Annotated in this window: 50 protein-coding genes (2 of these 50 cut by a window edge); 24 read left to right on the forward strand and 26 right to left on the reverse strand. The window is 63.9% G+C overall.

From position 1 onward, the window contains the following. The 6 genes from AC3AOF_RS09990 to AC3AOF_RS10015 form a co-directional block, all read left to right on the forward strand. A protein-coding gene (locus AC3AOF_RS09990; RefSeq protein WP_488348391.1) for a TniB family NTP-binding protein crosses the window boundary here: on the forward strand, window positions 1–839 show its 3' portion. Its footprint begins 55 nt before the window's first position; 839 of the gene's 894 nt are visible here — the last part of the coding sequence; its start codon lies beyond the left edge, outside the window; it ends in the stop codon at window positions 837–839. After that, window positions 836–2,680 carry a TniQ family protein gene (locus tag AC3AOF_RS09995; RefSeq protein ID WP_488348392.1) on the forward strand — a complete coding sequence of 615 codons (1,845 nt, stop codon included), beginning with the start codon at window positions 836–838 and terminating at the stop codon, window positions 2,678–2,680. Before AC3AOF_RS09990 ends, AC3AOF_RS09995 begins: the two co-directional genes overlap by 4 nt. A 192-nt stretch (window positions 2,681–2,872) precedes the next feature. Beyond that, the gene (locus AC3AOF_RS10000; protein WP_488348393.1) at window positions 2,873–3,601 is read left to right on the forward strand and encodes an ImmA/IrrE family metallo-endopeptidase; all 729 of its coding nucleotides are present in this window, start codon (window positions 2,873–2,875) and stop codon (window positions 3,599–3,601) included. 619 nt (window positions 3,602–4,220) lie between these two features. Continuing rightward, window positions 4,221–4,928, forward strand: coding sequence for a GntR family transcriptional regulator (locus AC3AOF_RS10005; protein WP_488348394.1), 708 nt, complete (start codon window positions 4,221–4,223; stop codon window positions 4,926–4,928). Further along, window positions 4,925–5,602 (forward strand): hypothetical protein, encoded by a 678-nt coding sequence (locus tag AC3AOF_RS10010; protein ID WP_488348395.1) that lies wholly within the window; start codon window positions 4,925–4,927, stop codon window positions 5,600–5,602. The genes AC3AOF_RS10005 and AC3AOF_RS10010 overlap by 4 nt, the downstream gene beginning before the upstream one ends. 265 nt (window positions 5,603–5,867) lie before the next feature. Continuing rightward, complete coding sequence (locus AC3AOF_RS10015; RefSeq protein ID WP_488348396.1) at window positions 5,868–7,013, forward strand: iron-containing alcohol dehydrogenase; 1,146 nt, start codon at window positions 5,868–5,870, stop codon at window positions 7,011–7,013. Window positions 7,014–7,260: 247 nt separating this feature from the next. On the opposite strand, the gene AC3AOF_RS10020 is transcribed toward AC3AOF_RS10015, so the two are convergent. Then, window positions 7,261–8,169 (reverse strand): LysR family transcriptional regulator, encoded by a 909-nt coding sequence (locus tag AC3AOF_RS10020; RefSeq protein ID WP_236992248.1) that lies wholly within the window; start codon window positions 8,167–8,169, stop codon window positions 7,261–7,263. Window positions 8,170–8,285: 116 nt separating this feature from the next. On the opposite strand from AC3AOF_RS10020, the gene AC3AOF_RS10025 reads away from it, so the two are divergent. From AC3AOF_RS10025 to AC3AOF_RS10055, 7 genes are all read left to right on the forward strand, one after another. Next, on the forward strand, window positions 8,286–9,596 hold the full coding sequence (locus tag AC3AOF_RS10025; protein ID WP_488348397.1) for a CitMHS family transporter: 1,311 nt from the start codon (window positions 8,286–8,288) through the stop codon (window positions 9,594–9,596). 224 nt (window positions 9,597–9,820) lie between these two features. Next, window positions 9,821–11,158, forward strand: coding sequence for an acyclic terpene utilization AtuA family protein (locus AC3AOF_RS10030; RefSeq protein ID WP_488348398.1), 1,338 nt, complete (start codon window positions 9,821–9,823; stop codon window positions 11,156–11,158). An 11-nt stretch (window positions 11,159–11,169) separates the two neighbouring features. Next, window positions 11,170–11,511, forward strand: a complete 342-nt coding sequence (locus AC3AOF_RS10035) for an AtuA-related protein (RefSeq protein WP_488348399.1) — start codon at window positions 11,170–11,172, stop codon at window positions 11,509–11,511. A 182-nt stretch (window positions 11,512–11,693) separates the two neighbouring features. Then, window positions 11,694–12,521, forward strand: coding sequence for an SGNH/GDSL hydrolase family protein (locus AC3AOF_RS10040; RefSeq protein ID WP_488348400.1), 828 nt, complete (start codon window positions 11,694–11,696; stop codon window positions 12,519–12,521). Between the two features lie 313 nt (window positions 12,522–12,834). After that, the gene (locus tag AC3AOF_RS10045; protein WP_236990882.1) at window positions 12,835–13,407 is read left to right on the forward strand and encodes a helix-turn-helix domain-containing protein; all 573 of its coding nucleotides are present in this window, start codon (window positions 12,835–12,837) and stop codon (window positions 13,405–13,407) included. Next, window positions 13,320–13,910, forward strand: coding sequence for an IS630 family transposase (locus AC3AOF_RS10050; RefSeq protein ID WP_236993125.1), 591 nt, complete (start codon window positions 13,320–13,322; stop codon window positions 13,908–13,910). Before AC3AOF_RS10045 ends, AC3AOF_RS10050 begins: the two co-directional genes overlap by 88 nt. A 362-nt stretch (window positions 13,911–14,272) precedes the next feature. Next, the gene (locus tag AC3AOF_RS10055) at window positions 14,273–15,514 is read left to right on the forward strand and encodes an IS110 family RNA-guided transposase (protein ID WP_488348401.1); all 1,242 of its coding nucleotides are present in this window, start codon (window positions 14,273–14,275) and stop codon (window positions 15,512–15,514) included. Window positions 15,515–15,680: 166 nt separating this feature from the next. On the opposite strand, the gene AC3AOF_RS10060 is transcribed toward AC3AOF_RS10055, so the two are convergent. The 5 genes from AC3AOF_RS10060 to AC3AOF_RS10080 all read right to left on the reverse strand — a co-directional run bounded on the left by AC3AOF_RS10060 (window position 15,681) and on the right by AC3AOF_RS10080 (window position 21,213). After that, the gene (locus tag AC3AOF_RS10060; protein WP_488348402.1) at window positions 15,681–17,066 is read right to left on the reverse strand and encodes an amidase; all 1,386 of its coding nucleotides are present in this window, start codon (window positions 17,064–17,066) and stop codon (window positions 15,681–15,683) included. A 12-nt stretch (window positions 17,067–17,078) separates the two neighbouring features. Beyond that, a complete protein-coding gene (locus AC3AOF_RS10065; protein WP_488348403.1) occupies window positions 17,079–18,695 on the reverse strand; it encodes an ABC transporter substrate-binding protein in 1,617 nt (538 codons plus the stop codon). Between the two features lie 73 nt (window positions 18,696–18,768). After that, window positions 18,769–19,530 carry an ABC transporter permease gene (locus AC3AOF_RS10070; RefSeq protein ID WP_488348404.1) on the reverse strand — a complete coding sequence of 254 codons (762 nt, stop codon included), beginning with the start codon at window positions 19,528–19,530 and terminating at the stop codon, window positions 18,769–18,771. Further along, on the reverse strand, window positions 19,527–20,453 hold the full coding sequence (locus tag AC3AOF_RS10075; RefSeq protein WP_488348405.1) for an ABC transporter ATP-binding protein: 927 nt from the start codon (window positions 20,451–20,453) through the stop codon (window positions 19,527–19,529). Before AC3AOF_RS10075 ends, AC3AOF_RS10070 begins: the two co-directional genes overlap by 4 nt. 190 nt (window positions 20,454–20,643) lie before the next feature. Then, window positions 20,644–21,213 (reverse strand): hypothetical protein, encoded by a 570-nt coding sequence (locus AC3AOF_RS10080; RefSeq protein ID WP_488348406.1) that lies wholly within the window; start codon window positions 21,211–21,213, stop codon window positions 20,644–20,646. Window positions 21,214–24,283: 3,070 nt separating this feature from the next. Between AC3AOF_RS10080 and AC3AOF_RS10085 the strand changes: the two genes are divergently transcribed. The 4 genes from AC3AOF_RS10085 (at window position 24,284) to AC3AOF_RS10100 (ending at window position 26,970) form a co-directional block, all read left to right on the forward strand. After that, complete coding sequence (locus tag AC3AOF_RS10085) at window positions 24,284–24,640, forward strand: hypothetical protein (RefSeq protein WP_488348407.1); 357 nt, start codon at window positions 24,284–24,286, stop codon at window positions 24,638–24,640. Window positions 24,641–24,735: 95 nt separating this feature from the next. Continuing rightward, window positions 24,736–24,867, forward strand: a complete 132-nt coding sequence (locus tag AC3AOF_RS10090) for a hypothetical protein (protein WP_488348408.1) — start codon at window positions 24,736–24,738, stop codon at window positions 24,865–24,867. A gap of 160 nt (window positions 24,868–25,027) precedes the next feature. After that, on the forward strand, window positions 25,028–25,840 hold the full coding sequence (locus tag AC3AOF_RS10095; protein ID WP_488348409.1) for a S1 family peptidase: 813 nt from the start codon (window positions 25,028–25,030) through the stop codon (window positions 25,838–25,840). A 623-nt stretch (window positions 25,841–26,463) separates the two neighbouring features. Continuing rightward, the gene (locus tag AC3AOF_RS10100) at window positions 26,464–26,970 is read left to right on the forward strand and encodes a hypothetical protein (protein WP_488348410.1); all 507 of its coding nucleotides are present in this window, start codon (window positions 26,464–26,466) and stop codon (window positions 26,968–26,970) included. 376 nt (window positions 26,971–27,346) lie between these two features. Here AC3AOF_RS10100 and pdxR read toward each other — a convergent pair whose 3' ends face one another. Continuing rightward, window positions 27,347–28,723, reverse strand: a complete 1,377-nt coding sequence (gene pdxR / locus AC3AOF_RS10105) for a MocR-like pyridoxine biosynthesis transcription factor PdxR (protein ID WP_488348411.1) — start codon at window positions 28,721–28,723, stop codon at window positions 27,347–27,349. A gap of 276 nt (window positions 28,724–28,999) precedes the next feature. On the opposite strand from pdxR, the gene AC3AOF_RS10110 reads away from it, so the two are divergent. The 3 genes from AC3AOF_RS10110 to AC3AOF_RS10120 are packed head-to-tail and all read left to right on the forward strand — an operon-like array spanning window position 29,000 to window position 31,846. After that, window positions 29,000–30,562, forward strand: a complete 1,563-nt coding sequence (locus tag AC3AOF_RS10110) for an FAD/NAD(P)-binding protein (protein WP_488348412.1) — start codon at window positions 29,000–29,002, stop codon at window positions 30,560–30,562. Between the two features lie 10 nt (window positions 30,563–30,572). Then, window positions 30,573–31,514 (forward strand): AEC family transporter, encoded by a 942-nt coding sequence (locus AC3AOF_RS10115; RefSeq protein ID WP_488348413.1) that lies wholly within the window; start codon window positions 30,573–30,575, stop codon window positions 31,512–31,514. Window positions 31,515–31,573: 59 nt separating this feature from the next. Beyond that, complete coding sequence (locus AC3AOF_RS10120) at window positions 31,574–31,846, forward strand: hypothetical protein (RefSeq protein ID WP_488348414.1); 273 nt, start codon at window positions 31,574–31,576, stop codon at window positions 31,844–31,846. A gap of 354 nt (window positions 31,847–32,200) precedes the next feature. Here AC3AOF_RS10120 and tnpC read toward each other — a convergent pair whose 3' ends face one another. Next, entirely contained in the window at window positions 32,201–33,484 is a 1,284-nt protein-coding gene (gene tnpC / locus AC3AOF_RS10125; protein WP_236993540.1) for an IS66 family transposase, read from the reverse strand. A 336-nt stretch (window positions 33,485–33,820) separates the two neighbouring features. On the opposite strand from tnpC, the gene AC3AOF_RS10130 reads away from it, so the two are divergent. Next, window positions 33,821–34,237 (forward strand): helix-turn-helix domain-containing protein, encoded by a 417-nt coding sequence (locus AC3AOF_RS10130; RefSeq protein WP_488348415.1) that lies wholly within the window; start codon window positions 33,821–33,823, stop codon window positions 34,235–34,237. Window positions 34,238–34,363: 126 nt separating this feature from the next. On the opposite strand, the gene AC3AOF_RS10135 is transcribed toward AC3AOF_RS10130, so the two are convergent. Next, complete coding sequence (locus AC3AOF_RS10135; protein WP_488348416.1) at window positions 34,364–35,662, reverse strand: Y-family DNA polymerase; 1,299 nt, start codon at window positions 35,660–35,662, stop codon at window positions 34,364–34,366. After that, window positions 35,659–36,123 (reverse strand): LexA family protein, encoded by a 465-nt coding sequence (locus AC3AOF_RS10140; RefSeq protein WP_488348417.1) that lies wholly within the window; start codon window positions 36,121–36,123, stop codon window positions 35,659–35,661. The genes AC3AOF_RS10135 and AC3AOF_RS10140 overlap by 4 nt, the downstream gene beginning before the upstream one ends. A gap of 477 nt (window positions 36,124–36,600) precedes the next feature. On the opposite strand from AC3AOF_RS10140, the gene AC3AOF_RS10145 reads away from it, so the two are divergent. Then, the gene (locus AC3AOF_RS10145) at window positions 36,601–37,797 is read left to right on the forward strand and encodes a hypothetical protein (protein WP_488348418.1); all 1,197 of its coding nucleotides are present in this window, start codon (window positions 36,601–36,603) and stop codon (window positions 37,795–37,797) included. 223 nt (window positions 37,798–38,020) lie between these two features. On the opposite strand, the gene AC3AOF_RS10150 is transcribed toward AC3AOF_RS10145, so the two are convergent. Further along, window positions 38,021–38,608, reverse strand: a complete 588-nt coding sequence (locus AC3AOF_RS10150; RefSeq protein ID WP_488348419.1) for a hypothetical protein — start codon at window positions 38,606–38,608, stop codon at window positions 38,021–38,023. Window positions 38,609–38,743: 135 nt separating this feature from the next. Here AC3AOF_RS10150 and AC3AOF_RS10155 point away from each other — a divergent pair, with 135 nt between their 5' ends. Next, window positions 38,744–39,736: a hypothetical protein gene (locus AC3AOF_RS10155; RefSeq protein ID WP_488348420.1), complete on the forward strand. Its 993-nt coding sequence runs from the start codon at window positions 38,744–38,746 to the stop codon at window positions 39,734–39,736. Between the two features lie 947 nt (window positions 39,737–40,683). Then, complete coding sequence (locus tag AC3AOF_RS10160) at window positions 40,684–42,201, forward strand: FRG domain-containing protein (RefSeq protein ID WP_488348421.1); 1,518 nt, start codon at window positions 40,684–40,686, stop codon at window positions 42,199–42,201. A 495-nt stretch (window positions 42,202–42,696) separates the two neighbouring features. Here the strand turns inward: AC3AOF_RS10160 and AC3AOF_RS10165 are convergent, their stop codons facing one another. The 15 genes from AC3AOF_RS10165 to AC3AOF_RS10235 form a co-directional block, all read right to left on the reverse strand. After that, window positions 42,697–43,056, reverse strand: coding sequence for a hypothetical protein (locus AC3AOF_RS10165; RefSeq protein ID WP_488348422.1), 360 nt, complete (start codon window positions 43,054–43,056; stop codon window positions 42,697–42,699). Between the two features lie 87 nt (window positions 43,057–43,143). Continuing rightward, a complete protein-coding gene (locus tag AC3AOF_RS10170; RefSeq protein ID WP_488348423.1) occupies window positions 43,144–43,353 on the reverse strand; it encodes a Pam3-gp28 family putative phage holin in 210 nt (69 codons plus the stop codon). Between the two features lie 87 nt (window positions 43,354–43,440). Beyond that, entirely contained in the window at window positions 43,441–44,019 is a 579-nt protein-coding gene (locus tag AC3AOF_RS10175) for a glycoside hydrolase family 108 protein (protein ID WP_488348424.1), read from the reverse strand. 109 nt (window positions 44,020–44,128) lie between these two features. Next, window positions 44,129–45,154, reverse strand: coding sequence for a phage late control D family protein (locus AC3AOF_RS10180; RefSeq protein WP_488348425.1), 1,026 nt, complete (start codon window positions 45,152–45,154; stop codon window positions 44,129–44,131). 17 nt (window positions 45,155–45,171) lie between these two features. Next, a complete protein-coding gene (locus tag AC3AOF_RS10185) occupies window positions 45,172–45,396 on the reverse strand; it encodes a tail protein X (protein WP_488348426.1) in 225 nt (74 codons plus the stop codon). Window positions 45,397–45,401: 5 nt separating this feature from the next. After that, window positions 45,402–45,836: a phage tail protein gene (locus AC3AOF_RS10190; protein WP_488348427.1), complete on the reverse strand. Its 435-nt coding sequence runs from the start codon at window positions 45,834–45,836 to the stop codon at window positions 45,402–45,404. Window positions 45,837–45,855: 19 nt separating this feature from the next. Further along, window positions 45,856–52,059 (reverse strand): phage tail tape measure protein, encoded by a 6,204-nt coding sequence (locus tag AC3AOF_RS10195; protein WP_488348428.1) that lies wholly within the window; start codon window positions 52,057–52,059, stop codon window positions 45,856–45,858. Window positions 52,060–52,177: 118 nt separating this feature from the next. After that, the gene (locus tag AC3AOF_RS10200) at window positions 52,178–52,774 is read right to left on the reverse strand and encodes a phage tail assembly protein (protein ID WP_488348429.1); all 597 of its coding nucleotides are present in this window, start codon (window positions 52,772–52,774) and stop codon (window positions 52,178–52,180) included. Window positions 52,775–52,835: 61 nt separating this feature from the next. Continuing rightward, window positions 52,836–53,363 (reverse strand): phage major tail tube protein, encoded by a 528-nt coding sequence (locus AC3AOF_RS10205; RefSeq protein ID WP_488348430.1) that lies wholly within the window; start codon window positions 53,361–53,363, stop codon window positions 52,836–52,838. A 64-nt stretch (window positions 53,364–53,427) separates the two neighbouring features. Then, window positions 53,428–54,714 carry a phage tail sheath protein gene (locus tag AC3AOF_RS10210; protein WP_488348431.1) on the reverse strand — a complete coding sequence of 429 codons (1,287 nt, stop codon included), beginning with the start codon at window positions 54,712–54,714 and terminating at the stop codon, window positions 53,428–53,430. A 92-nt stretch (window positions 54,715–54,806) separates the two neighbouring features. Beyond that, window positions 54,807–55,316, reverse strand: coding sequence for a hypothetical protein (locus AC3AOF_RS10215; RefSeq protein ID WP_488348432.1), 510 nt, complete (start codon window positions 55,314–55,316; stop codon window positions 54,807–54,809). A gap of 54 nt (window positions 55,317–55,370) precedes the next feature. Then, window positions 55,371–56,138, reverse strand: a complete 768-nt coding sequence (locus AC3AOF_RS10220; RefSeq protein ID WP_488348433.1) for a hypothetical protein — start codon at window positions 56,136–56,138, stop codon at window positions 55,371–55,373. Window positions 56,139–56,156: 18 nt separating this feature from the next. Further along, window positions 56,157–56,726, reverse strand: a complete 570-nt coding sequence (locus tag AC3AOF_RS10225; RefSeq protein ID WP_488348434.1) for a phage tail-collar fiber domain-containing protein — start codon at window positions 56,724–56,726, stop codon at window positions 56,157–56,159. After that, window positions 56,727–57,638: a phage tail protein I gene (locus AC3AOF_RS10230; RefSeq protein ID WP_488348435.1), complete on the reverse strand. Its 912-nt coding sequence runs from the start codon at window positions 57,636–57,638 to the stop codon at window positions 56,727–56,729. Beyond that, window positions 57,631–57,671: the 3' end of a baseplate assembly protein gene (locus tag AC3AOF_RS10235; protein WP_488348436.1), read on the reverse strand. The gene runs 964 nt beyond the window's last position; only the last 41 of its 1,005 coding nucleotides appear in the window; its start codon lies beyond the right edge, outside the window — the gene reads right to left on this strand; it ends in the stop codon at window positions 57,631–57,633. Before AC3AOF_RS10235 ends, AC3AOF_RS10230 begins: the two co-directional genes overlap by 8 nt.

Here is a 57,671-nt window from a genome sequence, read left to right on the forward strand (position 1 = left end):
ACCGTCATCCTTTGCTGCGTGGGTTCGACCTTGATGGCCCTGATGGGCCGCTGGTTTCGGTGACCGTCACGTCGCCATGCACGCTCAAACAACTTGGCCGCGATACCTTACGGACGGTCGGATATCCTCTGGAAAGAGATATTAAAGAACACCTCGTCTGGGAGCGTGTACGACACCGACTCATGGAGCGAAAAAAAGCACTGCTTATTTTCGATGAGATGCAGCACATCACCCAGACCGCAAATGTCTTCGAGCAGGAAAAGGTCGCAAATACCATCAAGGACCTGATGATCAACCGCGAATGGCGCTCGTCAATCATCGTCTGTGGCCTGCCCGCCGTAGCCGACTTCATTCGCTCTGACGAGCAGCTTCGGCGGCGAGCCACATTCCTGCAAATGAAGCATCTGCGCATGCCTGACGACAACCTGGGCATCGCCGATATAGTCAGCGGTTTGGCAAAAGTCGCCGGGCTGACCTCGCAGGGCGACAGCGAGATCGCGCCGCGTCTCATCCACGCCGCCGGCGGTCGCCTCGGCGTTGCCGTCGAAATTACCCAAAACGCCATTGAGATGGCGCTCGCACTGTCTGATTTCGAGACCGGTGAGGCCGACGGCGAACTCGCGCTCCTGAGCACGCTTGGTGCATCCACCCCCGGCATCCTCACGATCCAACATTTCGCCGACGCTTTCAGAAGGCGGTCCGGCTACGCCAGCGACGAGAACCCGTTCATCAGCCGCGACTGGACAAGCACGATGGCTCCAGGACCTGCGCCAACGGACGATTCGCAGCGCCCCCGCCGGCGGCGCTCGCGCAAGGTCTCGGGAGGGAACGTTCGATGACCAGCCTGCTCGCGCTTAGCTGCCGTCTCGCCCCTGGCGAGTCGGTGCCGAGCTTCACGGCGCGGCTGGCCCAGCGCAACGGCGTTGGATCCGCACGCGAGTTCTGCCTCGATATGGGCATGACCTTCCAGGCCTGCATCGACGGTGAACCTGTAGCGCTCGCAAAGCTCGCGCGCCTTACGGCCCTTCCGCTTGAGGTTCTCGAGCAAGCCTCACTACGGAGAGAGGGTATAGGCTTCCGCCTGCGTGGCGAGAGCCTGACCAGATTTTCGGTCCGGCGCGCTCGGATCCACGCTTGCCCCGCGTGCCTTCGCGCCGACCTCGAAGTGGGCGTAGGTGGCAACGAGCCTGCGCCGTATGGCCGCACGGAATGGTTGCTGCGTGTCTTCAGGGCATGCCCTGTGCACGCATGCGCGCTCACCGACGTCGGCAACAAAGAAATCGACGGGCCTCACGCGCTGCACGACTTTGCCCTCCACATGCGCGGACGCGAGACCGAGATCGCACGTCTCGCCGATGAGGCCGCTCCAAGGACGCCGTCCGCCCTCGAAGGCTATGTTCGCGACCGTCTTGAAGCCATCGCGCGAGGAGGTACGTTACTCGACGGGTTGGAGCTTCACGCCGCGATCACGACCTGTGAAATGTTGGGCGTGCTCGCGACACGGGGACCTGCGACGAAGCTTAGGTCGCTGACGGAAGAGGAGTGGCACGACGCTGGTGACGCTGGCTACTGCCTCGCACGCGGAGGGGAGCGGGGCATCCGTGCTCTCCTTGATGAGATATGGCGAGCGCATCCCTTCGGTCGACGTGGGGCCGCGGGGCCTCATGCCGTCTTCGGATTCTTGTACGAGTGGCTGGCCCACGACCAAGACGGGGCAGCCTTCGATGCCGTCCGCGATATCTTTCGCCAGTTTATCGTCCAGACTATACCTGTCGGACTTGGTGACGATGTCCTCGGGCAATTTGTCAAGAAGCGGGAGCTCCACTCGATCTACACCACATCGCGCGAATACGGCCATCATCCTAAGCGTCTTCGAAAGGTTCTCGCGGCGGCTGCCCTGATCGGAGAAGATCACCAATTTTTTTCCGATCACCTCGTAACCTTCGATGCAGAGCGGGCACGCAGCGTTCTGGTGGATGAACAAACCTGCATGCCGCTCAAGGACGTTGCGGTATACCTCAACGCCGGCCGTGTTCCGGCACGCATCTTGGCTGCTGAAGGCTTCATTACCCCGCGCACTGGCCGTGCAGGCGAACGCGGTACGCTTAGGGCAAGCTACGCCACCGCCGATCTGGACACCTTTCTTGCGCACCTCTTCGACGGAGCCGAATCGGTCACGGGCACACGCGACCAGGCCTACCCCATCCCAGCCGCAGCGAAACGCGCTTGCTGCACCATCGCCGAAGTCACACGATTGATCTTTGATCGGAGACTCGCTTGGGTCGGCCGGCAGGCGGGTGTCGAGGGGTATCTCTCGGTCCTCGTCGATCTGCCGGAGGTCAAACGACATGTACACGGTCCCGCGTACGAGGGTATGACCGCACACGCTGTTGAGAAAATCTTGCGGACGAGTACGAGGGTCGTGACCGGCCTGATTCGCGAGGGGTTTCTGCCTCGGAAGACAGTTATTAATCCGATCAATCGCTGTCCCGTCGACCTCGTCAGCGTCGCCGATCTAGATGCTTTTTGTGCGAAATATGTCTCATTTTCCGAGTTGGCGAAATCTAGAAGAGTGAGTCCGTTAACTTTGAAATACATTCTCGCAAGCGTCCCACCCGCTATCGAGAGAGATCGCGTAGGAGCGGCGTTCTATCTGCGCGAAATTGTCGAGAAAATTTGATATATATATTCTATTGAAAGTTTCTATACCCCGGCATAGTCCGGGGTTTTTTATTTCGCGCATTTGCTGATATTTAATCATGGAGAATATATTTTGCTTCGGATCAGACAATACAATGGTTCGGAGATGCCGTACATATCGTTCGTTTTTCGGATACAACCTGAATAAATACAGTTACTTACATCCGCCGTCGTGAAAAACTATGCGTCGCTTGACAGCGGCTTTCTTTTGAAGGCCGCGCCCTTCGCGATTCTGGTGCTGGAGACTGGAATGTTTCGCGATAGCAAAGCAACATTTCGCAGTCGCGAAACGGTTGCGGGGATAGCGGCAGCAGCCCGACAATCCGCAGGCCTTTCATCCGAAATAAATATAAATCTTGTGGATTATATATATGGATTTCTCCGTCTTAGATTAAAAAATCCATTGGATATTGTTATCAATGAAACCTTAGAACACAATGCAGACGCCTTTGTAAGATTTATAAAAGACGAAAAAATACAATTGAACGTGAAGGCATCAATCTGGCAGCAAGCGAAGCAAAACTTCTCCAGTGCCCGCTTCATTATGGCCCATGAGGTGGGCCATATTATAATGCACAAGAATGATGCGCTTGCCTACTCTAACGCACCATACTCCGTTGTTCGGGCACTAGCCGAAGAAGATCGAGCCGAACCGCAAGCAAATTGGTTTGCTGATGAATTCTTGGCTCCCTTAGACATGATTGATGGCTTAAACAGCGTCTATGATGTAGCAGAATTTCTCAATGTTCCAGAAAAGTGCGCCCGCCGTCAGCTGGAGCTATGCTTAGACAATCAAAGGCGGCGGGGTATAGCTAGCCCTTACAGCGATATGTGCCCAAACTGCGGATCATTGACACTAGGGTCCGATGGCAAATGCTCCAATGGGCGCGGCTGTATATGAATTTGTATTTACATGCCCATCGGAAGTTTATTACTAAAATCAATTTCTATAATGGATATTTATAATTTTTTATAATTATTTGCTTGATGCAAAAGATATTTATATAGTAATAATTTTTATATTACTGATTTATAAATATTATTCCGTTATTACCATCCCGGCGTCGCGCGGTGAAGCCCTGGATCACGAGGAGGGTCGTGATCATCGCTCTGAAGGCTCTGGAAAGCATCAGCCCGATCAGCGATGATCCTCACATCGGCTGGCCCGCCGCGTCCGGGGACATCAGTCCCGCGGGTGGCATGGCTGCGCGGGTAAAGAAGGGGCGCAGGATTTCTCCTCTCCCCGCGGGCGGGGAGAGGGCCGTGTCGCCGTTCAGGGGACGCGGCAAGCGGAGGCGAAAGCCGGAGCGAGGGTGAGGGGGTATCTCCGGAGGAGACTCATCCGGAGATACCCCCTCACCCTCGCCCTTCGGGCTACCTTCGCTCCCAACAAGGGGGGCGAAGGCCTCTCCCCGCCCGCGGGGAGAGGGGGTTCCTGCGCCCCGTCTCGTTCCGGACAGCTCCTGCCCAAGGGAGACGATGCAAGAGCCTGCGATGTGGTGGCGTTCCAGAGCGTATCGATGATCGAAGCCCCCGTCGAAGCCTCCTCGGCAGGCTCCCTCCCGGCCTGCCCCGATGCCCCGTCCCGCCTCTCCCTCACCGAGCAGGCCGCCGCCGCCCTGCGCCGGCTGATCCTCCTCAACCTGCTGCCCCCCGGCGAGGTCCTGAACGAGCCCGACCTGGTGGCCCGGCTCGGCGTCTCGCGGACGCCGGTGCGCGAGGCCCTGAAGCTGCTCGCCGGCGAGGGCCTGGTCACGCTCCGGCGCAACCGGGCGGCCCTGGTGGCGCGGCTCGATCCCGCCGACCTCGTGCCGCTGTTCGAGCTGGAAATGGCGCTGGAGAGCTTTTGCGCCGGACTTGCGGCCGATCGGATGACCACCGCCGAGATCGACCGGCTCGACCGGCTCCAGGCCGCCCTGGAGGCGGCGCGGGACGACCGCGACGCCTATACCCGTCTCAACCGCCAGGCCCACCGGCTGATCGTGACCGCCGCCCGCAGCCCGGCCATCGCCGAGGCCCATGGCCGGGCCTTCGCCCGGCTGGAGCGGGCGCGTAACTTCGCCCTCGCGGCCGACGGACGGGTGGCGGAATCTTTGGCCGAGCACCGGGCGATCCTGGAGGCCTTGCGGGCCCGGGAGCCGGAGCGCGCCCGCACCCTGATGCAGGCCCATGTCGCCCGTACCCAATCCCTGCTGGTGGTGCGCCTGACCGAGGGACCGCGCCGATGACCGATACGACGGACGCTGCCCCCCTGGCCCTCGGGGTGATCCTGCCCTCGTCGAACCGGGTGGTGGAGCGGGCGACGGAAGCGCGGCTCGCCGGCCGGCCCGCCGCCGCCTGCTACGCCCGGGTGCCCTACGGGGCGATGCTCAGGGGTGAGGCCTACGACGAATCGGTCTTCCTCACCGCCGCCGATCTCCTGGCGGATGCCGGCGTGGCGGCCCTGTGCTGGAACGCCACCCGCGGCGCCGCCCTGGGCTTCACGCCCGACGAGCGCCTGTGCGCGACCGTGACCCGCCGCACCGGCCTGCCGATGGTGACGACGGCGCTCGCGGCCCGCGATCGGATCCGCGACGGCGGCTATCGCCGCCTCGGCCTCGTGGTGCAGGGCGGGACGGAGGAGGCCGAATTGGTCGGCGCCCGCTTCGCGCAAGCCGGCATCGCGATCGGCGCCGCCCGCACCCTCGGCATCACCGAGAACCGCCTGGCTGCCGCGGTGAGCCCGTCGCGCCTCGAAGCGGCGGCGCGGGAAGCGGCCCAAGGGTCCGACGTGGTGCTGATCTGGAGCACCAACCTCCCCGGCTGGCGCCTGCCGGCCGTGCTCGACGGCGTCCCGCTCCTCGATGCGACGAGCCTCGGCACCGAGGCGCTGCTGAGGGCCGCCGGGCTACCGGTCACCTGACGCAAATCCGTCATGGCATCCCTGCGGTGCGCACCGCGGATCGCCCGTTCTGAGCAGGTTTCGCATAAGTGGCTGTCGGCTTTGCGATAGAAACCTGCGACGAAACAGGAATCTCAGCGGGCGAAGCGTTGGCGTACCAACGCAAGTCCGCTTAGGGTCGACCTACGCCCGGCAAGAGGCGCGCGGGAGGAGACGGGACGGGCGCCGCGGCACCGGCCCGCATCCGCGCGCCGCCTCTCGGGCTCCGGTCACAGCAGGCAGCCCCATGAGCCTCATCACCTATCTCACCCGGATCCAGTTCGAGCGCGGCGCCGTCCGGCTGATCGGCGAGGAGCTGGCGCTTCTCGGCGCACGCCGGCCGCTCGTCGTCACCGATCGGGGCGTCGTGGCGGCCGGCCTGATCGCCCGCGTCCTCGACGCCGCCGGCCTGCCCGCCACCACCCCGGTCTTCGACGGCACGCCCGAGAACCCGACCGAAGAGGCGACGCTGGAGGCCCGCGACCGCTTCCGGGCGGAGGGGTGCGATTCGGTGATCGCGGTCGGCGGCGGCTCGCCCCTCGACCTCGCCAAGGGCGTGGCGCTGCTGGCCACCCACGACGAGCCGCTGGCCACCTACGCCGCCATCCTCGGCGGCATCCCGCGCATCCGGGCCGACCAGCCTCCGGTGATCGCCGTGCCGACCACCGCCGGCACCGGGAGCGAGGTCGGCCGGGCGGCGCTGATCACGCTGGCCGACGGGCGCAAGCTCGGCTTCATCTCGCCCCACCTGATCCCGAACGTGGCGATCTGCGACCCCGAGCTGACGCTGGGCCTGCCCCCCGGCCTCACCGCCGCCACCGGCATGGACGCGCTGACCCACTGCATCGAGACTTACTTGAGCCCCCGCCACAACCCGCCGGCCGAGGCGATCGCCCTCGACGGGCTCGCCCGCGCCACCCGCTCGCTCCTCCGTGCGGTCCGCAACGGCGCCGACATCGAGGCGCGCGAGGACATGATGATGGCCGCGCTCGAAGGCGGCATGACCTTCCAGAAGGGTTTGGGCGCCGTCCACTCGATGTCGCACGCGCTCGGCGGCCTCAAGGCCAAGCGCCTGCATCACGGCACCCTCAACGCCGTGATCCTGCCCCACCTGCTGCGCTTCAACGCGCCGGCCTGCGAGGCGAAGTATGGTGCCCTGCGCCGGGCCATGGGTCTGCCCGAGGGCGCCGACCTTGCCGCCGCGATCGAGTCCCTGAACCGCGACCTCGGCCTGCCGACGGATCTTGCCGCCATGGGCGTGACGGAGGCCGATTGCGAGGCGCTGATCACGCGTGCGGTCGAGGACCACTCGACGGCGACCAACGGCCGGCCGGTCGGGGCGGAGGAGTTTCGGGCGTTGTTCCGGGCGTCGCTGCACGGGCGGGGGGTGTGAGCGGCCTGCTTCGATAGAAGTCCGATCTTGAGAACGGCATCCTGACACACGTGTCGCGGAAAATTTTTCAACCCCACCCGCGACCTCATGCTGAGGTGCGGGCGATCGAAGATCGCTGAGCCTCGAAGGAGGGCTCCAGGGATCGCAGAGATTTCTGGAGCCCTCCTTCGAGGTCAGTCGATCTTCGATCGACTAACGCCTCAGGATGAGGTGGAGGATGGGATCGACAGGTGAGCCGCCCCATTTCTTACGCCGTCATCGAAAACTCCGCCGCCAGCGCCGGCACCAGCTCGCCCAAAAAATCCTCGGCCGCCGCCGGCAGCGTGCGGCCCGCCTTGGCGATGAGGCAGACGGGCCGGGAAAAGCTCGCCTCGGCGATCGGGCGCGAGCGCAAGGCGGGCTCGGCCCGGATCTCGCGGACAGAGCCCGGCAGGATGGTGAGGCCGAGCCCGGCCCGCACCATGCCCAAAGCCGTCATCATGTAGGTGGCCTCGCAGGCCGTCACCGGCAGGCGGCCGGCGGCCACGAAGGCGGCGTCGACCACCGCGCGCACGCTGGTCTCGGCATCCATCAGCACCAGCGGGTACTCGGCCAGGGCTTCCAGCGTCACGATCTCGATGTCGCCGATCGGGTGGCCCTCGGGATGGACCACGTGCAGGGCATCCGCCGCGCGGGCCAGCACCGTCACGTCGGGATCGCGCACCTCGCCGCCGGTCACCCCGAGATCGACCTCCTCGCGCCGCACCAGAGCCAGCACCCGCTCGGCGATGGCGTCCTTGACGACGAAGCCCATCCTCGGGTGCGCCGCCCGGAAGGCCGCGATCGCGTCCGGCAGCAGGCCCGCCGCCACCGAGGGCAGGGCCGCGATCCGCACCGTGCCGTGGCGGCGCGCGGCGAGGTCGCGGGTGTCGACGACGACGCTGTCGAGTTCGCGCAGCACCCGCTGGAATACCGGCAGCAACTCGCGCCCGACCCGGGTCGGCGCGACGCTGCGGCTGTTGCGGTCGAGGAGCCGCACCGCCAGCGCCTCTTCCAGCCGGCGGATCTGCACGGTGAGAGCCGGCTGCGACAGGTTCAGGAGGGCGGCGGCCCGGGTGAAGCTGCGCAGGTGGGCCACCGACACGAAGGCGCGGACCTGGCGAAGGTTGAGATCCATAATGGATCGTTATCCGGGCGATCCGATCTTTTCAATTGCCGGATCGCCGGCCTCTTGGTGTGATTTGGCGACACTGAACGGCGCCACATCCGAGCGCCGCAATCTGGGAGGAAGCGATGCTGGCCCTGCTCGGCCTGTGCACCATCGCGCTGCTGCTCGCCTGTATTCTGACGAAGCGCCTGTCGCCCCTGGTCGCGCTGATCGTGATCCCGGTCACCGCCGCGCTCGTCGGCGGATTCGGGCTCGAGACCGGCAAGTTCGTGCTCGCCGGCCTCCAGAGCCTGGCGCCGGTCGTCGGCATGTTCGTGTTCGCGATCCTGTTCTTCGGCATCGTCAGCGATGCCGGGCTGCTCGACCCGATCATCGACCGGATCCTCGCCACCGTCGGCACAAGGCCGAGCCGGATCGTGCCCGGCACGACCTTGCTCGCGCTCCTGATCCATCTCGATGGCTCGGGCGCGGTGACCTTCCTCATCACCATTCCGGCCATGCTGCCGCTCTACGACAGGGTCGGGATCGACCGGCGCATCCTCGCCTGCGCGGCCTCGCTGGCGGCGGGCGTGAACTTCCTGCCCTGGACCGGGCCGATGATCCGGGCCTCCGCCGCGCTTAAGCTGCCGATCCCCGAGATCTTCTCGCCGCTGGTGCCGGTGCAGGCGGTCGGCCTCGTCTTCATCTTTGCCGTCTCGTACGGGCTCGGCCTGCGCGAGGAGCGCCGCCTGAAGCGGGCCGGGGCCGGCGCCGGGGAGGCCATCACGGCAGGCGGACGGACCTTGAGCGACGCGGAGCGCTCCTTGCGCCGGCCGGACCGGTTCTGGCTGAACCTCGTCCTCACCGTCGCGGTGCTCGGCACCATGGTGCTGATGGCGGAGAAGATCCCGCCGGCGCTGATGTTCATGCTCGGCACGGCGCTCGCGCTCGTCATCAACTACCCGAGCGTCGACGCGCAGCGCCAGCGCATCGATGCCCATGCCAAGGCGGCGGTGCTGATGGCGTCGATCCTGCTGGCGGCGGGCGTGTTCACCGGCATCATGCAGGGCACCGGCATGCTGAAGGCGATGGCGCAAGGCGCGGTGGCCTTCGTGCCGCCCGGCCTCGCCCCGCACATCCCCTTCGCGCTCGGCCTCGTCTCGATGCCGCTGAGCATGCTGTTCGACCCCGACTCGTTCTATTTCGGCGTGCTGCCGGTGGTGGCCGAGGTCGCCCACCAGCTCGGCGTGCCGCCGTTGCAGGTGGCGCAAGGAGCCCTGCTCGGGCAGATGACCACCGGCTTCCCGGTGAGCCCGCTGACGCCGGCGACCTTCCTGGTCTGCGGCCTCACCGGCATCGACCTCGCCGACCACCAGAAATTCACCTTCCCGTTCCTGCTCGCGGCCTCCGTGGTGATGACGTTTGCCGCTGTCGCCTTCGGGGTGTTCCCACTGTGATACCAACGGCCCAAGATGCTGACGCATCGGGCCGTTGAGCCATCTCGAATTTTCGACACCAAGCCAAAGGCTTGGCGAAAATTCGAGAACGGAACCAAAGGTCGTTTTCAACGACCGTTGGTCTGAGTCCGCAGCACCCGCAGGGTGCTGTGCAAGCCCGAACGGGCGTCGGCGCCCATGCGCCGGACGCCTTCGCCGGAGGCGAAGGCACAAGGAGGAGAATGATGAAGTCCGTCCGCCTGGGCGCCGGGGCCGGCTATGCCGGCGACCGGATCGAGCCCGCCATCGAGCTCGCCGAGCACGGCGCCCTCGATTACCTCGTCTTCGAGTGCCTGGCCGAGCGCACCATCGCGCTCGCCCAGCAGGCCCGCCTGCGCGATCCCGCCGCCGGCTACGATCCGCTGCTGGAGGCCCGGATGCGGGCGGTGCTCGCGCCGTGCCGGAAGAACGGCACCCGCATCGTCACCAACATGGGCGCCGCCAACCCGCTGGCCGCGGCGGAGAAGACCCGGGCCATCGCCCGCGACCTCGGGCTCACCGGCCTCAAGGTGGCGGCGGTGATCGGCGACGACGTGCTTGAGGCGGTCGGCGCCGACGATTACGAGGTTCTGGAGACCGGCGGCCGGGTGCGCGACCTCGGGAACCGGGTGATCTCGGCCAATGCCTATCTCGGCGCCGGGCCGATCGCCGCGGCTCTGGACCAGGGCGCCGATGTCGTCGTCACCGGCAGGGTCGGCGATCCGGCGCTCTTCCTCGCGCCGCTCATCCACGCCTTCGGCTGGGCCATGGACGATTGGGACCGGCTCGGGCGCGGCACGCTCGCCGGCCACCTCCTCGAATGCGCCGGGCAGATCACCGGCGGCTACTTCGCCGATCCGGGGGTGAAGGACGTGGCGGGCCTCGCCCGCCTCGGCTTTCCCATCGGCGTCGTGACCGAGGACGGCGACATCGAGATCACCAAGGTGCCGGGGTCGGGCGGCCAGGTGACGCTCGCCACCTGCAAGGAGCAATTGCTCTACGAGGTGCACGACCCCGCCCGTTACCTCCAGCCCGACGTGGTGGCGGACTTCTCCGAGGTCGCCATGGAGGCGGTCGGCCCCGACCGGGTGCGGGTGACCGGCGGACGCGGCACGCCGGCGACCGGGCTGCTCAAGGTCTCGGTCGGGCTGATCGATTCGTATATCGGCGAGGGCCAGATCTCCTATGCGGGCCCCGGGGCCGTCGGGCGCGGGCGCCTCGCCCTCGACATCGTGCGCGAGCGCTTGAGGATCACCGGGGTCCGGGCCAGCGAGCTGCGCTTCGACCTGATCGGCGTCGATTCCCTGCACGGCTCGCATCTCGCCGGAGACACCGAGCCCTATGAGGTCCGCATCCGCGTCGCCGGACGCTGCGACAGCCTCGAGGAGGCGGCGCGGATCGGCAACGAGGTCGAAACGCTCTACACCAACGGCCCGGCCGGCGGCGGCGGCGCCTGGAAATCGGCCCGCGAGGTGGTCGGCGTGCTCTCGGTGCTGGTGCCGGCAAGTCTCGCCCGGCCGAGCGTGCGGATGTTCGAGGCGTGAAGGAGACGACGATGAAGCTGCGCGCGCTCGCCCATTCCCGCACCGGCGACAAGGGCAACACCGCCAACATCTCGCTGATCGCCCACGATCCGGCGGATTATCCGCGCCTGGAGCGCGTTGTCACGGCCGAGCGGGTGCGGGCCCATTTCGCCGGCCTCGTCCGAGGCGAGGTGACGCGCTACGCCCTGCCCCGCCTCGGTGCCCTCAACTTCGTGATGACGGAGGCCTTGGGCGGCGGCGTCACCCGCTCGCTGGCGCTCGACGCCCACGGCAAGGGGTTGAGTGCGGCGTTGCTCGACATGGAGGTTCCCGACGAGGCGGAGCCCTCCCCGGCAACCGGTTCTCAAGCTTAAGCTCGGGTGAGTCGAACCGGCGCAGTTTTCGGAGAACCCCTTCGCCTTCGCTGACCAGCCGAGCAGAGCCCTGGGGCTGGACTTGGCTCAGCTTCGTTTTCGGCTGGATCGGCGCTCACGCGCATGTTACCCGACAGATACGGAACCGATCTGGTTCGTCTCCCTCCTTGTCCGGAACTGCCATGCTTCGCCGGTCTCACCTGGGCCGGATGGCCTGCCTCTCGGCGGCCATCCTCGCCGGTCACCTCGTTGCGGTCCTCCCCGCCGCGGCGTGCCCGGCCTCGCTGCCGCCGGCGGCGGAGCGGATGAGCCTCGACGTGACCGAGGCCCATGTGGCGCGGCGCGAGGCGGTGCGGGTGCTCGCCATCGGCTCGTCCTCCACGGAGGGCATCGGCGCTTCCGCGCCGGACCGGACCTATCCCCATCTGCTGGAGCAGTCCCTGCGGACCGCCTGGCGCGGCACCCCGGTCGCGGTCACCAATGCGGGCATCGGCGGCGAGACCGCGGACCAGACGCTGGCGCGCCTCTCCGAGGCTCTCAAGCAGCCGGTCAAGCCCGACCTGGTGATCTGGCAGGTCGGCACCAACGACGCGATCACCGGCGGCAGCGAGGCGGCGTTCCGCGGCCGGCTGGAACAGGGCATCGCCCTCGTCCGCGCCGCCGGCAGCGACCTGATCATCCTCGACCAGCAATATTACCCGGCCATCCCCGACCACGCCCGCTACGAGCGCTTCGTCGGCCTGGTGGCCTCGGTGGCGACGGGGGCCGAGGTGCCGGTCTTCTCGCGCTACGCCCTGATGAAGGATTGGAACCGCCAGGATCCGGGCCTGCTCGACGGCATGCTGTCCTCCGACAAGTTCCACATGGGCGACCAGGGCTATGCCTGCCTCGCCCAGGCGCTCGGCCGCGACATCCTGAACGCCGTGACCCCGCGGCCCGACCCGTTCCAGGCGGTCGCCCGCGCCAAGCGCGAGAAGCTGCCGGACCAGGTGACCCTGAAGCGGGGTTGACCGGAATAGAGCGTCAGGTTCGCACCCTCGAACGGAGATCGTTCGGGGGCGCATGACTTCTCGACGTCCCGAATACTAGAGTATTTTCCGACGAAGTGGACGCCGGTTCGTCGCAGAAAATGCGGCAAAATCAAAGATCTAGAGAGCTTCGCGATTGCAATGCGATCGTGAAGTGCTCTAGGAGCAGCCCATCCCACCCACAGCCTCATCCTGAGGTGTCATACGATTTCCGTATGATTCGATCAGCTTAGCTGTGAACTGACGGGTGTGCTGGCGCATTTGTTGGGCATGCTGTTTGTCGAAGGAGGCGGCGATGGCTGGCCCGGTGGCCCACCTGAGCGTGTCGGAGTTGGCGGAGCGCTTCACGGCCTGCCGTGACGCGCGCACCGCCCGCCAGACCCAGGCGATCTGGCTTCTGGCCAAGGGCCACAGTTTCGCAGAAGCCGCCGCGGCGACCGCCTTCAGCGAACGCTGGGTGCGCCGTTTGTGCGAGCGCTACAACGCTGAGGGGGTCGAGGCGCTGGGTGATCGGCGCCGCCACAACGGGGCCGCGGCCAGCCTCCTGACGCCAGATGTCCTCGAGCGATTGCGTCAGCGCCTGGCCGAGCCGCCGCCGGACGGGGGCGTGTGGACGAGCCGCACGGTGGCGGACGTCCTGGCCCAGGACCTGGGGCGCGAGCAGGTGGCGGTGCAGCGCGGCTGGGAGGCGCTCAAGGCGCTGGGCTGGTCGCTGCAACGGCCGCGCCCGCGCAACCCGCGCGCGGCCACGCCCGAGGCTGCGCAGGCTTTTAAAAAAAGTTGGCGCAGGCCGTCGACGAGGAGGAGGCCCGTGAGCCGCGCCTGCCGGTCGTCGTCTACGCGATGGACGAGCACCGCCTCGGCCTGAAGCCGGTCACGCGACGGGTCTGGGCGCCGGCGGGAGAGCGGCCGGTGGCGCTGGGCCAGCATCGCTTCAAGTGGCTGCACGTCACCGCCTTCGTGGCGCCGGCCATGGGCGAGACGGTGTGGTACCTCTCCAACGGCCTGTCCAAGCCGTTCTTCGAGCGACTCTTGGCCGACTTCGCGCGCGAGGTCGGAGCCGGCACGCGCTGCCGGGCGGTGGTGATGCTCGACAATGCCGGCTGGCACACGCAGCCCAATCTAAGCGTGCCCGAGGGTGTGCGGCTCGTCTACCTGCCGCCCTATACGCCCGAACTGCAGCCGGCCGAGACGTTGTGGCCGCTGGTCGATGAGCCGGTGGTCAATCGGTACATCGCCAACCTGGATGAGTTGGAACGCGTGGTCGAGCAGCGGTGCGCGACCTTAAGCGAGCAGCCCGGCCTCATCAGCTCACGCACAAGCTTCCACTGGCTGCCCAAAACCGCAAAGCCAAAGCCCAAGCTGGCCTAATCAACCGGAAAGCGTATCATACGCTTTCCGATTGATCGCTTCGCGATGCGGAAAGCGGCTTCGCTCAGGCGCCGCGCGGGCTGATGATACGAAATCCGGAAGTCATCTTCCGGATTTCGTATCAGTTCGTCACCGGCTTCGCGGTCCCTTGCGGATGAAACATATGGCAGAGTGGACTTGCCGTCGGCGGAGAGATCGGTTCGTCTTTGGTGTGCCAGACCCCGCGTATCAGTTGGATCCGGGCTCCTCTTCAGTCCCCTCGCTTGCGTCACGGGCCGGTCCTCGGGCCAGCCCCGGAGCGCGTCATTTAGATTTGATCTCACGGGAGCCTGCGCCGGCGGCCTGACGGCAAGGAGATCGTGATGAAGGTCCTCTACCCCCGCTGCGCCGCCCTCGATGTTCACAAGGACACCGTCGTCGCAGCCATCCGTCTGGCCGAGAGCAGCGAGGTTCAGCGTGAGGTGCGTACGTTTGCCACCACCACGCCCGCTCTGCTCGACCTCTCCGCCTGGCTCGACGAGCACGCCTGCACCCATGTCGCCATGGAGGCGACCGGCATCTACTGGCGCCCGGTCTGGCAGGTCCTCGACGCCGACAGCCGCACCCTGATCCTGGCCAATGCCGCCCATGTCAAGAACGTGCCCGGCCGCAAGACCGACGTCGCCGACGCGGTCTGGCTCTCCGACCTGCTCGCCCACGGCCTGATCCGCGCCAGCTTCGTGCCCGAGGCTCAGACCCAGGCGATGCGCGACCTGCTGCGCACCCGCAAGCAACTGGTCCGCGAGCAGGCCAGCCACGTCCAGCGCATCCAGAAGACCCTCGAGGAGGCCAACCTCAAGCTCGCCTCGGTGCTCACCGACATCATGGGCCAGTCCGGTCGCGCCGTGCTCGACGCGCTGGTCAAGGGCGAGCGCGATCCGGCTGGGCTGCAGGCGCTGGTCAGCCCGCGGGTGAAGGCGGCGCCCGAGGCGATCCGGGCCGCGCTCACGGGCCGGATCGGGGATCACCACCGTTTCCTGCTCGGTGTGCATCTACGCCAGTACGACGGGTTGGGGCGAGCGATCGCGGAGATCGACGCGCAGGTGGAGCGCGACCTCGGCCCTTTCCGGGAAGCGGTGAAGCTGCTGGTGACGATCCCGGGCATCAGTGACCTCACCGCGCAGGTGATCCTCTCCGAGATCGGCCCCGACATGAGCCGCTTCCCGACCGCCGGCCATCTGATCTCCTGGGCCGGGCTGTGCCCGAGGAACGACGAGAGCGCGGGCAAGCGGCGCTCGACGCGGCTGCGCAAGGGCGCGCCCTGGCTCAAGACGGCCTTGGTGCAGGCCGCCTGGGCCGGAGTGCGCAAGAAGGCGAGCTACATCAGGGCGCAGTTCCAGCGCTTGCGCGGCCGGCGCGGCCCCAAGAAGGCGATCTGCGCGGTCGCCGCTTCGATGTTGACCGCGATCTATCACATGCTCAAGGCCGGCACGGCTTACGTCGATCCCGGGCCTGATCACGGCCGCAAGGCGGCCCCGACCATCCGCGCCAAGGCGCTCGTGCGGCAGATCGGGCGCCTTGGATTTGCGTGCGAAATCAAACCCGTAGAGCCAGTTTCTATTTAGTCCATCGGAGATGGACTGACCTCGAAGGAGGCCTCCAGGGATCGCAGCGACATCTGGAGCCCCCCTTCGAGGTCAGCCGATCTCGGATCGGCTAACACCTCAGGATGAGGTCGTGGGAGGGATCGAAGCGGCATTTACGACGCTATACTCTTCGCTCCGCAAACACTCATAATGTCGGCGCCCGCAGGTGCCACTCCGTCGCCCCCTGATATGCCTGCCCGATGCGCAAAGCCGTCGCCTCGTCGTAGCCGCGGCAGACGATCTGGAGCGAGAGCGGCAGGCCTTCCGGCGTGAATCCGTTCGGCAGCGCCAGGGCGCAGAGCTCCAGCAGGTTGCCGAAGCGGGTGAAGCGCGAGGGCAGCGCCGCCTGGTCGACGGCGTCGAGGGGAATCGCGGCGGTCTCGGTGGTCGGCGTCAGGAGCGCGTCGATCCCCTCCATCGCCCGGGCGAAGGCGGCCTTCATCTCCTGCTGCATCCGGCGCGTGCGCAGGTAGTCCTGCGCGCTCACCCCGGCCCCGGCAAGGATGCGCAGGCGGACATCCTCGTCGAGGAGCGAGGCCCGGTCCTCGGACAGCGCCCCATTGAAGAAATAGCACTCGGCCATCACGATCGCCGAGGTCGTCAGCAGGTCGGCGAAGCGGAACGGCAGGTCGATCTCGACGATCTCGGCACCGAGTCTCGCCAGCACCTCCAGAGAGGCGTCGTAGGCATCGAGCATCTCGGGCGAGACGCCCGCCCGCTCGATGGCGGGCATCCGGGCGAGCCGCATTCCCCGGACCCCGCGATGCAGCACCGGCATCGGGTCCTCAGGCTGGATGCCCCGCGTGTTCGGGTCGCGGGGATCGGGGCCCGACAGCAACGTGTAGAGGAGCGCCACGTCCTCGACGCTGCGGGCCATGGGCCCCGGCGTGTCGAGGGTGGTGCTCAGGGGCACGATGCCGGCGGTGCTGACCCGGCCGACCGTGACCTTGAGACCGGTCAGCCCGCAGAACGAGGCCGGCAGCCGCACCGAGCCGCCGGTATCGGTGCCGATCGCCCAGGGCGCCATCCGGGCCGCCACCGCGACGCCCGAGCCGCTCGACGAGCCGCCGGGCGTGCGCGGCGTCTCCCGGTCCCAGGGGTTCCAGGGCGTGCCCATGCGCTGGTTGGTGCCCCAGCCGCCATAGGCGAACTCGACCGTGTGGGTCTTGCCGAGCACGATCATGCCCTGCGCCAGCAGGCGCCGGGCGATGGTGGCGGTCTCGCTCGCGCGGCGCTCGCGGAAATGCGCCGAGCCGCCGGTGGTGATCCGGCCTTCGAGATCGATCAGGTCCTTGAGCGCCACCGGCACGCCGTGCAGCGGCCCGACGGCGTGGCCGGCGCGGATCATCCGGTCGGCGCCCTCGGCGGCGAGCCGCGCATCGTCGCCGTAGACGTCGACGAAGGCCCGGAGCTTCGGCTCGAGCCGGGCGATGCGGTCGAGATGCGCCTCCACGACCTCGACCGGCGAGATCTCGCGCGCCGCGATGGCGCGGGCGAGGAGGTGGGCGGGACGCTCGGTCGGGTCGGTCACGATGGCTGTCCTCTACTGTACGCTGATCCGGGTCATGTCGACGAACCACGACTGGGGCGAGACGAAGCCCTTCACCCGCGGCGACATCGCCCTGGGGTTGAGATCATGCACGATGTACAGCCAGGGCGGATCATCGACCAGGCGCTCATGCGCGGCCCGCGTCGCCCGGGCGGCGGAATCGGGGTCGGTCGCGGCAGCAAGCTCACCCATCGCCGCATCGAACCGGGCATCCTGCCATTGCGGGAAGTTGAAGCCCTTCGGCGAGACGTTGGCCGAGGAGAAGTAGCGCGCCATCACGGCGACGTCCGAGGAGGGCGAGGAGACGTTGAGCGCGTTCGCCCCTTGCAGGGCCGGCGCATCCGGCGCCGCCCGCCCGGCATTGAGCAGCACCTGCCACTCGACGACATTGAACGTGACGTCGACGTTGCAGGTCTGCTTCAGGTTCTCCTGCAGGAACTCGTTCATCGGCAGCGGCTGCATCTGGCCCGAGCCGGAGGTCGAGATCATCACCTTGAGCGACAGCGGAGCCTTGTCGGTGAAGCCGGCTTCCGCGAGCAGCGCCCTGCCCTTCTGGGGATCGAGGCGGTAGCGGTTCTGCGGCGCGCCGAAATTCGGATCGGACACTTTCAGCCAGCCGACGGCCGGCTCGGCGGTGCCGTTCAGGAAGGTCACCAGCCCGTCCCGGTCGATGCAGTAGTTGAGCGCCTGGCGCACCCGCACGTCCCTCACGGGGCTGTTCGCGGCGCCGATATTGTAGAACCACGGCCAGACATGCGGGTAGGAACCGGTGGTGATGGTGAACCCCGCCTGCCGCAGGGAGGCGAGACCGTCGGGTGCCGGCGCCTCGATCCAGTCGACCTGGCCCGCGCGGAGCGCCGCGAGGCGGGCATTGGCCTCCGGGATCGGCATCAGCCGTACCTTGTCGACCTGGGCGAGGTGATCGCGGTCCCAGTAATCCGGGCTGCGGGCGAGTTCGACCGCCTCGCGCGGCCGCACCTGCGTGATGCGGAACGGTCCCGTCCCGGCGGCCGGCAGCATCGCGACCTTGGCCCAGTCCCGTCCCGCCCGCTCGAACGAGGCCGGCGAGGTGAACAGCAGGTAGACCACCATGTAGGGGAAGTACGAGGCCGGAGCCGCGCTGGTGATGGCGACCGTCCGGTCGTCGATCTTGCGGTAGCGCGCCATGAGCGGCGCCCGCGCCCGGGTGATGCCGGCGGCCGGAAGCTCGTAATGCGGGCTGTCCGGCTTGAAGTAGCGGTCGAGATTCCAGATCACCGCATCGGCATCGAAGGCGGTACCGTCATGGAAGCGCACGCCCTGGCGCAGGTGGAAAATCCAGGTCTTGGCGTCGTCCGGCGCCTGCTCCCAGCGTTCGGCGAGTCCCGGCCGCAACCCCGCCAGCCGGTCGGTGCGCGAGAGATCCCACAGCACCAACCCCTCGAAGACCGGGTAGCCGAGGAAGCGCATCCCCTCGAAGCCGTTATTCGGCATGCCGGTGGTGGTCGGCACGTCGGCGGCGGTCATGCCGATGCGCAGGATCGAGTCGGCCGAGACCGGTTGGGCGAAGACCGGCGCGAGCCCGAGGAGGAGAACAGAGAGGGCGACGGAGGAACAGAGCGGGCGGGACATGACGGCGGGCTCCGTGAAAGCCCCTCCGCCGCCGCAAGAGCCGGGCCAATCCGGCTCTTGCGACATCGAATTGTCAGCTCTTGAGCCGGTACCCCGTGCGGAAGATCCACGCCACCGCCGCCAGGCAGGCGACCAGGAACACCAGGGCCATGCCGAGGCTCACCGCCGGGTTGACGTCGGAATGGCCGTAGAAGCTCCAGCGGAAGCCGCTGATCAGGTAGACCACCGGGTTGATCAGGCTCACATTCCGCCACAGCGGCGGCAGTATGTCGATCGAGTAGAAGCTGCCGCCGAGGAAGGTCAGCGGCGTGACGATGAGAAGCGGCACCAGCTGCAGCTTCTCGAACCCGTCCGCCCACAGGCCGATCACGAAGCCGAATAGGCTGAAGGTGACGGCGGTGAGAACCAGGAACAGCACCATCACGAAGGGATGCTCGATGCGCAAGGGCACGAACAGCGCCGAGGTCGCCAGGATGATCAGCCCGAGCATGATCGACTTGGTCGCCGCCGCCCCGACATAGCCGGCGACGATCTCGACCGCCGAGATCGGCGCCGACAGGATCTCGTAGATCGTGCCGGAGAAGCGCGGGAAGTAGATGCCGAACGACGCGTTGGCGATGCTTTGCGTCAACAGCGTCAGCATGATCAGCCCCGGCACGATGAAGGCGCCGTAGGGCACGCCGTCGACCGAGGTGATCCGCCCGCCGATCGCGGCGCCGAACACCACGAAGTAGAGCGAGGTCGAGATCACCGGGGCGACGATGCTCTGGAGCAGCGTGCGGAAGGCGCGGTGCATCTCGAAGCCGTAGATGGCGCGGATGGCGGGCCAGTTCATGCGCGGTCCCTCACGAGATCGACAAAGATGTCCTCGAGCGAGCTCTGCCGGGTCTGGAGATCGCGGAAGCGGATGCCGGCGGCGGCGAGGTCGGTGAGGAGCGTGGTGATGCCGGTGCGCTCCGCCTTGGCGTCGTAGGTGTAGGTCAGCGCGGTCCCGTCCTCCGACAGGCTCAGCGGATGGTCGGCGAGCGCCGGCGGCAGGCCCTCCAAGGGGTCGTGAAGCTGGAGCGTCAGTTCCTTGCGGCCGAGCTTGCGCATCAGCTCGGCCTTCTCCTCGACCAGCACGATCTCGCCCTTGGCGATCACGCCCACCCGGTCGGCCATCTCCTCGGCCTCCTCGATGTAGTGGGTGGTGAGGATGACGGTGACGCCCTGGTCGCGCAGGCGGCGCACCAGGCGCCACATGTCCTGGCGGAGCGCCACGTCGACCCCGGCGGTGGGCTCGTCGAGGAAGAGGATGCGCGGCTCGTGCGCCAGCGCCTTGGCGATCAGCACCCGCCGCTTCATGCCCCCCGACAGGGTCATGATCTTGGCGTCGCGCTTCTCCCACAGGGAGAGGTCGCGTAAGGTCCGCTCGATATGGGCGGAATCGGGTTTCAGCCCGAACAGGCCGCGGCTGAAGCTCACCGTCGCCCACACGGTCTCGAAGGCGTCCGCCGTGAGCTCCTGCGGCACCAGGCCGATGAGGCGCCGGGCGGAGCGGGGCTCGGCCAGGATGTCGTGGCCGCCGACCGTCACCGTGCCGGTGCTCGGCGTGACGATGCCGCAGACGATGCTGATGAGGGTCGTCTTGCCGGCGCCGTTCGGTCCGAGCAGGGCGAAGATCTCGCCCTGGCGGACCGTCAGGTCGACGCGCTTGAGCGCGGCGTGACCCGAGGCGTAGGTCTTCGACAGGTTGTCGATCGCGATGATGGGCGTCATCCGGTCCCGGGGCGTGTCAGGGCTGGCGGGGTGGCCGATCACCTAGGCCGCGGGAGGCCGGGCCGCCACCATCCCGCGCCGGCAAGTCGTCGCGCCAGGCAGCGCGCGACGAGAAACCGGCCGGGTGTGGCCCGGATGTGCGCTCCTTCCCGCGTCCGGCCGGTGCGGCAGCGCACATGGCCTCGCGCGTTCAGGCGATCTTCTGGGAGCCGCTGCGGTCCCGGTCGTCCTCATCGGCGACATCGTCGCCGTCATAGACGTCGTCCTCGGCGTCGCCCTGATCGTCCTCGTCTTCCTCCGCCCGCTCTACCTCGTCGTCCCGGGTGCGGACCTTGGTGTAGAAGTTGCCGACGAGCAGCGCCTCGCCGGCCGTCACCATGGAGCTGAGATAGGCGTTGATGGTCGTCGGGGCGGCATCGGGCAGCGCGCGCAGGATCTGCGGCTGCGACAGGCCCTGCGGCCCGGCGCCGTCGATCAGGGCCTTGAGGCGGCCCTTGGTCGAGTTCGCCCGCGGGCCGCGCGGGCCGCGCCGGCCGCTCGCGCGGGGCTCGCCCCTTTCCGGACCGGCCACCGCCCCCCCGGAGGGCCGCGACAGGCCGAGATCCTCGATCGGCGTATCCTCGATGATGGCGCGCAACGCGTTCTCGGCCAGCCGGAGCTTGGCCAGCTCCGCCCCGATCCGCTCGTACTCCGCCTCCAGCGCCGCTCGGCGTTCGCTCACATCAGCCAAGGCCTTCATGAGCGCATCATTCCCCGACATCGCCCCTCCGGTGAAACTGGGCACCGGGTCCTTGCATAGGTGAGGTGCAGCGTCAACGAGGAAGCGCACAGGACCAGTGCCATCACCAATGGATATCATCACGCAGCGGATATCGGCGCCACAGTCTTGAATTCCCGTTCGCGCCCCTCCTTATGCCCGCACCATATCGAGGAGATTCTACGATATGCACATCGGATAGCGAGACATGAAGACCGTTCTCAAATAGATTCTCGGCATGAAAATGGGCAAGTTGGCGATCCCCATCGTCACAGGCAGCATTACCAAACCGGTGCGCCGATCGCGACATTGGATCTGCCATTCAGCAGACCGGCCGCGAAGGCAGAACTCCGGCGCGGCCTCGTAGAAAATCAGCCTGACTTGATGGCCAGAGCGCCGCTTCCCCGGCACTCCGCCGGACGAACGCTTCCATCAAGCCTGCTTCTTGGTGATCGCTCGCCTGAGGCGAGGAGACGGTATGCGGGGTCCGGTCCGGCGGCCGGCGCGTCCGACCATTCGGCCCTTGCCCGGGCATGCCGGACCGCCGCGGCTCATCACACGGGGGATTGACGACCATCGATCCGGTCCCGGCCGTGTCACCAGCCCGCGCGGCGCCTGAGCGAAGCCGGTTTCCGCATCGCGAAGCGATCAATCGGAACCCGTATCACAGTCTTCATGCCGAAAAACAGTCAGACCTAGAGCATTTTCCGACGAAGTGGATGCCGGTTCGTTGCAGAAAATGCGGCAAAATCAAAAACCTAGAGAGCTTCGCGATTGCAACGAGATCGTGAAGTGCTCTAGCCCGATGGATAACGACGAGAAGGCTGTCATCCGCCTTGCCTGCCCGGCCTCCATCCTCAACCGAAACGAGTAGAGACAATTCTTCATTGGCCGTGCGCCCGCCCCACCGCCATCGAATCGTGTTGGCGGCATTCCGCAGCGTCCTTACCGCTGCGAGACGCGGTGATGTAATGCAAAATTTCACTGCCGCAGCGATTGAAGCTGGGTCGGTCGCCCCGTCGATTTCGACGCTTTTTTGTTCTCATGAACAGAGAGCACGCCATGAAAGAGGCAACAGCTGCGGAAGCCAAGCTCGCGGCAACGGATTTGATAAGTGAGCTAGAAAAAAGCGCAGACGGGGGCGTCGTCTTCGCCCTAACTCCAGAAAATTCGCGCAAACTGTCGGTAATAATAAAATTTATATTTCAGATTTCTGAAGATAACTATCTTGTATTTCAATAATATAATTTGCAAAAATATCCCAATGATGCCGCGGTTCCCGTCCGATTCCACCACTGAACGGACTTTTTTATTTCGATTTATAGATCTCCGAACCGCACATGAGAGCGATGCGAGCGATCCGCATCACGAAAAAATGACGGACATCCTTGCCCTTGCGCCATCAGGGCAAAAAGCTCGACTGCCGGCACGAACCGCGACGTCGCTCGCTCATCATGAGCAAATCCCATTTTTCCGCGACTGTCGTTCGGCCGCTGCCATCATACACGGACCCATCCACCATGAGCGATGACAGAAAACAGCGGCTGGTCGGATTATGGTGTAAATTTCGTCAACATCAGCATAGTCTGCCGCCGGAGGCCCGTATCAAGCGGCATAAGGAATTATTTGCGGAAATCTAAAAATCGTCTCAATCATCGATTGACGCTTTCGCCTATAGTTGTTCGCACATCGACACCGCGATCAAGCGGATCGGCCGCCATTGTTCCATCGCACACAGCGCCTCTCTCGGCGAGTTCGAACATCTAGCGGACCGCTTCATGACGTCCGCAATCACATTCGGCTACGGAATGTTCGGAGAGGCCGCCATCGGCACGGACTATCAAACACAAGACTTCTCCAAAGACAGCCGGTTCTTTAAAAGAAATCGAGATCGAACATGATGTCTGGACCAGATCGGGACCTTATGTACGAGCGGGGGTCAAGCTCGGGTCTGGCTGTATCATCGGCGGGCGAAGCTTCGTCACGAACGACATTTCACCTTATGCCGTCGTTGTCGGCAATCCCGGGCGCATAGTCCGCTATAGGTTCGACGACGAGACCATCGAACGACTTCTGGGGACCGAATGATGACGCTACAAATTTACGGAATTTGCGGGGATCGATTTCAGAAACATCAATCAGATCATCGATCTCGTGGAGTCGGGCAAGCTTGCCCCCTTCGATGAAGTATTTTTTTGAGCACCACGCTTTGAACCCCCCTGCACTGAGACCGGTCCAACGTCGACGCGACCGATGACGTCACCCGGGCAATGTCTTGCCGCCCTTCCTGTAACCGACTCGCACCTCCGGGACGGGTCGACGGCCTGACGCGTCAGCGTCCCAGGCCGTCGGCACGAGGCTGGTGCGTCATCGACGCCCACTCCATCCGATCGACCAAGCCGCGGCCATTCAGGCTCCCGAGGCACAGGCGAGGAGGACGGTGATCGGCCCCATGCCAGGGATCGCGCGCCTGAGCGGGCAAAGTCGGGAATGATGCCTGTGGTCTCTCTCGGGCAGACCGATCAAGATTTAATGCAGGACGCCAAGTCGATCGCCCCGACATCAGCGCGCAGCTGGATCGGCATCGGCGGTTCTCATGATATGTGGTGAGCGCGCTGGGACTCGAACCCAGGACCTACAGATTAAAAGAATTTTAACCCCGGCAAATTCCGCATAAAGTTCAAGCCACGCGGTTGCCAGGCCGCGTGCCGCGACTGGGCCAAATCGCTATCCCCAACGGAAGGGTTTGGCAACCGTCGGACTCACCCGCGCCGCCGCGATCGCAGGCATTTTTCCACAGCCGGTTCGTGGTGCAGGAAATGCCTCTGATGGCGACCCCGCCGGTCCTGCGGGCCGTGCTTCCGGACCGATCCCTGGACCCGAGCGAGATTGTCCATCTCGCACGCAACGTGAGGCTCGAAGACTTGGACGAGGCGCCCACGCCCGACCCAGCCCACCTTCAACCAGCACCGGCCCAACGCCCGAAGGCTCGTCATGTGGATGGAGTGAGCCTGAACTCACGGTCCATATCCAACGCGTCGCCCACGCCCGCGAGACGGGCCATCCGGACGACATGCCGCCGATCGAGGACGAAGATGGTTCGCTGCGGCGTGAGACCGCCCACGAGATCGGGGCGGTCAGATCGCGACGCGCCGGAAGCGGACCACGGGTTGAGCAGAAGACGATGGAGGCCCTCCGCCCATTCACAATTACCCTGCCCGGATTTCCGATCGCCCCACTGCCCGACCTCGCGACCGCGTCCCTCGCCGAGCTACGCGAGGCGGAATTATCGGACCGGGAGCTACTCGGCTTCACGGACGGCGCGTGGCAGATCTGCCAGTGCTGCGGCGCGTTCAAGATCGACGGCAAAGGCCACAAGCCGGGGTGTGCCATGGCAGTGGTCCTCGCTGCGCGCGAGGGCGACGGCTGAACTCACATTACATATGCGATCTTATGCGCCAGTCCCGCGCCCGCAAGGCGACCTGCGCCATCCTTGAGGTGTAGAGGCAGTGGGACCCTGCCAGCATGAAGATTTTGTCCACGGGCGTGGTCACGGTCGAGAAAGACCCGACCAAGACCGGGCGGGGAGAGCGCGACCAATACATCATCGATTGCGCTGCGAAGGCGCTGCGCGAGACCGGCCAAATCGTTCGGTAAAAAGAAAATTTGACCTCTCTTCGATTTCACATAGCCCGCATCACGCGCATTGAAACGCGATTGCGAATATCTATTTGTATGCCGGCAAACGCAGGAGGCCGCATTGCGAGAACTTTTCGTATCTGAGCAACTCATACATTCCACCGTTCGCATCGAGTGCTTGAACTCAGACAATTCAACATCTTCCGGTACAGGATTTTTCTTCAGATTTGATATAAGAGGAGATTATAATATTCCTACTATAATAACAAATAAGCATGTATTCGAGCGTGCGTCTCAAATATCTATTCATTTCAGTTTATCCGATGATAGCGGCAGACCTTTGTATGGCAGGCACCAACGTGTTACAGTTGCGAATTTTTCTAATATATGGATGCCCCATCCTGATCCCGCGGTTGATTTAGCGATCTTGCCGATCGCTTTCATATTGAACAATCTTCAAAGTAATGGTCTTCGGCCATTTTATATCCCCTTTGATCCGTCACTGATTGCAAGTAAGACTATTATAGATTCTTTATATGCAATTGAAGATATTACAATGGTAGGATACCCGAATGGGATATGGGATGCAACCAACAATATACCAATTGTACGTAGAGGAATCACAGCGACACCTTTATTTCTTGACTACATGGGAAAGACTGAATTTGTAATCGATGCAGCGTGCTTCCCCGGATCAAGCGGATCGCCCGTCGTGTTGCTAAATGAAGGTTCATACCCAACAGGAGGCGGCATGGCTGTCGGCACAAGATTTCACTTTCTTGGTGTGCTTTATGGCGGCCCGCAGCATACGGCAGCAGGAGAAATTGTTGTTCAAAATATACCGACCGACACGCGTCCGGTTCCGATATCGCGAATTCCTAATAATTTGGGCTTCTGCATCAAAGGTGCCCGCATTCTAGAATTTGAGCCAGTGCTTCGTGCCCGGGGCGGGCCGCCACCCTCCGCGGAAATCAACAGTAGCCCCGCGTAGTCCAGACGACATCATCGCGCGCCTAATTGGGCGCGCGACAGGATCACCGCGCGCGTCCCCGCCGCGCTGCCGGGCGCTGCCCTGCCACTGATAGATCGCGGCGGAGCGAGCCTCGAACCATCGCGCCAAATCGTCCGGTAAAAAGGAAATTCACCCCTCCCGGGCGCGATATGGAACCTCCGCCGCGATCGACCGCGCGCCATGTCGCAGGGCCAAGGCCCTCGTGCGGCGCGTGTTTTCGTTCTGGCGTCGCAGGCTGTGGGTAAGTTCCATAAAACATTACGCGCCGCCGCTGTGGCTTGACTTTTGCCAGGGTCGGCGCCGGGCAATTCCATGCGCGCAAACCCCTCCCCTGCCGGCGGCGGTTACCGGCCCGTCTCGCGACATCCAGACCTGCGCCCGCCATTGTCTCGCGGCGCGGCTCCGCACCTGGTGAGACGGAGAGCACGTATTCCGGCGCCGGCGCCTCGCAGGGCGTACCGTATCTCGTCCTAAGAGCGAACGAGGGGGTAGAGGTTGCAACATGGCCGGAATCTTAGCCGATCGAGACCGCCTCGTTCCTTGATGCCGCGCGAGCGGCCTGTGACAACAGCGAAGGTGAACGAACAACGTAGGCGGCTGACATGAGCGAGAGAGACGAAGCCGAAGAGCGTTTTCACGCCTGGGCCGCCCAGCAGCCCACCGACACGCAGCCGCGGAAGTACAACCAGACGCGCCGATGGGAGGATCGGATCCTCGCGGTCGCAGCGATCGTGTTCTCGGCCCTTTTCTGGGGCGCCGTACTGTTCGGCATGGTCCGTTGCGTCGGACAGGCGGTGGCGCAGCCGGCCGCTCAACCGTCGGTCCAGAATCCGTTCGATCGCAGCGCACCGCCGCCTCGGCGCCGGGAGACGCCAGAGCGGCCGCGGGCGGCACCGACCGGCCCCTCCGACGCCGAGATTGCCAAGCGCCTCATCGCTGAATCGATCGCCCGCTATCGCGGCTCCTGCGCCTGTCCCTACCAGAGCGACCGGGGCGGTCGCTCCTGCGGCCGGCGCAGCGCCTACAGCCGACCTCGCGGGGCCGCACCGATCTGCTTCGAAGCGGATGTGACGCCCGAGATGCTGGCGCGCGCCCGACGGCTGCATTGACCGTCGGCACCCCGCGCATCTTCGTTGTGGCGAGGAGAGCGAGGGACTCCAAGACTCCGTTGCGCTCGATGATCTGCGATCTCATCACTGCCGGCACCATCGCGTAGCGCCGGACATGACACCCGCGCTGCTGCCGGGTCCACACTGTCGCTACGATCATGGCGATATGACCAGACGAGCCCGAGCGGACACGCAGCATCACGTCTTGAAGCGTTGTTGTTAAGGTTCCCAAGGACTCCGGTGGCTGCTCTAGGCGGTCATGTCATCCATCGGCCCGCGTCAGGCGGTCAGCGCGCTGTGATGGCGCACACGTTCAGGCGGGCTTCCTGACAGCGACCTGCAAAGAGAGCAACGAGGTACGGACCTAAAGCCGGATTCAGCACTCGCGCAAATATGTCCCCAGCATTCTACTGGTGCGCCTTATTGTATCAAGCGTGAGGGATGAATAACCCACGACAATCCCGGTCGCAAAGCCTTGAGGAGTGTACTTCGCAGCCGTTTGCAATACGAATCCGCTGGTTCGACAACGATCATGAAATTTCTCGAAATCGATGCCGTCAGGGAGGCCGAGAAAGAAGTGAAAGCCACCATGATCCCCAGAAACGTCCAGATCACCCCCGAAGGCTTCCTGTATCGATGTCAGAGAAGTCCGGCATTTTTCATGATAAGACCGCCCCATGCGGCGTATATGATGAGCGAAGTGGCCTTCCGAAATAAAATACGCCAAAATCCGCTGATCGAGCGCGCTGTTGTTTCGCCCTGTTTCGCCTCTGAACCGCAGGAGTTTTGTTCGCAACGCTCTCGGAACGACGAGATACCCGATCCGCAAGGTCGGAAAGAGGATTTTGTTAAAACACCCGGCGTGGATCACGCGGTCATCAACATCCATCGCCTTAAAGGCAGGAAACCGTAAAGAGTCAAAACAATATTCTCCATCGTAGTCGTCCTCGATGACGTAGGCATCCTCTCGCGCCGCCCAAGCGAGAAGCTTCTGTCTGCGTCCGAAGGATAACCGCACTCCCAGCGGTGATTGATGTGATGGCGTAACGACGCAAAGCTTCGCGTTCGGAGCCAACTCTTCAGCAACATCGACCCGCAGGCCCTGGTCATCAACGGATACCGGCACTGGGGTAAGATCATGGGCGCGAATGAGAACCTCCGCCCCGACATAGCCCGGCGCCTCCGTCCAGACCAAATCACCCGGTCGCGCAAGGCTACGGAGGCACAGATCCAAACTATGGCGCGTTCCCGTTGTAATTATAATGTCGTCTGCCTCACAGCTGATTCCCCTGGAAAAACCAAGATACCTAGATATCTGCTTTCTCAACTCCAAGCACCCGGCAGGATCCGGATCATGGAAAAAACTATTATCAGTCTCTGATAGTGCGCGATTCGCAAGTTTTTTCCAGATGTTGATAGGAAATAATGACACATCCGTCTCCCGAGCGATGAAGGGCCGCTCCGGGTTCAGGCGGAAAAGAGATGGGTGTTCGTCAATCGCGAAGTTCGGATCGGCATCACCCGATAGGGTGCCTGATGATGATGAACTTGCCGGCTTCTTCGCCCCACCGGCGACGAAGGTGCCCGACCCGGCCGTGCTCTCCAGCAGACCTTCCGTTTGCAACTCCTCGTAAGCTGCACTGACGAGGCCTCGGCTTACCCCCCACTGCTCCGCAAGGTCACGACTGCTCGGCACTTGAGCCCCGAGCGGCAGTCGCCCCTCGCGGATCGCGATCCGGAGCGCTTCAACCACCCACCGACCCCTGAAACGGGATGGGGGGCTCGACTGAACGCCCAGGGGTAACGCCTTGACCCTGCGAGACATCGACACCTCAAACGGCCGGCCAGAGTGGTCCAGTGATAAAGCACCATTCTGGCACTTCATCCAACCCAGCGCTTTATCTATGTGGATTTTCAAGCATATTCGGCATCATCCCTAGGACAGGATCGCGCCGGATAGATTGTAAGCGGCACGGCTAAGATACATTGGGCCAATGCAAATCAAACTCTCAAAATAAAGGAAATATACATGAAGCGAATTGCAATCATAGGCATGGGCGGCACAGGGACAGCAGCGTTCGCTAATTTGATACGGCGTTTGGTTTCTGCTAATGTTCAGAATGCCTACGTCCTTCTGATTGATCGTGCCTCGACCGCTGGTGCAGATGCTTTCTCTGGCGGGACCGCCTTCGGAACACCTGCCTGTGTTCATCGCCTCAACACTGCAGTTGTGGATATGGGAATTTTTTCTGATCGCCGCGATGACTTCCGTTCGTGGCTGGAGCAAAATCGCGACAAATGGAACGAACGTCATTCATCGATAGATATCAATCCTGATGATTTTCTGCCGAGGCCGTTCTTCGCAGAATATCTGCGGGATATGCTCGCCAATTATGAAGAAATAGCCAAGTCATCCGGGATAAATGTTTCGCGATTTGCGTCTGGAGCCGTCGATATCAACAAGATCAACGACAGGTTCTGGATCGAACTGGCAAACGGCACGTTCGTGGTGGCTGATGCTGCCATAATGTGCTTGGGACAGCCGGACGGAACCCGCTTTCGCAGCCTGCGACCTCAAGCGAAGTTCGTAGAATCGCCTTGGCCGGTGCAGCGCCTCGTCTCTTCCGTGCCCCGGGACCGACAGGTCACGATCCTCGGAACCGGTTTGACGGCCGTCGATACAGTGCTGACCCTCGTTGCCTACGGTCACCGGGGGCCGATCCGGATCATCTCGCGCAACGGCCTGTTACCGGAGGCCAGCAACGTCTCCTCGGCCCGCAGGCCCAATACGATCCTCACGAAGGATCACATTCAGCCGCGGCTGCGAGGGTCCGACCATCTTCGCCTTTCCAAGCTGTTCAGGCTTTTCAAACTCGAATTACGCTCACGCGGCGGACGTATTCCGTCGGATGCCAGCCCCCTTTCACGTTTTCGTGCATCCATCTTCACTGCGGCTCAGAGCGCCAACATTCTTCAGGATGTCCTGGCCAACACGCGCTTCATCGGACCCTGGCTCTGGAATCTCCTCTCGACGACTGACAAGGTGAGGTTTCAGCGCCGCTTCGGCTCGCAGTGGGCCGCCCATCGCTACGCCATGCCGATCCAGACCGCTCGCAGCATCCTGAAGCTGATGGAGTCCGGGCGGCTGGAGATTGTCGGTGGCCTCTCCGGCATCGAAGCCGGTCCGGACGGCTTTGCCCTGACCACGCGGGAAGGCAGGATGCTGCAAGCTGACTGGCTGGTCGACGCCACAGGTCCGTCGAGTGACGCCCGCCTCTCGGATCTTCCTCTCGTCCAGAGCCTGCTACGTACCGGATTCGGTCAATCGCACGCCGCTGGCGGCCTGCAGGCCGATCCGGAGACGTTCGAGCTCGTGGGGCGCCAGGGACGGACTGACGGCCTCTACGCCGTCGGTCAGATTCTCTCTGGCGAGCTGTTCGCCACGAACGCCTTCTGGTTCAACGTCGACTGCCTCGCCGTCATCACTGACCGAATTGTGCGGCATCGTCATGATCAATATTTACCGCAGGTCCGGCAAGAACACCGCGTCCGGGACGGCGCAGTGATTTCCGAGTTCCGCCATATCGCCTGAGGATTGGATCATGTATGCTGTCACAGGTCTGGCGAGCGAACTCGCCTTGAGGATGCTGCCCGCCTACGCCGCCATCGCCGTCGGGTTCTGCGTTGGACGCTTGTCCGGGGAAGACTGGCTGAAGCGGGTATCGAACCTGCTGATATACGCCCTCATTCCACTCGTCGTGTTCAAGAACGCATCGACGCTCAGCGTCGATGTGGCGGTGGGCGGGCTCGGAATCTCAATCGCCTTCAGCATCACGATGGTCGCCTTCGCGATGCTCGTTGTGCCGTACATTCAGACCGACGTACCCCGCCGGTTGGCCTACTGCTCGTTCGGGTACACCAATATCGGCTGGTTCGGCGTTCCGACGGGGCTTGCCCTCTTCGGCCCGGACAGCCTGCCGATCCTGGTCATGGCCTATGTCGGCGGGCTTTTGTTCGGCAATACCGTCGGCTTCTATCTCGTGGCACGTGACCGTTTCTCCGCGAAGGCCAGCTTGATGAAGGTGGCGACCCTGCCGGCGATCCATGCCTTCGCGGCCGGGCTCTTGTTCCAATACCTGCCTATCCGCCCCGACCTGGCCGTCTCGGTAGAGGCTCCGTTCCGCGCCACGACGCTCCTGATGTCGGCCTGCGGCATGATGGTGGTGGGCCTCGGGGCGAGCCGCGTTGCCTTCTCCTGGCCGGCGATCCGGGGCGTGCTCACGCTCGTGGTTTGCAGGCACATCCTCGCGGTTCTCGCAATCGGTATCGTGATCGGCCTGTGCGCCGCGATCGGGTGTCCAGTGAGGCCGGACAGCCTGAAGGTCGTGCTCCTGATCGGGCTGCTCCCCGTCGCCGGCAACCTCGTCGTGTTCGCCTCCCAGTTGGGAACCGGGGTTGCGGGATCCTCCCTGATCATAGCGATCTCGACGACGATCTCGACCTTGGCTGTATTCGGATGGGGTGTGTTCTTGAAATTCGCATGACGAGTGCCAGCAGATTCCGCCACGACAACAACGAGCGCACTGATCACCGAGGATCTTCCATGAGCGACGATGCCAATGAAACGCCCCTTAGCATTGATGATATGTCAGATATTTTGCTTCCGGTCACCAAGGCGATCGCGACCCTCGTCGAGCAATTGGAGTCTTTGGTGACTGCAAATTGTCGTTCGAGCAACATATCCGAGGAGTCTGCCGAGTTACTGGCCGAAGTTGGGAATACGGCCCTGCGCCACTCTCGGACGTTGGTGCGTGAGGTGAACAAACGACGTAGCGAGGGCAAGGGGTCGCGCCTCCTTGCGTCGCATCGAAACTAGCTCATCCGTTACGCTTGAACGGCACCGACATCGCCCTGTTCCCCGCCGGCCCTCACGAGCAGATGTCGAGGCAGGAGGCGTCCGGGGTGGGCGCCTTCACGGGACGCGGCAGCGAGTCTGGCGGAGGAATCCAGATTAAGCAGACTTGCGTGGCGCTGGCTGAACTCGGCGCTTTACGCAAGTCTGTTGCCATTCTGACCGCGTAATTTTAAGAAAGAATCTTATAATTTGCTAACGCCGTCATAATTCTAATCTTTTGCTCAGATTATTCATCAAATCGTAATTACCCAGGGGGTATTTTTCGGCACGCGCGTTTTCCGCCCCCCCCCCTCTTTCACTTGGAGGGGGGGTTGCTCAGGCGGTGATGGTCGCGAGCAGGGTGGTGAAGGGCGTGGCCTTGGTCCGGAGGGCGGCGGTGGCGACGACGGTGCGCACGTCTGCCTCGCCTTTGGCCGCCCACATCGCCCGATAGCCGTTTGTCACCTTGCGCTGGACCACGGCCGGCCGGAGGTCGCGCTCGCAGGCGTTGTTGGTCACGTCGACCTTCCCCGGGAAGGCCACGAAGGTCAGGAGCTGGTCGCGCGCCCGCTGCATCCGGGTCTGGAGCGCTCGGGTGAGGTCGCAGGTGGCGGGCACCTTCAGGAGGGCGTCGAGATCCCCCTCCAACTCGCGCCGTTTGCGCGCCAGGGTCGAGGCGGCCAACGCGGTCAGCCGGCGGGCGAGCCCGAAGGCGTTGTCGAGCCACCACTTGAACCGCAGGGCGAGCAGGTCGTCGCTGGCTTCGGCTGCATAGGCCACGTCGCGGGCGAGGTGCGCCAGGCAGGTCTGCTGGCGCTCGCCGTGTCCCTGCTGGGCCGAGTACCGGTCCGAGAGCCACACCAAAGGCCGGTGCCCGGCCATCACCTCGCCGACGACAGCAGCAGACCGGCTCGGGGCGGCGTGATGCACCACCGCCTCCTCGCAGCGGAACACCCAGTGCCAGCTGTTGGTGCCCTCGATCCGCACCCCGGTCTCGTCCGAGGCCACCACCGGCGCCTGCCGCAGACGCGCCAGCGCCGCGTCCCGGCCCCCGGCAAAGCAGCCTTGGGCGCGCCGCAGCACGTTCATCAGCCCGCCCTGGCTGAGCTTCAGCCCGAACAGGTCCGACAACGCCGCCTGCAACCGTTCGTAGGACAGCGCCTGGAAGGTCTTCAGGTAGGTCGCCACCGCGTGCAGCCGCGACCCGAAGGGTGTCGCGTCGGCTCCCGCCGGGCGTCGGGCGGCGACCCGGGTCCGGCAGGCCGGGCAGGTCACGCACAGGCGCCGGTGCTGCTCCACCACCGGGCGAACCAGCGGCAGGTCGATCCGCTCGTGCACGCTGACGACCTCGGCCGGAAGGTCGGCCGGCAGTGGTTCGCCGCACGACGAGCAGGCGCAGGGCCGATGCTCCACCACCTGATCCGGATCCGGGGTCAGCGCCCGCTTGTGGCCCTCATGCCCGGGCTTGGCCCCGCCGGGACGGGACTTCTCCCGCCTCTCCTTGCGATCCGTGGCCGGCGGCTTGGACGAGGTGCGCGAGGTCTTCTCCGGCCGGTGCAGCTTCAGCACCAGCTCGATCAGTTCCTCCTTGCTCAGGCGCTCCAAATCGCTGCGGCTCATCCCGACAGGGAATCAGCCAAACCATCAGACGGCAAGGGGGGGCGACATGACACCTAAGCCGCGACCGAGCCGCCCGTCACGGCACCCCCCTGGGTAATTACATCAAATCTATAACGATTGATATATCTATAATCAAAATCCGATATTTCTATTACAAATTTAAAAATCTCGCGCAAACGTGTCATTGTGCTGTGGACCTCTAGGTCAAACGCAACTATAATTGAAAATTGTTTCCCAAATTGGCCCCTGAGAAACAATCTTGATAGCAACCGCGCCAACCCCAATTCAAATCATCCTTGTTATCCGTCAGAGAAATAAGTCGCCGGGTGAGAGAAAATGGCTGGTAAATCTGCAACCGAATTTGATAAACAGCTCGGAGAGCGCATTGAAAAATTTCGCTTGGAAGCAAACGTGAGTCGGAGACTGGTAGCCAGCGCGCTGGACGTTAGCCAATCCCAATTTCAGAAATATGTATCAGGTGCCAACTGTCTCAAGGCTAGCTCGATTCCAATACTGGCTTCCATTTTCAACCGAAAAATCCATGAATTCTTCGGCCCTGACCCTAGCAAGAACACTTCCGCTTCTATGGAAGATCATGAATCGTCGAAGATGACCAATATTGCCGTCGTCCTCCAAGAGGCAGTCGACAGCATGGAGCGCGCGGCCATTGATATGAAGATCGCCCTCGCAGAGATCACGGAGCAGGCGAGGCCGAGCACGGACATTGACGTTTCTGGACCAGTTGCTGAATGATGACGAGGCCCCTATTACCTGGCACGCTGCTGAGCGCGAATGTGGCCCCTCACTTCCCGGCGGGCGGCCGATTAGCGCTTCCCACCCATAGCAGCATTTGAGCCGCCCCAGGGGATATCAGCCGTCTCATTGGACAGTTGCACTGACTGTCGGCACTTCGCTCAACCGCGTCGTGAACCGCGGCGAGCGCATCTCGAACTTCGTCGACCAAGTGCGCTTCTCGACCAGCCCCGCCCGCGCCGGCACCACGGCGCCGCGCCCGAACCGGCTGTTGCAGGCATCCATCGCCGCCATCAGCGCGCCGGACTTCTCCCGGTCAAGGGCGCCGAAAAGCGGCCGCGGCGCCCCGTCGAGCGGCACAAGATCCTTCGTGACCAGCCCGGCCTTGCTGTAGCGCCAGGGCGTCGGCCCCTGCTCCTTCCAGGTCTTCGCCACACCGTGGAGTGCCGCCTGGATCAGGTGCCGGCTATCGTTCGTCGCCTCCGGCAGGTGAACCACCGTCGAGACGGAGCGCATCGGGTCGCCGCGGTCGTGCTCACTGGTGTGGTAGAAGACCGTGACGGCCGAGACCGCGAGCCCGTCGCGCCGCAGCTTCTCGCCGAGCCGTGTCGCGTGCGCCGCTACCGCCTGCTCGAGGACCGTCCGCTCGGTGATCCGGGACGAGAACGAGCGGGTCACCGCGCAGCCCTTGCGCCGGGCCGGCACGATCTCGAGGGGCAGGCAGGCCCGCCCGCGCAACTCGTGAATGATGCGCTCGCCCACCACCGTCAGCGAGGCCCGCGCCGGCCGGGGATCGAGGTCGCGTAAGTCCGCCACCGTGTCGACGCCCATGGCGGTGAGCCGCGCCGGCGAGGCGCGTCCGATGCCCCAAACCTCGCCCACCGAGATCCCGACCATCCAGGCGGCGCGCTCGGCCTCATCGGACAGGTCGCACACGCCCCCGAGCTCGGGCACGGTCTTGGCGATGTGGTTGGCGAGCTTGGCGAGCGTCTTCGTCGGCCCGATTCCAACGCAGGTCGGCAGGCCGGTCCACTGGCGCACCGTGGAGCGCAGATCCCGGGCCAGCGCCACCCGGTCGCGCTCGCGAACGTCGGACAGGTCTAGGAACGATTCGTCGATGGAGTAGATCTCCACGTCCGGTGCGAACTGGCGGTAGACGGTGTTGGCCCGGGCCGACATGTCGCCGTAGAGGGCGTAGTTCGAGGAGAACACCCGCACCTTCTGGCGCCGGCACAGGTCGCGGATCTTGAAGTAGGGCTCGCCCATCTTGATCCCGAGGGCCTTGGCCTCGGCGGTGCGGGCGATGGCGCAGCCGTCGTTGTTCGAGAGCACGATCACCGGCACGCCGGTGAGCTTCGGGTCGAACACGCGCTCGCAGGAGCAATAGAAGGAATTGCCGTCGATCAGCGCGATCGCCCGGCTCATCGCACGAGGCTCGCGCGGGCCTTCACGTGGTGCCAGCGCACCGAGAACAGCAGCACGCCCCAGAGCAGCCCCTCCTCCAGGTCTTCCAGGGCGAACTCCTCCTGCATCTCCGGATTGTCGAAGGTGAGACTCAGCCGGTTGCCGATCATCACCAGGCGCTTGAGGCTCATCTCGCCGTTGACCACGGCCACCACGACGGCGCCGGAGGTGGGCGAGAGCGAGCGGTCGACCACGGCCAGGTCCTCGTCGTGGATGCCGGCGCCCTTCATGCACCAGCCGCGGACGCGCCAGATGAAGGTGGCCGGCGGGTTGGGGACGAGCCAACGCGGCAGCTCCAGCGCGCCCTCGATGAAGTCTTCGGCCGGGCTCGGGAACCCGGCGCAGAGGGTCGGGAGCATGAACGGGATCCTCACGAGCCCGCCTGCGTCTGCCGCTTCCGCACCGACCCGATAGAGACCCACGCCCGCCCTCCATTTTAGAACAGAAAGAGAACAAACAGGCTGGAGGTTCCTGGTCAAGGCCGAGTTTCGGACCCGTGTGGAGGTGGGGGCAACGGGATCACGAGATCGTGCTTTAACATCCGCCGCCCTCTCGTTCCCGCCAACCGCGGGCGCATCTGGCAAGTAGTCCTTCCATCTCCAGCGACACGGGATGAGACATAACGCTTTATTGATAGGTGATTATATTGGCTGTCCTTGAAATAAATCTGCAATATTAATGTAAGATATACTCATTAATGAATAATATATTTTTGCGATAAACAGTCAACATTATATTATCGGCCATTATTTTGGCAGCTTGACATGCGACCTTTTCGTGATCTATTACCAATCACATCGTATCAGAGTGTAGGAGCACGAAAAATTATGATTTCAAATATTAATTAAAACTTATATGATATCTTGAATCTATAAATGTCTGATTGAGAGAAAAACAACATGGCGAATCCCGAAATAAATAATGAACAAGAGAGTCCTGCAGTTGATCGTCAAAAACCTAGCAGATCAACAAAGATCCTGCTTCGACTAAAAAAAATAGGTAGTACTGATTTTGCAAATCGTCCACCGATAATCAAGTTTAGTATTGCGGTAGCAGCACTGATAACTTTATTTGATATAGTAAGAGCTATTTATGTAAATGGCGCATTCTATATAAATGATAGGGTGATACTTAATTTTGTTCTCAATGCGTTTTTTCAGTGGTTGATTTTTTATTTCATAATAACAAACGATGCGGTCAAGAGTTTTTTGAGGGGAATACTAAGAAAAAATATCGAAATATCGGAATTTGCCAATATAGGCCCTGCAATCTCGAAATTATCTGACGCTGACAAGCTAGCTCACTACAACAGGCTAGCAATTCTTGTCGATTTGCGCAACCGAATAAAAATGCTAAGAGGACGAAGCACCGTCATATTAATAACTATCGGCGCAGCATTGGTATCAGCAGCACTAATAGTTATATTTGCAGGGCAGTTGACAAGTCTAGATGCAAAGGCTGTCGGATCGACAGATCGACTTAGGTCAGAAATAAACGCCATCGATTCTCAAATTGCAACGCTATCTGAAGCTAGATCTATCCTGAAGCGCGCTACTTTACCGAAAGATGGAAAAGAGTCCGCTAATAGCAGAGATATCGATGATGCATGGAACAGATTCACAAGGGGGAATGTTTTGAATTATATCCCCCCCAAGGATCTCGAAGCGCTCGAAGATGCTTATAAATCTGCATTGACAAACAAATCTCATTTGGATGATTTAATGCAGAAAGCCTGGGCAAAAGAAATAAATTCTGAACGCGGATATAGTGATGTAAAATATCTTATCGCAACAGCAATAACACGAATCGGCGTGGTCGTCATTATTGTATTTTTGGTGCAGATATTGTTAGATCTATACCGATACAATACAAGATTATTAAGCTATTACAATTCATATGCTGATGTCGTTACTTTATGGGATGGATCAGATCAGAAGCTTGAACTGATGATTAAATCGTTCCCGCCACCGAAGGTGGATTTCGGAAAAGAGCCTAAACATCCATTGCAAGATATCATACGAGCTGTTGAAACGCACATGAAATCATCAGGCGCACAAAATGCAAGTAACGCAAAATCTCATGAGAAATCGTCTTAATTTTACCAATCATTATTTATATAATAATCCTAAATATCATCACAATAAGTACAAAGTTGAAAGATCTGTATGAATTATTTTTTTATTGCTACCAATTGTACCCGCGTTTTTGGAATCTAGCTAGGCGGGATCTCGCGATCAAAATATTTTACTATCTTTCAAGCTAAAATCTAATTGGAGCAAGAGCTAGTCATTTACTGGTAACCGCATGGGCGTTCCACCCTCACCCCAGCTGAATCTGCAATTTTGGGATCAGGACCGCCCGCTGCCGACCCGGTGCCGTCGCCTCGTCGCCGGTTCCGAACTCCATCGCTCGCCGGCTCGCCTTGGCACCTTCGACGCCCAGAAGCGGTAGGAACCAGTCATCCGCCCAGGCGGTCGCCGCGAACACCTGCTGGAGGAAGGGATGGCGCTCGGCGATCGCGATGTGGTGCCCGCGTGTGTCTCGAGTATCGAGCACCACCTTGATGCCGCGGGCGGACAGCCAGGAGCGCTTGGGCACGTCACTCCAGGCCGCCTCGACGACCGTGCGCAGGGACTGGCCGTTGCCGGCGGCAAAGCACATCAGGTGGGCGAGGCAGCCGAGGCTGTCGTTCTCCCTCCCCTCGTAAAGGACGCGCGCTGCGGGGGATGGGACCTGGGGCAGCGGCAGGCGCTCCCACAAGGCGCGGGCCGCCTCCCGGCCGTAGACGTGGCGGGCCTCGCTGACGAGGCGGGCGAGCGCGCCGATGCGCTCATGGTCGAGGGTCGAGGCGGGTTCATCGTTGGAGCGCATGCTGTAGCGGCCGGTCTTGCGCAGCGAGGGGAGCACCTCGGCGGTGACCCACTTGCGGAAGCGGTGCGGGAGAGGCCTTGGCCGCAGGCCTCTCCGTTAAGCGCTATAATCTGATTGACTTAGACTGATATTTTCGCAAGATATAAAATCTGGATTACTGGAAATTCGCCTATGAACTGGAGCCCATTCAAAATTTTAACAAATATCAGCCGCGGTTTGGCAAAAAACAAATTATTGCAACAATTATTTGCAGTCAAGCCTACTGCAGAATTAAAAGAAATCCATGATAAAATATCAGAATTGATTATTTGGATCGTTGTTGCCCTCTTGCCAATATTTTATATTGTGTTATTAAATATTCGATATCGCTCGTCTCCCGCAGAAATATACGAAAATTATCCAGGTTTGTTTGTATACGTCTTTGTAATTGCCATTATACCTGTATTATTTCGGCTTATATTCGGCGACTTACCCATTGCGACGATGCGAAAATCTATTGCGCGGAAGCGCGAGCTGTTGGAGATATCGCATAAGTACGCTGATCCAAATTTTGCTTCGGATGTTGTTACAAGGAAATCGATTCTAATATCGAAAAATCCTCGCATGTATGAAGCTATAGAGGCATCTGAGTTATTTAGCCCACGAGAACAACTTGCCTGGTTCGCCTACAGATCTGCAGAAACCGCCTCAGATGTATATCGAAGGGCAGGCATTTACATCCTAACTGGTGTAGTTATATCTTTTTCAGGTCTGATTTTTTTCTATTTTCGATCGATCGATGTGCCAAAAGATGTCAGTTTCTATGATCATATTTTATATTTATTTCCGTCGTTTGGAGTTTTATTTTTCATCGAGCTTGTCGCCTTCTTCTTTTTGCGTCAATATAGACTTGCGATGGATGAATTTAGATATTTTGAATATATCAAGAGGCTTCGAGAGGAAAACTTGATCATATTAAAAATGTTTTCTGAAAATCCAACTATCACATCGACAAAAGACGTGCTTTCTGTCATGAACATATACTCTCAGCCGGCGAAATTTAGCAAGGAAGAAAGTTCAGATATTCTCGAGTCAAGGAAGTTAACCAAAGACGAGCTCGGAATTTTCGAGAAAATAATTGAACTTGCGTCGCGAACGAAAGATAATAAAGATCAGAATAAATAATTATTTTTGAAAATATTAAGTCATATATGCCTTGAGATGACGAAAGTACTGTCCATATGGATCGTCATGAGCAAATTTAAATTGCGCTATCAATCGCTTTGTATTAGATATTAAACACATATGACTAGATTATCAAATTAAGTATCAAATTATATCATAATATTTTCGTTTTTGTAGAAAATGTATTTTTATTTGCAGCTGTATTTATGTCATAACAATCGCCGGATCAAAGATGCTATTTCAGAACCTGCAACAATATTTTTCCAAGTGATTTCAATTGCAGGAGCGAAGGTGTTTTAGGTAGGTCTCGTATTTGTCTCTTATGGCAAGGAGCCCGTCGCCGGCCACAGTCCAGACCGCCTTCTTCAGGTTCGAGATACCTTGCGCCAAAAGGCCCTTGAGCGCCCGACGTGTTCAAGAGTCGCGCGCCGGGCCTTCACCAAAGCTGAATTTGGAGCTTCGGGATCAAAACCGCCCGCTGCCGACCCAGTGCCGTCGCCTCGTCGCCGAACCCGAACTCCATCACCCGCCGGCTCGCCTTAGCCCCCTTAACGCCGAGCAGTGGCAGGAACCCGTCGTCCGCTCAGATGGTCGCAGCGAACACCTTTTGGAGGAAGGGCTGACGCTCAGCGACGTCAGTTCGTCGAAAGAGGCCCTACCCGTAACCGCTTATGCTAGTTGCGTAAGGCACGCTTTTGGGCGCAGGATTGGTGCGGGTGGCGACCGTCAACATCAGGGTTCTCGGGTGAGCGTCAGACACTTTCTCAACTCTCGCGACGTCTGCCGCGTACATAACCGTCAAGCTGACGGAGGAATTACAGAACAGGGCTTTGACTGGCATCTCTTTTGTAATTCAAAGGCAATTTTTTCAAAGTGCCTTGGGTACAAATGTGCAGTGCTTCATGTCAAGTCACGAAACAGATAAATAGCGCAATAGGAATTTAAGTATGCCTAAGATTTTTTATGCCTCAGACGTCCAAAATGCGGTCGAAATGGCCCAACTGTTTAAAACAGAAGGTCGCTATAACTGGTTTAGAGGCCAGTCAAGAGAATGGCCCCCGCACTCATCCCTATATAGAATATTAAAAGGTGGCGATCATCGTGCTGTTGATCATGTCAAAAAACAATATGATTTATTTGCACAATGGATTTCTCGTAATGATAATCTAAAGCATATGATAGACGAGGAGAATATACATCAATTTTTTGCTATCGCACAGCATTACGGAATTCCAACTAATTATATAGACTTTACAACCGAGCCATCGATTGCTGGTTTTTTTGCCGCAGACACGGCCAATCCTCCTACCTCGGAAGAATATTCATGTATCTATTGCCTCAACATCGAAGAGCTTATGAATTTTGCTCCGTTTCTAAAAGTCGTTAATTCGAGAATTGATACTACAATAGAAGCAGTTGAAATTGACGTCCACAATCTTTGGCGCCTTCAGGCTCAAAAAGGCGTTTTTTTATATACCAATTATAACTGGGACATCGATTTTTTAATGGATAGAATATTATTCCCTTATACGGGATATCCCTCGTATCCGCCTAGAGACAGCGTGTATCCTTTGCATAAAAGCGCGCTTGAGATCATGCTGGATCAATATTTTTCCATTGAGGCTACGCACTTCGGAACTATAGAGATGCACGAATTTATAGAAGAACTTCGGAGGTCCGGCGCGAACCCTACAGTCATCGAGCACGAATCGCCTGATAATGGTATAAAAAGCGAAGCATTTAAGAATGTTGATGACTTGAATAAGTTAATTTCATGGAATGATATGCATATATCAAAGTGGCTAGCTTATCATGCGGAAAAACTTGATGATTTACGTTTTTTCGAGGAAACTATTCGGTTAAACACCGAAGATAGAACGGGCGTTAAGCGCGCAATAAATTACGCAGTCAACCAATTATTAAACGCAAAACCTGAAATTAGAAAATGCATTGTGGAGTGGAAGCTTCAAGGAGAAATCAGTCCCGACCTGAGTCGCAAAGTAAGCGTATTTCTGCGTCACGCTTGGCACGGAATGAGACTTCTTCCGTTCTCAAATGCTCAGATTGCTAATGCTTTTGCTAACATAGCAACCCTATCTCATGGATTATTGCGCAACCCTGTCACAGCAAGGGATCAAAAAATTATCATTTCTGAAATAATCGGAGATTGCACAAAAGTAGAATTCACCCATAAAGATCGATCATATTCGCGCGGCTATGCAAGCGACGCTCTTATAAGAAAGGCGGCACGATTCGATATCGAAAACATGCTGCTGAAAGAATATCAAAGTTACGCTAATGATCCTAATTTCTTACTGCATATTATATCTGATCCTCGATTTTTGTTTGAATTTGAGAGTTTTGTCGGCCTTTTTGCTATGGACGTCATACCTACCCAAATTGTTCTTCAGCGTCAAAATATTTTATACAACCCGGCGGCAATATTGAGATTTGGTCAACCCTAGGCGATATTGCGGGTGGCCAATCTGTTTGAGCGGTGACGCGCTTTCGACCGAGTATGTGATAATAAGCAGTGTTGTAATTGCAGACCGAATGACACTGCTGCATGTCAGAAACCAGAGACGTTGTTTCGTCACTTTAAAAATATTTCCGTAAATCAAATCCATTTTATTCACAATATTCGAAGGAAAATTCTGCAGTAAATCTACTTAGCGACATTAATCATAACAAAAATCGGGGGCATGTTTGACTGTGACCTAATGAGGTGGCCGGGCTACGGGGACCAACTTGCCCGGCATTACCCATCGGAGCGAATATGCGAGATCGCTTTCAGTCATTTGCGGGGCTGCCGCCTAGCCAGCGCCATCGACATAGGTGTGCAGCAGCCCGAATCGAAGTCTGATCACCGCCAACATCGCCGGCATCTGGACCAAGCTCGCGTAGGTTTCGCTCAGGACATAATCAGGTCCTCTCCCGCGGTCCGGTTCGGGAGCAACTGTTCACGGCTTGAGATGGATGTTGAGGGCCGAGAGGATGGCGCCAGCGAGCGCGGCCGCGACGCCGATCAGGGCGCCCCACAGCCGCTTCTCGACGATGCCGAGGCGCCCCTCGATCCGCACCTCGAGGGCGGCGGTGCGGGTGTCGCGGGCCGCATTGTCCTTCTCGATCTCGCCGCGCGGCACGAACGCCGAGCACGCCTGCATGACGTTGGCGTGGCGATGGTCGGCGGCCTTCTGGGCGGCGGCATCGGCCTGGACCAGGGCCTCCTGTCGCCCCTCGACCCGGGCCAGCTTCTCATTGAATTCCCCGCGCATCTTCTCGAGCAGCAGCGCGAGGGCGGAGAGGTCTGACGGCGGCATGATGGCCCCTTGATGGCCGGCCGCCGGTGCGGTCCGGCGATGGTGTGTGAGGCGCCCGGGCGCGGCAGCCTGCCCGGGCGGAGAACATCAGACCGCCTTGGCGGCGACCTTGTCGGCCGAGGCGATCAGGCCGGCATTGCGCCGGACGTAAAGGCCCCACACGGTGACGACGATCGTCACCAGGGCGCCGGTGAGCGCGGTCGCGGTATCGGCATCGATCCAGCCGCGGCCGACGGCGATGCCGCCGCCGAACTGCAGCAGGGTGCGCAGCAGCGTGATGACCTGTTCCTGATTCATGGGGGTCCGATCCTGATGGGGCGCCGGATACCGCCGACGCTCGGGATTCCGCGCTCGGACCTCGGGTGGCCCGAGAGGTCTGGCGGCTCAGGCCGCGAGCGGCTTTCCGCAGACCTGGCACTTCGCCATTGCAGCCGGCAGGCTCGGCGGAGCGGAGGCCATGCCGAGGGCGGCGGCCCGCACCTCCTCGACCCGCCGGCCCCAGCCGCGGCCGAAGCGCGGCCAGGTCGACAGCGCCCGCAGGAACGTCAGCCGCCCGTCGCATAGGGCATTCACCAGCGCCGACACGTCCCGGCCGGCCAAGGCCGCCAGCGTCAGCGGCCCAAGCCGGCCGTCATCGGCGATCCCGAGCGCCCGCTGCAGCCCAATCACCGCGCGGCGCGGGCCGCTGTTCACCGCGAAGTCGAACAGGGCGTAGTCCAGCCCGGCCGGCAGCGCGTCGCCCTGGATCGCGTCCCAGAATCGGCGCCGGTAGATCGGAGCGACGGTCGCCGGTGTCAGCGCGCGCACCTCTCCCTTCGTCGCCGGCCGGCCGAGATGCAGGCTCAAGGTGCCGATCGTCACCCCAAGGTTGGTGGCCCCTCCCGGGTCGGCCGGATCGTCCGACCACCCGCCCTCGTGTGTAAGGACGAGCGCAAGCGCCCGCTCGAACGTCGTCGCGGTCATGAGTCTCTCCAGGTTGTCAGGGCTGGTGCCGCCGCCGGCCGCGCCGACGTCGGTGGGGTGGACGACGCCGTGCCGGCCACCGAATGCGCCGCCGTGCGGACAGCGGGCGTTACTGCGCCTTGCGCGTGTCGCTGCCGGCCTCGCCCTGCGGCTGCTTGACCGACAGGCGCGTCGTGGCGCCCTTGCGCGTGACCGTGTGGGTTACGGTCTCGATCCGATAGGTACCGTCGATCCCGGCACGCACGCCGCTGACGACGCATGTGCCCTCGGCGCGGGCCTCGGGGGCGAGGAGGAGGGTGACTTCACCCGAGCCGCCCTCGCGCTCGGCCGACGTCTTGCTCCCCTCGGCCGCTGTGCCGGCCTGGTCCTCGTCGGCGCGCGGGCTGCCCAGGAGGTCGGTGACGTCGAGGCCGTCGGCCGAGCCGATGTCGACGTCCTTTGTCTTCCACTTGGCCGCCTTGCGGTCGTACCAGCGCACCCGCACGCGCCTGAACCGCGGCCGGCTCTCGTAGGGCTGGAGGCGCCAGGTTTCGAGGTTCTGGCCGCGCACTGCCCGCACCGTCCCCATGGTGCCGCCGCCCGGTGTGGCACCCCCGCCGCGCTTGGCGAAGACGGCCGTTCGCCCCTGCACCTTGAACGTGGCGCCGAGCTCATCCGCCAGTTCCTGACCGAGCTGCAGGAAGCTGCGCCCCTCCGTCGACCAGTATTTTCGCTTGATCGACTTGAACGCAGGATCGATCTTGACGCTATCAATTCCCGCGGTCTTCGCCGCCATCTCGAGGAATTCGCCTAACGTCGCATCGTCCTTGTGCTTCTGCTGACGCTCCTTGATCTTCGAGCGCTTGTCGTGGGAGGTGCACGACACGGTGAGCTGCATGCCCGAGCCGCGTGCGCCCGAGGATTCGGGTTGGTCGACCACGCCACGGAACACCGGCACGCCCTGCAGACTGATCGAGATTGACGCGCCTTTCGGCGGCAGCAGGCATTGGCCGTCGGTATCGTCGAAGACGAGCGTGGCGGTGTCTCCGCTTTCGCCCGCCTTGTCGGTCGTCTCGATCGATTCGATGTAGGGGTTCATCTGGTCGGTCACCGGCCGGCCGGCGACCGAGACAGCCCACGACGTGTACAGCACCATGGCAGTCTCATGATCGGCTAGTCGAACAGACTCACGACGCGGCGCGCGGGCGCGGCCGCCGGCAGGTCGGGGATGACGACGGAGGCGAGAAGCGGCAGCTCCGGCCCGCGGGCGGCGAGCCCCCGGTTGGCGGCGAGCGCCGCACTCAACATGTCGCTGGAGTTGCCGGCCTGGCCGTGCCGCCGCCAGAGCAAGAGATCGAGGGGCAGGTGCACGTCCTCGACCGTGACGGTGTCAGGCATGCGGATCACCCGAACAGGCTGAGGAGGGTCGCGACGAGGCCCGCGCCGGTCGCCTCGTCGGCGCCGCCGCAGGCCTCCAGCTTGATCTCGTACTTGACCTTGTAGCCGACGCCGTTCGGGGCGATCTCGCCGTCGTGGACGTCGCGCAGGGCCGTGATGACGTACCAGCCGAGCACCGCGCCATCGCCGCGCATCACGTATTGCGGCCGGCCCGAGTTCTTGAGCGCGCGCGCGAACTCGATCTCGCCCAGGCCGCCGATGTGGAACGGCATCACCTCGCCACGCAAGGTCAGGGTGTCATCACCCGGCCCCTCGTGTTCGTAGGCCCGCGCCGCATTGATCAGATCGTGCTTGGCGTAGTCCTGGCCGTCCTCGCGCTCGACCCCAGTGACCGAGGCCGGAAACGTGTCGAGGGTGAGTGGTCCTACCTGATAGAGCATTGCCCCTCACCCTCATTCGTCAGGCGTAGTTGTTGGCGAGTGCCTGGCGCACCCGCCCGGTCGACCCGGAGCCGTCGTCGCCCCGGACCGGTGTGCCGCCCCCGGCTGGAGCGGCGTTGACGGCGGCGATCGCCGCGTTGGCTTGCCCCGACAGGCTGATGACCCGCTGCAGCGCAGCTGCGGCGGCATTGGCTCCTGCCGTGATCGCCGCCAGGCCGCTCGCGTCGCCGGTCGGGCGGACGCTCAGCGTGCTCAGGGCGGTCAGCTTGGCCTGGACCGCGTCGACGGCCGCGCCGATCGGGCTCAGGCCGGAGCCGTCGCCCTTCGGCGCGATCGCCGGCACGCCCGAGGGCGTCATCCCCGGGGCGGGCCGGGTCAGGCCCGGGACCGCGGTCGGTGCGGGCAGGGGCGCGGCGGGAACAGCCGGCACTGCCCGCGGCGGAACCGCGGCCGGCCCGGGATCCCGCGCCCGCACCCGGGCGAGCGCCGCAGCCGCGACCTCCGGCGAGATCGCGCCGGGCGCGAGCACGGCTCGCGGCCTGACGGGCGGACGCTCGGAGACCCGGGGTGCCGGCTGCTCCACCTGCGGAACGACCCGGACCGGGTCCGGCACGGGTCTGGCCGGGGCCGGCGCAGTTGGGCGCTCCGGAGCTTGGGCCGCCGGCTGCTCCACTTGCGGCTCAACCCGGACCACGACCGGCACAGAGCCGGCCGGGGCCGGAGAAGCCGGACGCTCCGGAGCCCGGACCGCTGACCTCTCCGCTTCCCGCTCGACCCGGACCACAACCGGCACAGGACCAGCCGGCGTCCGAGCAGCCGGGCGATCCGAAGGCCGGACTGCTGGCCGCTCCACCTCCCGCTCGACCCGAACCGCGACCGGCAAGGGACCGGCCGGTGTCCGAGCAGCCGGGCGCTCCCCCTCCCGCTCCACTCGAACCGGGACCGGGACGGGACCGGCCGGGGCTGGCGCAGTCGGGCGCTCCGGAGCCCGGGCCGCCGGCTGCTCCACCTCCCGCTCCACTCGAATCGCGACCGGCACGGGGCCGGCTGGGCCTGAGGCGATCGGAACGGAAGCCGGCGCGGGGACAAGGGGCGCCATGGGGATCGGCGTTCGAACCGGAGCGCCCCCCCCTGGGTTCGACACTGCGACCGGAGCGGGATAGCGCGCCTGGATCCGGGCGAGCGCCGCGGCAGCCGCCTCGGGCGAGATTGCGCCAGGCGCGAGCACGGTGCGGGGCGGAGCGGCCGGGCGTTCCGCCCCTCGGTCCGACACACGCTCGGTTCGTGCCCCGACCTCGACTGCAACCGGCACCGGGGCGGGCGGCGTCGGAGGCGCCGGCCTCTCCACGGTGCGCTCTTGCATCCGGGCGGGAGCCGGATCCGCTGCAGGTGCCGGCGCGGCGGCCGGAGCCGGAGGCGCTGCATCTGCCGCGGGGGCCGGAGGTGCCGCCGGAGCAGGAGCCGCAGCGACTCCCGCGGAAGCCGCAAGATCCGAACCAACGACCGCCCCGGCCGCAACCCTCGCCCGCTCGATCGCGTCCTGACGCGCCTTCATGGCGATCAAGTCGTCGTCCGAATAGCGCGACAGCCCGGTGCCGCCCTGGTGCAGTCCCCTGCCATAGCCAGGATTGACCCGCTCGGCCCCTGGCATCATGCCGGGGATCGCGGGCTTCGCCGGAGGAGCCTTCGCGGTTGCAGATGCCTCCCCGGGCTGACGCCCGCGGAACAGCCGCTCGAACGTGCGCGCGTGCCCGAGCCGGTCGGCCGCCGTGTTCGACCCGTACCGGACGTACCCCTTGAGCGCCGCGCTCATCTCCTCGAGGCTGCCGGCCGACAGGAACCTCTGGCCGGACCGGGCCTCGCTCGTCGCCATCTCCCGCCTGATCCAGGAGGCCTGCGCGACCGGATCGCGCCAGTCGCGGCCCTGCTCCCGGGCATGCCGCTGGAGGCCTGGGAAGCGATCGAGCCGCCACTGGATCGTGCCGCCGGCCCCCTCCTCGGGGTTCCAGGCGGCGGGGTTCATGGTCGACTCCTCCATCTGGTGCCCCAGCAGAGCCGAGGCGTGGAGGTGGCCGAACCCCTGACCCCTCAGGGCGTCGTACATCGCGGCGGCCCGCGCCTGCACACTGCCGTCGGGCGGAGCGCCGGCGCCGGCAGGGGTCGAACGCGGGGACACCGCGCCGCCGCCGGCGGGGGCAGGGCCTGCGGCACCGCGGCCGGCCTGAGCCCCGCCGCCGCCGACCCGCGCCGCTGCCCGCGCGAACGAGGACCGAGTCTCGGGCGGCAGCGACACCCACGACGCCCTGTGGACGCCGCCGCCCGACCCGCCCTCGACGTTGAGGTTGATCGGGACGTCGATCCCGCCCTGAAACAGGCTCTTCAGGCGCTCGAACAGGGTGCGGCCCTGCTCGAGCGCCTGCGGCGAGGATTGCTCGATCCCCTCGGCGACACCCTGCCCGGTGCTGACGCCGGCCTGTCTGCCGCCCTCGGCCCCGGCCGTGACCACCGGTGCGAGGTCGGGCACCGTGACCTCGAATGCGATGGGCTTGAGCGCCCCGAGCTTCGCCTCGATTTCCTCGATCGCCGCCAGAATCTCGGCCTTGCGTGAGTCCAGCCCGGCGAGGTCGGGCGAGAACGCCGCCTCGCCAGAGGCCCGGAGACCGGCGAGCCGCCGCTCGATCCCGTCCAGCTCGGCCCGGTAGGTCGCGAGCGCGGCCGACGCCGCGAGGGCCGCCTCGGCGCCGAGTTCCGGCGGACGCACCGGAGGCATCGGAGGCGCCGGGGCAGGTGTCGCGACCGGGCGGGGGGGCTCGGGCGGGACAGGCGGCGGTGCAACGACATCCGCGACCCGGGGATTGGGCGGGACCGGGGTGGGGACAGTCGGCACCGGAGCAACCGGCGCCGGCGCCATGGCGCGCGGCACCAGCTCCGGCGGCCGCTCGGGAGGCAGGGACGGCCGGACCGCCGGAACAACCGTACCCTCCGGGCGCGGCGCCTCCGGCGGGACAGGCGGCGGCGCGACGATGGCCGCAACCCGGGGAGCAACGGGCGCGGCCGGCGGCGCGGGCTGTGCCGCGTCCGCCTTGCGCGCATCCTGCGCCTCGCGTGCCGCCTCGGAGATTTTCAGCCCCGCGCGCTTGACCTCCTCACCCGACCGGATGCGGTTGTCGAGATCCTGGACCTCGCGCCGCAGCCGATCGACCTCCGGGTTGAAATCGCCCCGGCGCGAGGGATGCACCCGGGCCTCGGCCGCGTCGGCTTGAGCCCGCTTCTCATCGCGAAGCGTGCGGGCCTCGACGAGGTCGTCCTCATACTTGGGCGTCCAGTGCTTGCCGGCGGCGATCGCCCCGACCTCGTTCAGGGCCTCGCCCGCAGCCTGGCCGGCCATCACGCCGGCCGTCGCCGCCGCGCCCCAAATCCCGAGGCGAGATAGGAGCGCCGACAGCTTGCCCGCCGCCTCGACGCCGAACAGGCTGATGGTGGCGAGCACGCCCTTGAGCGAGAGGAGCCCGGCCACCACCGCGCCCACCTGCGTCCCGAAGGCAAGGGACTGGTCCGGCATGCCCGACACCGCGTCGACCGCGTTGCCGAGCTTGTCGTAGAACGCCGTCAGCGGACCATCATTGACCTGCCCAATACGCATGTACAGCGTCTCGAACGAGCCGATCATGCGCTGATAAGCGCCGTAGAACCCCTTGTTGATGTCCTCGCCCACCTTCGAGGCGCGGTCATTCGGTGTATTGCGGAATGACTCCTGATCCTTGCGCAGCTGGTCGACCTTGAGACCCTGTGCGCGACCGCCGTGCTCCTGCCCGAACAGGTATTTCGCCATCGCGGGCGTCAGCCCCTTGGCGAGGATATCCGACATCAGGCGCTCGATATCGACCGCGCCGGAGGTGGCCGACATGTACTCGTTGACCGCCTTGGCGATCTTGCCCGCATCCTGCGCGTTGACCTTGCCGTTCTTGCCTTTCTTCGCCAGCGTCTCTTGCAGGACAGACGAGACTTGTGGCACGAATTCCTCGCGCGAGCCGACCACGTCCTCGTCATTCATCAGGTCGGCGATGCGCTTCAACTGCGAGGCGTTGAGGCTCTTGCCGAACTTCAGGCGAATGACGTTGTCGAGGCCATCGGCGGACATCCGCTTGCTCGGCTCGACGTAGTCATCGTGGTCGATGTCGTTCGCCGCCATGACGGCCCGACCCTTGTCGGTCGGAACCGCGAGCTTGGTGGCGGCCGCCCGCACGAAGTTGCCGGCCATCGACCCTTCGTAGCCAATGCGCCGGAGCTGCGCGGCGAGCGCGTCGGCGTACTCTTCGGAGAAGCCCCCGACCTGGCCGGGAGCGGCGCCGAACTTGGTGTAGCCGACGACGTCATTGTGGTCGGCGCCCGACGACTTGGCGAACTGCACCAGGCGGTTCGCCGCGTGCTTGGCGGACTTCGCCGCCGCCTCCGGGCTCGACATGTCGTAGCTCATGCCAAGCATGCGGCCGAGCAGAGCCCCCGAGGCCTCGTCCATGGTGGTGCCCATGGCGAGGGCGTAATCACGGGAATTCGCCGTGATGGCGCGCAGCACATCCGGGGTCTTCAGGTGCGCCGGGAGGCCGGAGCCGATCCGGGTCTGCGCCTTGACGACGTCGGCGTTCGAGAACCGGGTCTCCTGGCCGATCTGGAGCGCCTGTTGCGCCAGCGGCTTCTGTGCCGCCTCGTCGATACCGAGGATCGCGCGCTGCCGGCGCGTCGCCTCGTCCATCTCGAGATAGCCGTCGCGGGCCTTCTCATAGGTCTTGCGGGCGAGACCGGCCGCGCCAGCGCCGGCCATCGCGTCGAGGATGTCGACGCCCTCGCGGGGCGCGCCGCCTGCGAGGCTGCCGGTCTGGTAGCGCCGCCCGGCGGCATAGGTCGCGGCAAGGTCCGCCCGGTCGCGCGCGGCAGCGTCCGCCCGCGCCGCCCGTGCCGGGGCCGACATGCCGGCGATCATCCGCCGGCTCGCCTCGGTCTGCGCGAGCTGCTTGCGGCCCGCCTCGGCCATGCCGGCGGCCAGACCGCGGGTCGCGCGCGTCAGCGCCTCGGCCCGGGCCGCGGCGGCGGCCATGAGCCCGGGCTGGCGCGCGAGCGCGGTGTTGACGCCCTCGATCGCGGAGCGGAGCTGGACCTCCTGCGTCCGGACCTGGCCGAGCGGGATGCCGGCCTCGGCGAGCGCGGCACGAGCAACCCGCACGGCCGACCCTTGCGCCCGAAACGCTTCGCCCGCCCGCACGGCCGCGCCCTGCGCATGCGCGAGCTGCGCGGCCAGCGCCTCGGCCGGACCTTCGGCCGACAGGAGCGCGGCGCGCAGGCGGCGCACCTCGGCGAGGCTCTTGCGGTAGTCGGCCAGCGCCGGAGCGTGGCCGGCCGTGGCGGCGTCGACATCCTGCACCGCGTGGAACAGCGCCGCCAGGCGCTTGCGCTCGGCCAGCAGCGGCGCCAGGCGCTCGGCCAGGGCACCGCGCGCCGGCGTCGGCGCATCGACCGCGAGACGCGGCGCGCGGGCGGCGGCGACCACGGTCCGCGCCCGCACGGCCGCGGCCTCGCGGCCGGCCTCGGCCCGGGCACGGATGGCGGCGATCCGGTCGCGGATGCCGGCCTGGTCGGCGACGCGGGCCTGCGCCTCGAGCGCGCGGGTGGTCTCGACGATCCTGGCTTTGAGATCGGACTCGGCGCGCGCGAGCTGCTGCACCGGCACGCCGGCGCCAAGCAACTCCTGCCGCATCGCCCGCACGGCCTGGCCGTGCTCGACAAACTCGCCCCGCACGCCGGCAAGGCGGCGCTGCGCCTGCGCGTGCAGGCGCTCCGCCTCACGGCGCGCTGCCTTGGCCGCCGCGATCTCGCCCCGCATGGCGCGGCGGACAGTCGGGTTCTGGTAGCCCTCGCCGAAATTCGCCGGCGGGGCCGCGGCGAGCGCGGCCGCCGTGCGCTTCACCTCCGCTTGCGCCTGGCGCAGGCGCTGGCCGAGCCCGTCGAGGCCACGGCTCGCCGCCCTGAAATCGCCGATCTTGCCCGAGGTGCTCGACAGATGGTCGAGTTCGCGCGCGAGCCTGCCGACCTCGGGCGCAGCCGCGGCGAGCTTCGACAGGCCCTGACCGGCGCCGGACAGGCCCTTGAGCGCGCCCGCCGCCTTCGCGGCCGGCCCCGACACGTCGTCGGTGAGCCGGATGAGCAGGGAGGCGGTCTTGCTCGCCATGGCGGGGTGCTCTCACGGGCGGGAGGGGATCAGCGGGCGGCGCGTCGGTGCGCCGCCAGCCACTCGCGGCAGAACTCGTCCCACGGCATGCAATCGAGCTCGGCCCGGGTGCCGCCGATCAGGTCAAGGATGTCGGCGCGGTAGTCCCGCCAGAGGGCGGGGTCGAAGACGGGGCGCTCGCCGCCGCGAACGCGCGCAGCAAGCGGTCGGGCAAAAAATCCGTGAGGCGCCCCATGATCCGGTCGTCGTCGTCGGCGTCGAGCTTGTCGATCACCGCAAAGGGCACGGGATCGCCCTCGGGGGTGAAGAACACCGGCAGCGGGATCCGGGCACCCTCGGCGAGCGCGTCGAAATAGGCGCCGATCTCCGCCGCGTCCGGGCGGCGCAGCACGATCACGCCCCAGGTCCGCCCGCCGTAGTCGATCGGCCAGTCGAGGGGGAACTCGATCGAGCGCGGCCGGCCTGGTGTGAAGATCGGTGGGGCCGGCTCCGGAGCGGTGGGAGGGGCGGCCGAGGTGGCAAACCCCGGAGCCGGCGCCGGCTTAGGCACAGGCGCGGCCTTGCGGCGCCGGGGCTTCCACCCTTCGGGGCGCGCCCGCAGGGCCGCAGCTGGCGCAGTCTCGGCCAGCGAGAGCGGCATCGCCGCCGCCTCGGCCGCCGCCACCTCGGCTTTCGAGACCGGCTCGAAATCGCGAATGAGGGAAGGAAAGTCCATTGGATCGGTCCGGAGAGGGGTGGCGGCGGCGGGCGTGAGGCGCCGCCGCCCGTGAGAGGGATCAGACGCCGAGCGCGCCGCGGTACTCGGCGAAGATGTCGACGTCGCCGTGCCACCACTTGCGGCCGTAGAAGTCCCACTCGAAGATGCGCTGCGTACCGACCACGAGCTTGTAGTAGTAGACCTCGGTCATCTCGTGGTCGCAGTCGAGCAGCTCACCGGGCGTGTGCTCGCCCGGCGACCAGTTCGACAGGATGCCGTGGATCGTTGCACGCACCGGGATCAGCAGGTTCGTCTTCTTGTTGCGCAGGGACGACGCAAACGTCCACTTGTCGTTCGTGCCGGCGGTGAAGCCGAACTTCAGCAGAACGTCGAGATCGAGGCCCTTAACGCTGAATTTCGGCTCGAACGCATCGGCCATCGGCAGCGCGAAATTCACCGTTCCGATGCCGCCGCCCGCCGTATGCTCGGCGTTCTTTCGCTTGAGCGCCGGCAGTCCCATCTTGTTGATGGTGAACACGCGGGTGTCGTCCGGGTCGTCGACGCGCCGAACGTCGACCTCTTCGATGATGAGGATATCCTGAGCCACGTCCGGGCACTCCTGATCGGATGAGGGGGTGCCCGCGCCGATCCGCGGCGCGGGCCGGCAGGGCTCAGACCGTCGCGGTCATCGGCCCAGTATTGGCGGAGACCGCCGCGACCAGCGCCTCGAGCGCCGGGCGGAACTTGCGCACGTCGTTCTGGGCGACGAGGAAGATCGGGGCCTGCTGGATGTAGCTCTGGATGCGCAGCATCCCGGCCTCGACCGCATTGGCCGAGTTGAGGGGCTTGGCGAATACGATCTTGTAGCCGAGGATGTCGGGCGGATCGTTGCGGGTGTGGTCGAGCATCGCGTTGTCGAGCGAACCGAGCCACGACTCGACCAGGCGCGGCGTGATGCGCTTGCCGACGTATTTCCGGGTGATCGCCTGTTCCTCGGCGTCGATGTAGTCCTGGCCCCGGACCTGATGGGCTTGCGTCCAGTCCCCGGAGGTGTCGCAGGTCTCCCACCCGAGGAAGATGAAGCCGCCCTCGGCGATCGCGTTGCGGTCGGCGCTCTCGCCACGCACGATGATCGAGACGTCGGCGGCGAGCATCTGCTGCCCCTCGGTCGCGCCGTCGGTCATCGAGAACGCGATCGGGCGCGAGATGTCGGAGATGCCATAGACCGGCTCGCCGCAGATCGTGTCGAACGGCCGTCCGCCGAGCGCATTGTCCTTGCGCACGAAGAGGCCGGCGACGATCGGGCTCGCCGGCATGGTGGTCAGCACCGAAACGCCGCCCACCTGCTTGAACGCCCGCACCGCGATCCCGACCGGCATCATCCGCATCGACGACAGGGTGCCGCGGGCGGCGACCGCGGCGGCGAGCGAGGCGGGCGAGACGTTGACCGGGGCGAAGGCCTGGAGCGCGTCGAGGACCGCCGGCAGGGCCGCGAGGACCGGGTTGGCGACGGTCGGACCGCCGGGCTGCGGCGCATCGTAGCCCGGGACGAGGAAGAGGCCCGGGACCGCCTTGCAGACTTGGGCGCAGGTCAGAGCCGCGTAGATGCCGGTCTTCTGCGCCGGATCGCCGACGACGTTGGCGAGCGTCTCGGACAGCTTCGTCGCCGGCGTCGTCGAGGTGCTCTCGGCGACGCGAATGACCATCAGGTCAGCCGCCATTCCCTTGAGCTGCGCGTTGAGCAGCAGGACGGCGTCGTAGAGGTAGCCGGTGCCGAGCTTCGCCAGGTAGGTCGCATCGGTCGACGCGAACCGCACCGGGACATTGAGCGGGAAGACGGCCGGGTCTGCATCCGCGGAGGTGGAGATCATCACCACCTTGGAGAAATCCGCGCCCGCGACGACGACCGGATCGTCTGCGGGGCGGTTACCGATATAGCCGAGGGTGGGAGAGGTCACGGGACGGCGCTCCAACGAAAAAGGCCGCCCGGGAGGGGCGGCCTTGCGAGAGGACTTGGCAGGGGACGCCCGGACGATCCGGGCGAGCAGGATCAGGCCCGCGGGATCGGCCAGGCCGCGGAGGCGACGGCACGCGCCGCCTGATCGAAGGTCACGGCGGCGTCGATCGCGGCCTTGGTGGTGAGGCGCGCCCGGCGGATGACAGCGCCGGCCTCGACCCATCCATCGCGCGCCGCCATGACGCCGCGCGCGACGCCGAGCACGTCCGTCGCGACAGTTCCGGTCTGCGGGTCGACGTCGATCCCGAGGGAGGCGGCGAGCATCGGGTAGGCGTCGGCGGCGATCGGCTTGCCGGCAGCCCCGGCGGCGAGGGCCGCCACCGCCTCGCGGCGCGTCTGGTCGTATTCCATTGCCTGCCCCACGCCCGCCGTGATGAGAGCGAGGCGGGCGGTCTCGGCCAACTCGTCGACCGCCTTCCGCAGGGCCGGCTTGACCGCGCCGAGGACGACCGACTCCGGCACGCCGCTCGCCATGAGGGAGGCGGGCGAGGCATTGACGTAGCCGACGCCGCCGTGAACGAGATGGGGAACAACAATTTCCATGGCAAAAACCCTTGCCGCAACCCGACCGGGCTGCGGTCACGAGGACGGGCGGGCTCAGATGGTCGCGAGGGTCGTCACGAGGTAAGGGATCGTCGTCGACGACGTGCCGCCGACGGCGGTGACCCCCTTGAGGACGCGGCCGTTGAGCGACGTCACCGCCCCCGGGAGCGCCACGCCGCTCGCGTGGAAGGCAACGGGCCAGTTGTCGAGCAAGAGCGCGCCGAAGGGATTGGTGGGGATCGTGATCGCGCTTGCGTTAAGGGAAATCTGCGTCGGTCCCATCTCGGCAAAAGAAGCCGGACAGAACATCGTTGCGCTGTTTAGGTCTTGGTACTGCGAGAAGCCGTCGAGCGACGGCATCACGAGGTTAATATTTTGGAACATCAGACCGGAGATGCCCGCGAGGCGAAACCCATACAGGACGCGAGCACTCGGTGAGACCGATGCATCAAGACCGCGCCCGAACGTTATCGTGCGCTGAACACTGCTGTCCGACGAGATGGCGACATAACGACCCCTGACGGTGACGAAACCGTCGGTCGAATAATCGGACGCGAGGGCGATATAGCATGTCCCGCCGATCGGAACCTTGGCGATGGCTGCCGGGATGGTCCGCAGCGGCGCAGCCTGAGTTCCGGGGTTGGCATCGGACCCGCTGACCTGATTGATATAGAAGCTCGCGCTCAGGTTCGCGAGGCGCGCGGCATAGACGGCAGTCACCTGATTGATGGCGCCGGTCGCCTGCCCGCTGATAGAGTTGAGGGTGGCCGTCGCGTTGGCGATGGCGGAAAGCGCGGCGGCGAGATCGTCTTGAACGGCCATGATCTTTTCCCATTTTCCTCAGACCGCGTTCGCCGCGGCGTTGATGATCGCCATCTGCTGCAAGCCGGCGGTGTTGATGTTTTCACGCTGCAACTGAGCAACGGCGCGAACGATATTCGAGAACGGTCCGACGACGCTGATCGAAATATTCGGAGCGCCGACGATGAATTGAATGAGATTGGCCGGAAGCTCGGAGAAACCGAGCGTGAAAGCGACGGCGACGCCGACATTCGCCGTCTTGTAGGCGAGCGGTGCATTCGGCTCCGACCACAGCGCGAACATCGTGCCGTCGTCGCAGAAAAACGCCACTTCGTTGATCCAGCCCTCGGCCGAGCCGTCGCAGTAGGCTGAGACGACCGCCTCGTTAGGCGCGATGTATTCGGTGCCGCCGACGAGGTAGCGGCCGAACTCCGAGACAAGAGATGTCTCGCCCGCCGTCGGGGTGTAGCCGGTGGTGCCGCCCGAGACGGCAACGCCGCGCCCGATCCCGATTTGCGTCAGATTGACCTTGAGACCGCTGTTCGACGCCTTCAGCGCCGAGGCGAGCCCCGCCCGCGTGATGCGGGCCGGGAGAAGACGATCAGGCATTTACGTTGCATCCATGCGCGCGGTGACGAAGACGACGCCCCGTCCGGCCGCTCGCGCGCCGGCTTGGGCGGATGTGCCCGTGAGGGCCCTTGCGGGGACCGCGGCCGACGCCAGCGCACAGGCGTAGCCGGCCACGGCCGCGGCCGAGGCGGTGCCCGTAGCCGTCACCGGCCGGGCCGCAGCGCGCGCGGGGGTGAGCGTGAATGCCCGCCCGGCGAACGTGCCGCACAAAGGGGTCGAGACCCTCGTCGCGGCGCGCGCGCGGGCATAGGGGGCGGTCAATCCGAAGGCCAAGCCGGCAACCGCCGCAGCAGATCGCGCGTCCGGGCGCTTGAGTGCCCGCGCGCACACGCCCGGGGTCGTCAGATTGTAGGCTGAGCCGGCGACGGCCGCGCCGGTCGGGCGCTCCAATTCGACCCCGATGCGAAACTCGAAAGCCCGCGACAGCGGAGACGACGCGCGCACCGCGTTGATCGCGGACTGCGTCAGCTCCCGGGTGATGAGCGGCCCGGCCCGCACGTACCGCAGGGTCGCGAATGCCGTGACCCGGTACGTATAGGGCGCGCCTTGCGGCGATTGCTGCCACCACTCAAGGATCTGCGTCCTCATCCCAAGGGCGCCGAGCGTGGCCTCGACCGAAGCCCGCGTGCCCTTGAGGCGGTGAACGGTTGGCGCCGCGGCGATCACCGCCCGCTGGATTTCCTCGGGCCAGGCCCGATCCCACACATCCACCGACCGCTCCCACGCGAGGTGGGGCAGGTAGGCGTATGGGACACGAGCCGGGTCCTTGAGGTCGATGAGGGCCAGCGACTCGGCGGCGCGGTCGTCGAGTCGCCCGTCGGTGTCGACGTGGGCCCGCTCCCGCGGCGTCGGATCGTCGAGGAGGTTCGGGCGCGCGACCGGATCAGCCATCCCCGACCTCCACCCGAACCACGATTTCGGTGC

The sequence above is a fragment of the Methylobacterium sp. 142-1Y genome (genome assembly GCF_057747795.1).

What these genes read in the sequence shown, in the direction of transcription:
- AC3AOF_RS10045 (WP_236990882.1), top strand. Translation starts at nt 12,835, where the DNA reads ATGGCTGGCCCGGTGGCCCACCTGAGCGTGTCGGAGTTGGCGGAGCGC.
- AC3AOF_RS10135 (WP_488348416.1), bottom strand. Translation starts at nt 35,662, where the DNA reads ATGAGCCGGGCGATCGCGCTGATCGACGGCAATTCCTTCTATTGCTCC.
- AC3AOF_RS10115 (WP_488348413.1), top strand. Translation starts at nt 30,573, where the DNA reads ATGTATGCTGTCACAGGTCTGGCGAGCGAACTCGCCTTGAGGATGCTG.
- AC3AOF_RS10200 (WP_488348429.1), bottom strand. Translation starts at nt 52,774, where the DNA reads ATGGACTTTCCTTCCCTCATTCGCGATTTCGAGCCGGTCTCGAAAGCC.
- AC3AOF_RS10220 (WP_488348433.1), bottom strand. Translation starts at nt 56,138, where the DNA reads ATGGCCGTTCAAGACGATCTCGCCGCCGCGCTTTCCGCCATCGCCAAC.
- AC3AOF_RS10015 (WP_488348396.1), top strand. Translation starts at nt 5,868, where the DNA reads ATGAGCCTCATCACCTATCTCACCCGGATCCAGTTCGAGCGCGGCGCC.
- AC3AOF_RS10080 (WP_488348406.1), bottom strand. Translation starts at nt 21,213, where the DNA reads ATGTCGGGGAATGATGCGCTCATGAAGGCCTTGGCTGATGTGAGCGAA.
- tnpC (WP_236993540.1), bottom strand. Translation starts at nt 33,484, where the DNA reads ATGAGCCGCAGCGATTTGGAGCGCCTGAGCAAGGAGGAACTGATCGAG.
- AC3AOF_RS10005 (WP_488348394.1), top strand. Translation starts at nt 4,221, where the DNA reads ATGATCGAAGCCCCCGTCGAAGCCTCCTCGGCAGGCTCCCTCCCGGCC.
- AC3AOF_RS10085 (WP_488348407.1), top strand. Translation starts at nt 24,284, where the DNA reads ATGCCGCCGATCGAGGACGAAGATGGTTCGCTGCGGCGTGAGACCGCC.
- AC3AOF_RS10055 (WP_488348401.1), top strand. Translation starts at nt 14,273, where the DNA reads ATGAAGGTCCTCTACCCCCGCTGCGCCGCCCTCGATGTTCACAAGGAC.
- AC3AOF_RS10025 (WP_488348397.1), top strand. Translation starts at nt 8,286, where the DNA reads ATGCTGGCCCTGCTCGGCCTGTGCACCATCGCGCTGCTGCTCGCCTGT.
- AC3AOF_RS10100 (WP_488348410.1), top strand. Translation starts at nt 26,464, where the DNA reads ATGAGCGAGAGAGACGAAGCCGAAGAGCGTTTTCACGCCTGGGCCGCC.
- AC3AOF_RS10230 (WP_488348435.1), bottom strand. Translation starts at nt 57,638, where the DNA reads ATGGCTGATCCGGTCGCGCGCCCGAACCTCCTCGACGATCCGACGCCG.
- AC3AOF_RS10225 (WP_488348434.1), bottom strand. Translation starts at nt 56,726, where the DNA reads ATGCCTGATCGTCTTCTCCCGGCCCGCATCACGCGGGCGGGGCTCGCC.
- AC3AOF_RS10120 (WP_488348414.1), top strand. Translation starts at nt 31,574, where the DNA reads ATGAGCGACGATGCCAATGAAACGCCCCTTAGCATTGATGATATGTCA.
- AC3AOF_RS10010 (WP_488348395.1), top strand. Translation starts at nt 4,925, where the DNA reads ATGACCGATACGACGGACGCTGCCCCCCTGGCCCTCGGGGTGATCCTG.
- AC3AOF_RS10070 (WP_488348404.1), bottom strand. Translation starts at nt 19,530, where the DNA reads ATGAACTGGCCCGCCATCCGCGCCATCTACGGCTTCGAGATGCACCGC.
- AC3AOF_RS10090 (WP_488348408.1), top strand. Translation starts at nt 24,736, where the DNA reads ATGAAGATTTTGTCCACGGGCGTGGTCACGGTCGAGAAAGACCCGACC.
- AC3AOF_RS10030 (WP_488348398.1), top strand. Translation starts at nt 9,821, where the DNA reads ATGAAGTCCGTCCGCCTGGGCGCCGGGGCCGGCTATGCCGGCGACCGG.
- AC3AOF_RS10035 (WP_488348399.1), top strand. Translation starts at nt 11,170, where the DNA reads ATGAAGCTGCGCGCGCTCGCCCATTCCCGCACCGGCGACAAGGGCAAC.
- AC3AOF_RS09995 (WP_488348392.1), top strand. Translation starts at nt 836, where the DNA reads ATGACCAGCCTGCTCGCGCTTAGCTGCCGTCTCGCCCCTGGCGAGTCG.
- AC3AOF_RS10040 (WP_488348400.1), top strand. Translation starts at nt 11,694, where the DNA reads ATGCTTCGCCGGTCTCACCTGGGCCGGATGGCCTGCCTCTCGGCGGCC.
- AC3AOF_RS10075 (WP_488348405.1), bottom strand. Translation starts at nt 20,453, where the DNA reads ATGACGCCCATCATCGCGATCGACAACCTGTCGAAGACCTACGCCTCG.
- AC3AOF_RS10190 (WP_488348427.1), bottom strand. Translation starts at nt 45,836, where the DNA reads ATGCTCTATCAGGTAGGACCACTCACCCTCGACACGTTTCCGGCCTCG.
- AC3AOF_RS10065 (WP_488348403.1), bottom strand. Translation starts at nt 18,695, where the DNA reads ATGTCCCGCCCGCTCTGTTCCTCCGTCGCCCTCTCTGTTCTCCTCCTC.
- AC3AOF_RS10175 (WP_488348424.1), bottom strand. Translation starts at nt 44,019, where the DNA reads ATGACCGCGACGACGTTCGAGCGGGCGCTTGCGCTCGTCCTTACACAC.
- AC3AOF_RS10130 (WP_488348415.1), top strand. Translation starts at nt 33,821, where the DNA reads ATGGCTGGTAAATCTGCAACCGAATTTGATAAACAGCTCGGAGAGCGC.
- AC3AOF_RS10145 (WP_488348418.1), top strand. Translation starts at nt 36,601, where the DNA reads ATGGCGAATCCCGAAATAAATAATGAACAAGAGAGTCCTGCAGTTGAT.
- AC3AOF_RS10110 (WP_488348412.1), top strand. Translation starts at nt 29,000, where the DNA reads ATGAAGCGAATTGCAATCATAGGCATGGGCGGCACAGGGACAGCAGCG.
- AC3AOF_RS10180 (WP_488348425.1), bottom strand. Translation starts at nt 45,154, where the DNA reads ATGGTGCTGTACACGTCGTGGGCTGTCTCGGTCGCCGGCCGGCCGGTG.
- AC3AOF_RS10215 (WP_488348432.1), bottom strand. Translation starts at nt 55,316, where the DNA reads ATGGAAATTGTTGTTCCCCATCTCGTTCACGGCGGCGTCGGCTACGTC.
- AC3AOF_RS10155 (WP_488348420.1), top strand. Translation starts at nt 38,744, where the DNA reads ATGAACTGGAGCCCATTCAAAATTTTAACAAATATCAGCCGCGGTTTG.
- AC3AOF_RS10165 (WP_488348422.1), bottom strand. Translation starts at nt 43,056, where the DNA reads ATGCCGCCGTCAGACCTCTCCGCCCTCGCGCTGCTGCTCGAGAAGATG.
- AC3AOF_RS10020 (WP_236992248.1), bottom strand. Translation starts at nt 8,169, where the DNA reads ATGGATCTCAACCTTCGCCAGGTCCGCGCCTTCGTGTCGGTGGCCCAC.
- AC3AOF_RS10185 (WP_488348426.1), bottom strand. Translation starts at nt 45,396, where the DNA reads ATGCCTGACACCGTCACGGTCGAGGACGTGCACCTGCCCCTCGATCTC.
- AC3AOF_RS10170 (WP_488348423.1), bottom strand. Translation starts at nt 43,353, where the DNA reads ATGAATCAGGAACAGGTCATCACGCTGCTGCGCACCCTGCTGCAGTTC.
- AC3AOF_RS10160 (WP_488348421.1), top strand. Translation starts at nt 40,684, where the DNA reads ATGCCTAAGATTTTTTATGCCTCAGACGTCCAAAATGCGGTCGAAATG.
- AC3AOF_RS10195 (WP_488348428.1), bottom strand. Translation starts at nt 52,059, where the DNA reads ATGGCGAGCAAGACCGCCTCCCTGCTCATCCGGCTCACCGACGACGTG.